This is a genomic window from Streptomyces sp. NBC_00289 (genome assembly GCF_041435115.1).
Taxonomy (GTDB): Bacteria; Actinomycetota; Actinomycetes; order Streptomycetales; family Streptomycetaceae; genus Streptomyces.
In genome coordinates this window covers 10,207,672-10,265,121 of sequence record NZ_CP108046.1, presented here as the reverse complement: position 1 = coordinate 10,265,121, position 57,450 = coordinate 10,207,672, and the positions used below count along the sequence as shown (strand labels likewise).

The window sequence follows — 57,450 nt, the reverse complement described above, 5'->3', positions numbered from 1 at the left end:
CGTGTCCAGTGTCACCGAACCCCCGTCGACCACCGTGAACGACGGCGCCGCCGGCTGACTGGACCAGCCGAACTCCTTCTTCTTCACACACCCGCCCGCGCTGCCGCACTTCTGCAGCGAGGCCAGCAGACTCTGCCTGCTCGACGACACCGTGTAGGCGAGGTGGTACTGCCACGCCAGCTTCGTGTCATCCGGCATCGGCGCCAGCATACGGATCGTCTTCAACCGCTTCGTATGCGCAAACCGCACCCCCGCCGTATACGAGAACCTGGCCCCCGCAGCATCGTCCTCGTAATCGAACTCCACCCGCCGCTTCGCCGCCACCCCCCCGTTGCTCGTATACTCGATCTTGGAGATGAGGATTTCGTTGCGGGCCCTGCCGTCCTTGTCGTACTCGTAGGAGACCGTGTTCCCCGACGCATCCGTCTCATGGTCCAGCAGCCACGTCACCCGCACCGGCACCGCGAGATCCGTATCCATCAAAGGATTGTTGGCCGTGTCGAAACCGACCCCTGTCCTCGACCGGGTCGCCGTGTGCGGCAAAAACGTCTGCGTCACCCCCTTCTTGTCCGTCACCTCGAACCGGTCCGGACCCGTAATCCCCGGCGTCGTCCCCCCGAACGCCACAATCCTGCGGAAGCTGTTGCTCCGCGTCCGGTACTCCGAGCCGTCCCCTCCGTACTTGTCCGTGCCGCCCTGCACCGCCCCGACAAGAATCAGACGCTCACCATTCAGACAAAACCGGTCGTTGGGATCGAAGTGCACACCCCCGTGCGTGCCGTCCACCGCCACCGACTGTGCGCACCGGGCAATCGCCGACCCCGCACCCGACAACGACCACCCCACCCCCACCGAAGACCGACCGGCCCCCGACGCATACTGCAGCGACAGCCGCGGACTCATGGCCGCCCGCCCCGCCGGCACATCCAACGGCACCGACGTCGTAAACACACCCGACGGCAACACCTCCCCCGACGACGGCAAATACCCCGCGTCTGCTCCCTTACCTACCGCCGCGGACACAGACAACGCCTTCGGAATCACCGGCACACCCGACACCGGATCAGCCGCCGACGCCACCGGCGCCTGCCCCACCACCCCAGCCACCAACGCCGCCACCACAACCGGCGACAACGCAGCCAACCAACCAGGTCTCAGCAGACCCCCCGACCGCAACACACCACGACCAGCCACCATCGCCTCACAACCAGAGAAGACAAGGCCGAAACCCACGGCATCAGCCACCTCCCCCAAACAACCCCCACCCCCACCACCCCGCCAGAGCAAACCCCACTCACACCACACTGAGCTTGTTCCACTTTGACGGACGGGAGTGTCATGAATTAGGTGGGTTCCTTCCTCGAAGGAGTCATCTGATGGGAACGACGATGGGTCACACGATCGGGGGTTGCAGGCGGCGTGTCGCTTGCAGAGGTGGATGTGGCTGCTGAGGGTGCTGGTGTGAAGTCGATGCCGGTATCCGGGAATGGTCTGTCGGTCGAGTTGAGGAACTGGCCGTGCTCGCGGCGGAGAAGACTGCCGCCGGAGGTCTCCGGCTGATGGGCGAGGGCGGTCCTTCCCGAGCTTGCGCAGCATTTGATGCAGGCTGCGCTCGAGGCGGAGATGGAACTGCATCTGGCCGACGAATCGGTCATCGCCGGCGGTCGCGGATCACGGTCGGGCGGAAATATGCGGAACGGATATCGGGCGAAGAAGGTGATGACCGAGGTCGGCCCGGTGGTGGTGAACGTGGCCCCGCGACAGGCTGAGGACCTTCCGTCCCCGGACTGTTGCCGAGATATGCCCGGCGGACCGGCGCCCTGGACGAAATGGCCCTCTCGCTCACCGGGAAAGGGCTGACGTCGGGGGAGATCGTCGCTCATCTCGCCAAGGTCTATGGAATGACCACGTCGAAGGAGACCGTTTCCACGATCACGGACACGGCGCTCGAATCGATGGCGGAATGACGCACCCGCCCACTCGATCCGGTGTACCCCGTGGTCTTTATCGACGCGAGTCATGTACGGATCGGTTCTGTCGACGATCTTGTTTGCGCCGTGAGGTGCTGATGGTCCGTACGGGGGTGAGAGACCGTGCGCCACGAGGTGCTGTGATCCGCGTGCGGGTGTGAGACCCGCACCGTCGTTCCGTCGCAGCGGGACGACAGAAGCAGGGGGTAGCTGGGCCCGGCGAGTCGGCCGGGTCTGGTGGAGAGCAGCCCCGACAACGACGGGACGCACTGGAACTACCGGACGGTGCGGGTCCGGCAAGCGAGACGGGAAGGTGGACGCGAGGAACCAGCGGTGTAAAGCCCCTCAAGACCTCCGCCAGCTCAAACCCGGTGGATCTGGGCTGGATCGCGGTGCGCACTGCCCGTATGGGCAGGAACTCCTGGATCGGATTGATCTTGCCGGTCGGGAGGCCACGGAGAAGGGCTGCGGCGTAACCGTGGCGATGCCGCAGGGGCAAAGCTGGCCGCCTCACCCGACGAGCGGATCACAGTGAACGTGGGAACCACCTCGGAGCTTTCGTCTCAGCGCTCTCTCCAGGTGCGATGGGGCGGGAAGGCGTCCGCCGACGGCCCGGGGTGGGGCGGAGGGCTGGTAGTAGTCCGGGGGCGGGAAAGCCGTCCACATGGCGAAGCAGCCCAGCGGATTCAGGTAGTTGAGGAACTGCAATGGACGGAGACGCTGGTGAATACCGGTGATCTGTGGCCCGACCCCGATGGGGCCTGGCTGCGGGTACGACGGATGCAGACCAAGCTGCACCAATGGGCGGTCGGTGATCCCGACCGCAGGTTCGATGATCTCTACAACCTTGTCCATCACCCCGATTTCCTCACCGTCGCGTGGGAGAGGGTGAGGGGCAACAAGGGCGCGCGCACCGCCGGCGTGGACCGGGTCATCCCGGCCTTCATCGCCGCCGACGCCGACATCGTGGCCTTCCTGAAGAACACGCGGGAGCAGTTGAAGGCCCGCACGTTCACCCCTCTGCCGGTGCGGGAGCGCATGATCCCCAAGCCGGGCAGCGGGGAAAGCTCAGGAGGCTGGGGATTCCCACCGCGATGGACAGGCTCGTGCAAGCCGCGCTCGTGCTGGTCCTGGAGCCGATCTTCGAGGCGTCCTTCAAGCCGGTCAGCTACGGCTTTCGCCCCGAACGACGAGCCCATGACGCGATCGCTGAGGTGCACCACTTCGGCACCAAGGGCTACCACTGGGTGCTGGATGCGGACATCGAAGCGTGCTTCGACAACATCGCACACTCCGCTCTCCTGGAGCGGATGCGCCGACGAGTCGGAGACAAGCGGGTTCTCGCCCTGGTCAAGGCGTTCCTGAAGGCGGGCATCATGTCCGCCGATGGCGAGACCAGGGACACGAACACCGGCACACCCCAAGGCGGGATCGCCTCACCGCTGTTGGCGAACATCGCCCTCTCGGCGCTGGATGAACACTTCTGTGCCAAGTGGGACGCTCACGGCAACGGCGGCAGGCGGACAGCACACCGCCGACGCGGAGGGGCCACATACCGGATCGTCCGCTACGCGGACGATTTTCTGATCATGGTGTGCGGCGCCCGAGCTCACGCGGACGCGCTGTGGGAGGAGGTCACGGCCGTGCTCGCCCCTCTGGGGCTCCGCCTGTCCGTGGCCAAGACCTGGGTCTGCCATATCGACGAGGGGCTGGACTTTCTCGGCTTTCACATCCAGCGGAGGCGCAAGAAGGGCACCAGCGAGCACTACGTCTACACCTATCCGTCGAAGAAGGCGCTGGCCTCCATCACGGGCAAGGTGCGGGCGATGACGAACAAGAGAGGTCAACGCACTCTCGCCGACCTGCTCCGCCAGCTCAACTCGGCGGTGCGGGGATGGTGTTACTACTTCCGGTTCGGGTCGTCCACAGCCACGTTCCACTATCTCGACGACTTCTGCTGGCGTCGAGTGACGTTGTGGCTGAGGAAGCAGCATCCCGGGATCGACTGGAGGACTCTGCGGCGCCGCTACTTGACCGGCGAGCCCGGTTGGCGGCCCGCAGAGGACGGGATCATGCTGTTCGTCCCGCAGCGGGTGAAGGTGACCCGCTATCGCTGGCGTGGATACAGCATCCCGACACCGTGGGCGAGGGCCGCGACGGTGTGAACCGCGCGGTCCCAAGGGAGTCCGTGGAGCGCCGGATGCGGTGAGAGTCGCATGTCCGGTGCGGAGGGCGGGCCGGGGAAACGGGCTGGTCCCAAGGCCAGTACCGCGCCCCGGTCCGACCCCTACTGCGTCAACTGCTCTGTCGCAGCAGGGTTGTTGAAGCGGGGGGCGGGCAGCCTGATCCGGGTGGTGCCGGGGAGGGCGAGAGCGGCCCTGACAAAGCCGGGACGTACCAGTACTGCCAGATGGTGCGGGTCCGGCGAGCGTGATGGAGAGGAGTACGCGAGGAACCGGCGTGTTACGCCTCCTTACTGACTTCGGCGCATCAGGGTGACGCTGGGTCGTCGAAGGTCAGGCCGGTGCCTGCTATGAAGCCGTCAAGAGTGTCGGGCCGGTACTGGAGGCGTTTGAGCCGGTTGCGTACGAGGACTTCGAGCCGGTCGAGGGCGACGACGGCGAGGTTGGCCAGGCTGCGCTTGACATGTGCCCATACCCACTCGACGGGGTTCAGGTCCGGCGAGTACGCGGGCAGCAGGAATACCGTCAGCCATTCACGCTCGGCGATCAACTCACGTATGGCGTGGGAGACGTGGGTGTTCAGCCGGTCCCAGACCAGCACGATCGGGGCCTTGACGAGGTGGTGGACTCCGTCGATCAGCGCGATGAAGTCCCGTTCGCCTATGCTGCGGCGTTTGCCTTTGCCCGCGGGATGGGTGCGCAGGCGGTGACACAGCCGGGTGCGGGAGCCGGGCCGCATCGCGATGAGTCCGGCCACCGACAGGCGGCCCGAGCGTCGCCCGCTCACCGTGACCTGCGGGGTGCGGCCGCGCCGGCCCCAGGTGCGTCCTTTGGGCGGTCGTCGCGTGAAGCCCGCCTCGTCCTCGAAGCAGACGTAGCCCCCGCACGCCGCCCGGGCTCTTTTACCTCGGCCCAGGTCGCCTCCTTCCACACGGTCACGGCCTGCTCATCGCGCTCGGCCACCCGCCGCGCGGGTACTTGAGGACTGAAGCCGAGCCGGTGCATCAGCCTCGTGGCACCCGAGACGCTGTAGGAGACGTGGAACTTCCTGCCGATCAGCGTGGCCACCCGGGCAGCCGTCCACACCTGGTCCTCCACCCAGCCATGCGCGGCAGGCCCCTCATCGAGAAACGCAGCCAGCTTTTCCAGACAGCCCGGGGACAGACGGCATCGCGATCCACTCGAGCCACGAGAGACCAGAGCCTGCACGCCACCGTCCCGCCACATCTGCTGCCACTGGTAGGCCGACTTCGGGCTCACCCTCAGGCGCCGTGCGACTTCCGGCGGCTTGATGTCCTGCTCGAACAGCTCCGCCGCCTGCATCCGTACCGTCTCCCGGCGCTGACGTCCCACAGGGGTCAGGCCGCCCCCATCCGCATACCTCATACACCACGGAATACAGACAACACTCCAGGCCCATCAGGGACGTCGAAGAAGATCACCCTAACGAGCCGAAGTCAGTAAAGCGACACCGGCTCGAATCTGGTCGATCTGGGCCGGGTGTGGCGCGTATCCGGGTCATTCCTTCGGGTGATCTGGAGAACTCCCGGGGCGGTATACAAGAGCCGCTCGGGAGGCCGTGGGGAAGGTCTGCGGCGTACTCGCGGCGATGCCACAGGGACACAGTCGGGCTCCTACTTCATCGAGCGAACCACAGTGAGCTTCTTCAGCGTTGCTTCTCCAGGGTGAGGACGGCCTTGGCGATTGACGTGAGTGTGTTGGGACTGACGCGGGCTTTGCGGAAGATCCGCCAGGCTTTGAGTCGTGCGAAGGCCCGTTCGACGGGCGAGCGGAGTCGGGCGTGTGCCCGGTTGACGGCCTTCTCTTTGACGGTGAGCTCACGGTTTCGGTGTCTTTTGACGGGTGTGGCGAACGTTCCGCCGGCACCCTGGTACGCCTTGTCCGCGAGGGCGGGGATCTTCAGTCGCTCACAGATGGGGCGATGTTGTGGGTGCGGGCGGCGGTGATGTCCGCGGTCCGTCCGGGCAGGGCCGGCGAGTACCAGACGAGCTCACCGGCCGGGCCGGTGACCGTCTGGATGTTCACGCCGTGCTTGCCGTGCTTGCCTGAATAGTCGTCCTGGCTGTTGCCCACGCGGTCGCATTCGGCGAGCGTGCCGTCGACGAGGATGTACTCAGGGCGGGCTTGCCGCAGCGCGTGAGTGAGAGAGGGCGCGCGGGCGGCCAGGTGGGTGATCACGCTGTGTACATGTGCGTGGGCGGTGCTCTCGCTGATCCGGAAGCCGGCGGCGATCTGGGCGAGGGTGTCGTGCTTGCGTGGGTACACGAGCGTGATGAGGGCCCGCTGAGAGGCCGGCAGTTTGCACCGGCGGTCACCCTCGCGGGTGATGATCAGCATCGTGACCCACTCCACGAGGGCATGCGGAAGGTCGAGTGCGGCAGGATAGGTAACCAACAAGGCTCCCTGACAAATGAGTTGAGACGTGAGATCTCTCGCTCAACTGTCCGGGAGCCTTGTCCGTTACGAGCCCTTGTCTGTCACCCGATCGGTGGCCAACTCGAAGAAGCTCAGTGAACACGGGAACCGTCCCGGTCCTTGCCCTTACTGACTTCGGCTCGTTAGGGTGATCTTCTTCGACGTCTCTGATGGGTCTGGAGTGTTGTCTGTATTCCGTGGTGTATGAGGTATGCGGATGGGGGCGGCCTGACCCCTGTGGGACGTCAGCGCCGGGAGACGGTACGGATGCAGGCGGCGGAGCTGTTCGAGCAGGACATCAAGCCGCCGGAAGTCGCACGGCGCCTGAGGGTGAGCCCGAAGTCGGCCTACCAGTGGCAGCAGATGTGGCGGGACGGTGGCGTGCAGGCTCTGGTCTCTCGTGGCTCGAGTGGATCGCGATGCCGTCTGTCCCCGGGCTGTCTGGAAAAGCTGGCTGCGTTTCTCGATGAGGGGCCTGCCGCGCATGGCTGGGTGGAGGACCAGGTGTGGACGGCTGCCCGGGTGGCCACGCTGATCGGCAGGAAGTTCCACGTCTCCTACAGCGTCTCGGGTGCCACGAGGCTGATGCACCGGCTCGGCTTCAGTCCTCAAGTACCCGCGCGGCGGGTGGCCGAGCGCGATGAGCAGGCCGTGACCGTGTGGAAGGAGGCGACCTGGGCCGAGGTAAAAGAGTCCGGGCGGCGTGCGGGGGCTACGTCTGCTTCGAGGACGAGGCGGGCTTCACGCGACGACCGCCCAAAGGACGCACCTGGGGCCGGCGCGGCCGCACCCCGCAGGTCACGGTGAGCGGGCGACGCTCGGGCCGCCTGTCGGTGGCCGGACTCATCGCGATGCGGCCCGGCTCCCGCACCCGGCTGTGTCACCGCCTGCGCACCCATCCCGCGGGCAAAGGCAAACGCCGCAGCATAGGCGAACGGGACTTCATCGCGCTGATCGACGGTGTCCACCACCTCGTCAAGGCCCCGATCGTGCTGGTCTGGGACCGGCTGAACACCCATGTCTCCCACGCCATACGTGAGTTGATCGCCGAGCGTGAATGGCTGACGGTATTCCTGCTGCCCGCGTACTCGCCGGACCTGAACCCCGTCGAGTGGGTATGGGCACATGTCAAGCGCAGCCTGGCCAACCTCGCCGTCGTCGCCCTCGACCGGCTCGAAGTCCTCGTACGCAACCGGCTCAAACGCCTCCAGTACCGGCCCGACACTCTTGACGGCTTCATAGCAGGCACCGGCCTGACCTTCGACGACCCAGCGTCACCCTGATGCGCCGAAGTCAGTCAGTAACACCGCGTCCGGCGGTGGTGGCGGGGCTGAGTCCGCCGACGACTGATCGGTCCGGGACGGGGCGGAGCCGCCGTAGTACTCCGAGGCCGGGAAAGCCGGTCACATGGGAAGGGCGGCAGCGGTATCGAGAAGGGAAGGATGCTGCGATGCCGGAAGATGCGCCGCCGAACGGCGACGCTCCGCCAACGGGCCCCGAAACGGCGCCCCGTCAGCGGGTATCGGAGATGCAGGCCAAGCTTCACCGTTGGGCGGCGGCCGACCCCGGCCGCAGGTTCGACGACCTGTTCAACTTCGTGCACGACCCGGCCACGCTGCGAATCGCGTGGGACCGGGTTGCGGGTAATCAGGGGGCGCGGACTCCCGGCGTGGAGGCCGCACGGTCGGCTGGATCGAGTCCGAGATCGGCGTCCCTGCCTTCCTGACTGAGGTGCGTGAGCGGCTCAAGGCACGGGCCTGGAGCCCGATGCCGGCACGCGAACGCGCGATTCCCAAGCCCGGTAGGAACTCACATCACCCCAGGTCAGCGGGCACCTCTTCTCATTTCGCGTCCACAGACCGACTACCGCGCGGTGGATTGAGACTCAACCGATCATGTAGGGTTATCCATAAGCCTCACCAGGAGGTTCGGAAGAACGCGAGTGCGGTGATAGTGCGGACGATGCTCGGGAGGGTGTCGAGTGGGCCGCGGTAGCGGGTGGCGAGGATCTTACAGTCCTTCAGGTGTGCGATCGCTCGTTCGACGGCGGCGCGCAGGGTACTGATGGACGCCGGTGCCGATATAGCCGAGGTCACCCATCGTCTCGCAGTCGGGGAACAGACCGGGGAAGCCTGATTCCCGCCAGGCGCGGATGTCGTGCCAGGACCCCGGAACGGGGGCGGAGACCGCGAGCAGGCCGCCGTCCAAAGTGGCGGCGATCTGCAGGTTGAACCCGGTGTCGCCATGCTTGCCGCTGAACAGCTCGGTGCCCCGGCCCGCCCAGTCCCAGGTGGTAACAGTGTGCCGTCGACCAGCACCACCTTCCCCGTGCTCGCCTCCGCCGGGTCGGGGACGAACTCGGCAAGGACCTGCTCCAGCAGCGGCCCGAGCAGATCGAGCCGACGTGAGACGGTGGACTGGCTGCAGCCGAACAGCTCGGCCGCCGCCTGCTGGACTGGGTTCTGCCGCAGCAGGAACAGCACCATCACCACCGACCGGTACAGCCCCAGCACGAACGGCCGTCCCCGCGAGACCCGCCCGCTGCCGCCAAGCGCCGTATGCACCCGAGCCAGAGCTCGGTCAATTGCTCCGCATCCAACCCGGTTGTAACCTGCCAACCCAACGACCCCGCCCCGGCAACACCTGTCTTGTGTGAGAACTCGTCAGGTTACCGAGCGGGGTCGTTGCTGTTGACCAAGGGGTGGAAGCCTCCCCGTGGGCTTGTGAATAACCCTCATGGAAATGAGATTCGTTGAAAAAACTCCGTGGTGGATGTGCTCCCGCCGCGGGAGGGTGCAGGAGCCGCAGTTTTAGGAGGGCTCGTGGTGGATGTGCTCCCACCGCGGGAGGGTGCAGGAGCCGCAGTTTTAGGAGGGCTCGTGGTGGATGTGCTCCCGCCGCGGGAGGGTGCAGGAGCCGCAGTTTTAGGAGGGCTCGTGGTGGATGTGCTCCCACCGCGGGAGGGTGCAGGAGCCGCAGTTTTAGGAGGGCTCGTGGTGGATGTGCTCCCACCGCGGGAGGGTGCAGGAGCCGCAGTTTTAGGAGGGCTCGTGGTGGATGTGCTCCCACCGCGGGAGGGTGCAGGAGCCGCAGTTTTAGGAGGGCTCGTGGTGGATGTGCTCCCACCGCGGGAGGGTGCAGGAGCCGCAGTTTTAGGAGGGCTCGTGGTGGATGTGCTCCCACCGCGGGAGGGTGCAGGAGCCGCAGTTTTAGGAGGGCTCGTGGTGGATGTGCTCCCACCGCGGGAGGGTGCAGGAGCCGCAGTTTTAGGAGGGCTCGTGGTGGATGTGCTCCCACCGCGGGAGGGTGCAGGAGCCGCAGTTTTAGGAGGGCTCGTGGTGGATGTGCTCCCACCGCGGGAGGGTGCAGGAGCCGCAGTTTTAGGAGGGCTCGGTGGGCGGCGCGGGGTAACTCTTTCGATATGCAGTTCTGTGCCTTCTACTGCTATTTGCCTACGGGCAGGGGGAAGGGCTGGCGCAGGACTTCTTCTTCCAGCGCGATCCAAAACACCGAGTTGAGTGCCATCGTTCAGGATCAACCACCCGACACTGATAGTTCGGGCATCTGACCGGCTGGCCGCACGGAACATGATGTCCGAAGCTTTCGATGCCGCCAGATCAAAAGATTGGGCTTTTCTGCCATTCAACTCGAGTTTTCCGACGGTGTGGCCCTGAGACTTCTTCGCAGTCAAGTGGCTGCCATCTATTCCCTTTAGGGTGATCTCTCCGCTCGGCGCAACTGACCCCTTGAGCCAAGATTCCTCTTTCTTTCCGTCGCAGAAATAGGCGACCGCCTTTTCGTCTTCTATTGAGATGGCCAGTCCGGCACCGGCGGGCCCAATTCGGCCGGAGAACTCAGATGAGCGATCCGAATGCTCGCTCATCGAATGATAGGCGGGGAATGCAACGGACGCCAATAGGGCTACCCCTGCAGTCGCTATCCAAGCTGTGACAGCCTTTTTCACGAAATTCCTCAGGTAGAGTTCAGTTTCTGCCGAAGCTCAACGATAGAGTTACTGACCTTCAAAGGGTGGTGTCGTAGCGGCTGACGCCTCTTGATCCCTGCGGTATGCCGACCGCATGAGGTATGCGCAAGGGGGCGGACTGACCGACGAACGGCGGGCCTTCCGCGAGAAGTTGAGGATGGAGGCGGCCGAGCGGTTCAGGCAGGGCGACGAGAACCCGGTCATCGCTCACGACCTGCGGGTCAGCGTCCGGTCGGTACAGCGGTGGCGCAGAGCCTGGTCGCAGAACGGGCCCCGGGCCCTGGCCTCCAGGGGCCCGGCATCGCTGCCGCTTCTCAATGACGAACTGTTCGCCGTGCTGGAGCGTGAGCTGGCCAAGGGGCCGGTGGCACACGGGTGGCCGGACCAGACCTGGACCCTGTCGCGGATCAGGACGCTGATCGGGCGCCGCTTCCACAAGAGCTACACCGTGCAAGGGGTCGCCGCCCTGCTCAAGCGGCACGGTTGGAGCTGCCAGGTTCCCGCCCGGCGGGCGATCGAGCGGGACGAGAACGTGGTGGCCGGCTGGGTGAAGGAGACCTGGCCCCAGGTGGAAGGACCGTGGCGGCGCTCGACGCCTGGCTCGTCTTCGAGGACGAAGCCGGATTCTCGATGACGCCGCCGATCATCCGCACCTGGTCCCACCGCGGCCACACCCCTGTGGTCCGCGTCCGGGGCCGCTCCCGCCGCCGCTTATCGGTGGCCGCCGTGGCCTGCTACAAGACCGGCGAACCCTCGCGGCTGATCTACCGGCCCTGCCCAGACGCCCGGCCCGATGGGCGCAAAAGCTTCTCCTGGAAGGACTACCGCGACCTGATCCAGACCGCCCACCAGCAGCTTGGCGGCCCGATCGTGCTGGTCTGGGACAACCTCAACACCCACCTCACCGCCGGCATGCGCCGCTACATCGCCGACCGCGACTGGCTCACGGTCTTCCAACTCCCGCCCTACGCACCCGACCTCAACCCGGTCGAGGGCATCTGGTCCGTCCTGCGACGCACGACCACAGCCAACCGCGCCTTCGCCAACCCCGACGACCTGATCACTGCCGTCCGACGCGGCCTACGCCAGCTCCAGTACCGCCACGACGTCCTCGACGGCTGCCTCACCGGCACCGGCCTCCGGCGCCAGCCACCATGACGACATCACGCATTCAAGGTCAGTAGGTCTATCTCTACAGGACGCTAGAACCGGTGCCTTGACACTGAGTATCGAGTGCTCAACTCGGGTTACTGCCCCTGGGAGCTGCCACACAATAACTCCTCGATCTTGGTGAGGATCACGGGGGTGTGAGGTCGTGCCCGGCGATCTCGGCGAGCTGTTGGGCCGTGGTCATGGTGAGGGCGCCGGTCGAGACGGTGTGCCCGAGCGCGGCGAGAACGGGGGTGGTCTCCCGGAGGGTCGCGCCGATCCTGCTCTTGGGCAGGCCGGTTGCCTCGGCGAGCGGTGCCTGGTCCATGGACCAGCGCTTCTTGAGGAGGAAGACGATCAGCTGGTCGGCGACGGAGAGCCGTCTGCCGCCGGCGCCGGGGCCGCCGGCGGGGCGCTTTCCGGGCAGAAAGATCGGCGGGTGCTCGGTGCACCAGCTTGGTAGCGGGCGGTGAGCTCGTCGAAGGCGGCGGGCTCGAGTCCGGTGAGGCTGGGGTGCCGCAGCCAGGCAGGCAGCTTGTCACCGGCCGGGAAACGCCCGAACTCGGCACCGGGCGGGGGTGGTTCAGGGGCGAGGGGTTCGGGGCGCAGGGTGTAGTTCCACGTGCCGTGCCAGTCGTGCGGCGTGAGGGGCAGGCGGTCCATGACACTGTCAGGGACGGTGCCCCCGGTGGGGTAAGTGCCAGGGTCGAAGTCGGCGTGGACGACAGTCCGTTGCGTGTGGTGGTCGCTCCGATGGTGCTGACGACGACTTCGTGGCTGGTCAGGGGCCTGCCGCGCCAGTTGATGCTGATCTGCGAGAACAGCCGGTGCTCTATTTTGTTCCACTTCGAAGTTCCCGGCAGAAAGTGACAGACCGTCACATCAACGCCCGTCTCATAGGCGAAGTCCGCGAGTTCCTTCTTCCAGGCGCGCACACGGTAGCCGTTGGAGCCTCCGGCGTCGGCGGTGACCAACAGGCGGGAAGCGTGCGGGTAGCGGCGTCGCCCCTCACCGTTCCACCAGCGGCGCAAGGTGGCCACGGCGAAGGCGGAGGTGTCCCCGTCGCAGCCCACCGACACCCAGCCGGCGTCCGCGCCGATGTCGTAGATTCCGTAGGGCACCGCCTTCTGGGCGCCCTTCTCGGGAAAATCATGCGCGCGGACCTGCACCGGCTGCCCGGCGCGGTGCCATTCGCGTCCGATGACCGCGTAGCTGCCCAGCGTCTCCTTCTTCTTGGCGTCCACGCTGATGACCGGCTGCCCGTCGGCGAGGTATGCCGTGACCTGATCGTTGATGTAACGGAACTGGGCGTCCTGTCCGGGTGCCGGGCTCCCCCGGTGGTCCTCGAGGTGCCCTGCAGGGAGAACCCCTCCGCCTTCAGCAGTGAGGCCCACCGTGTCCGAGCCGACCCGGCGCCCCTGCCGAGTCAGCTCGGCCGCCAGATTCCGGGTGGACTTCACCGTCCACAGCAGCGGAGATTCCGGGTCGCCCCGCTGGTCCGGCTCGACCAGCGCCAGCAACGCGGGCACCAGCCCCGGATCCACCTCCCGCAAGGACCTCCGCCCCGCGCCCGGCGCCCGGACCCGACCCGCAGACTCCTCCTTGTCCTCCAGCTCCCGCTTCCCGCGCGACACCGTGGACTCAGCCACCCCGGCCGCCTGGGCCACCCTGCGAATCCCTCCATGGCCCAGAACACGGGCCGCCGCCGCACCCAGCGTCAGACGCTGCTGCCGCTCATCGAGATGTGGCAGCAACAGCCCGAACACATCCACCAGTTCTGCCTTCGTCCCCTCCGACACCACCGCATCCAGCCCATGAATACCGAGGAGTTATTGTTCGGCAGCTCCCAGGGCTTCGGTGTAGTCGTCGGGTGTCTGGTTCATGACGGTTCGCCTGGTTGATCGGTCAGGGAGAGCGGAACAGGCACGGCTTCCAAGATCATGGAGTTCTCGACGCCCCGTGACCTGCCTGGAAGACCGTGCCTGCCGAAGCATCATCGCTGATCCCGCCTGCCCTTGACCAACTCCGCGAGCATCCAGGACTCGCGCCGGAAGAAGTGCCCGGACTGCTGGGCCGCCTCGCCCAGGTGCCCGATCCGCGTGATCCCCGTGGAGTGCGCCACTGTCTGGTCGGCGTCCTTGCCCTGGCCGCCTGCGCGGTACTGGCGGGGGCGACGTCGCTGCTGGCGGTCGGCGAATGGATCACCGACGCTCCGCCCCACGTGCTGGAACACGTCGGCGTGCGACTCGACCCCTTCTCCCCAAACGGGCCCTGCCTGCGGAAACGACAGTCCGACGACTGCTGGCCCGGATCGACGGCGACGCATTGGACCCGGCGGTCGGCCGCTGGCTGTCCGACCGCCGCAACCAAACCCAGGGCCGGCCGAGCGGCTTGGCGGTCGACGGCAAAAGCCTTCGCGGAGCGGCCAGGGCCAACGGCCACAGGATCCACCTGCTCGCAGCCCTGGACCACACCACCGGCCTGGTCCTGACCCAGCTGGACGTCGCTGAGAAGACGAACGAGATCACCTGCTTCCAGCCGTTGCTGGAGACCATCACAGACCTGGCCGGGGTGGTCGTCACCAGCGACGCCATGCACACCAACGCGAGCACGCCGACTACCTCCTCGGCCACGAAGCCCACTACATCGTGATCGTCAAAGACAACCAGAAGAAGCTCGGGCCTTGACCCGGAAACTTCCCGCCGTCCAGCGGGAGATACGTGATGTCGCCGACGTACTTGGTGTTCGGATCGGTCGCGGTGAAGTCGCGGCCGATCAGGTCCGGGGCCTTCGCCGCGGCCGGATCCGTAACAGTGGTGCGGTGCCTGCGGCGCAAGCGCACGCCTGCCAGGCCGATGCTCCGCATCACGCGCGCGATTCGCTTGTGGTTGATGCGCTCGCCCGTCTCGCGGAGTTCGGCGGTGATCCGCGGGACGCCGTAGGTGCCGTCCGAGTCGCGGTGCACGGCCCGTATCCGGGCGGCGAGTCGGGCGTCGGCCATCTGCCGGGCGGCCCGGTCCGCGGCCGTCGCACGCCAGTAGTAGAAGCTGGAGCGGGCGATGCCCAGGATGGTGCACAGCCGCTTCACGCCGTAGCGGCGGTGGTGGTCGGCAACGAACTGGAAGCGGTTCACCAGCGCGTCTCCCCGGCGAAATACTTCGCCGCCTTGCGCAGGATCTCGCGTTCCTCCTCCAGCTCGCGGACCTTCTTGCGCAGAGCAGCGTTCTCCGCCTCCAACGGGGTCGGCGGCTCGGTCGGCGCCTCTGCCCGTCGTCCCCGCGGCCGGCTCGCACCGGCTGCCCGGACCCAGTTGCGCAGCGTCTCGGGATTGATCCCCAGATCGGCAGCGACCTGCCGGATCGTCGCCTCGGGCCGCGACTGGTACAGCGCGACGGCGTCCGCCTTGAACTGCGGCGGATAGTTCTTCATGACCACGAGATGTCCGTTCTCAGATCCTCAGGATCCAGTGTCTCGTGTGTCCAAGATCAAGGGTCAAGGCCCGTGCGTTGAACTCGCCCAATACACGGCGTTCACCTTCACCGCCCACCTGATGGCAGCAGGTCTGGACGCGTCCATCGGCACCGTCGGTGATGTGTATGACAACGCCCTGATGGAGTCCATGATCGGCCTCTACAAGACCGAGCTCATCGAGCGGGCCGGTCCGTGGCGGACCCTCACGGACGTCGAGTTCGCGACCGCTGAGTGGGTCGACTGGTACAACAACCGCCGCCTCCACACCAAGATCGGAGATATCCCACCCGCCGAGCACGAGGACAACTACTACGCTGAACACCACCCCACGACCGGGGACCCAGCCAAGAACTGAAGTCTCTACGAAACCCAGCGCGGTTCATGCTGACCGACGGCCCGCATCTTCACATAGTGGGCCACCGTGTGGTGGTCGCACCCGGCCAGCTCGGCCGCGGCACGGTAACTGCCTGTGAGGTCGTATGCCTCAAGGATCTCCATGATCTCCCTGCTGTTCTTCACCCGCTCCAGCGTCGCCGAGCGGGGCTACTCGGGGCGAGCGGGGAGAAAACTGGCCGTACGCGGGGAAACCCGTGGCCATCAGTGGGGCGGTAAATGGCCGCCTATGGGGAGCTTGCCACGGCCGCCGTCAGGCGTCCGGTACGAGTCATGATCCCAACCATCGGCGCACTGCAGCCGATCTCACGGGCGATATCAACCAGCCGCCACCCCTGCGCGTGCAATCTGAGCGCCAGCCGCTTCTGCTCCCGGCTGAGATGACCACGCCTGCCTTGCATCCGGCTCCTCCTGTGATCAGCGGCTACGCCATCTCACAGGACTCTTTGCGCTGACCGGTTGAATCCGCCGCAGCGAAAGAGGCTAGGAGTTCCCTATACCGCGTCGCGGCGGTGGCTAGGCCCTCATCGGAGAGGCCGAAGACAGTGCCGTACAGCTTGACCATCGGCTGGATGTCAAACTGGCACAGCCTCAGGGTCGCTTCCCAGCTGCTGAGGAAAGTCTCGAGAGTGGCCCTGTTCATGCCTTCGGGGGTGTAGCGCTCGGCAGGGACGCCGGCGGTGACGGCGACAACAGCCTTTTTGCCCGCCAGCTGCGAGGTAGAGCCGTCCATGGTGAAGGCCCAGCCGAGAGTGAAAACCTTGTCCTGCCACTGCTTGAACAAAGGAGTGGTGTTGTACCAGTACACCGGGTGCTGGAAGACGATCACTTCGTGTTCGGCCAAGAGCGTCCGCTCAGCATCGGCGTCGATCTGGAAGTCGGGGTAGGCGGCGTAGAGGTCGTGCACGGTGACATGGGCCAAGTCACGGACGGCGTCCACGAGCGCCGCATTGGCCTTCGACCGAGACAGGTCGGGGTGACCTAGGACAAGGAGAACCTTGGACATGATGAGGAACCTTCAATCTGAGTGAAATAGATGAATGGATGAGGGTTGGTCGAGTGTGACGGATCAGGGGAGCGCCATCAGTCCTTGAACAGGGTCGCCCGCGGTGAACTAGCTATTTGTGAAGCTGACGTGCCAAGTAGATCCCCAGACATCCATGCCGTGGCTGACACTGCTCCTCAGTCGGCGACTTTCATGCGGACGCGAATCCCGCAGCCGGCCTGCGCTCGTACCGCGGTGGCCACGACATGCCCCGGGGTCACCAGCGGATCCGCCAGCATCAGCGTCGGCTCCCAGGGCAAGACCCTCAGCTGCGGCCCGGCGAGAGGGGGTGGCCAGGTCCCAGGTGTGGGGATGCGGCGGCCTACCCCGCCGCCCCGCAGCCCGTTCCCCTCTGCCTTGCCGAGGGCTTCCTTGCTGCTCCAGAGCCAGAGAAACGCAGCGGGTCGCTCATGCGCGGACAGTCCGTGCAGCCACTCCGCCTCGCGGCGGTCGAAGTACCTGCGGGCCAGCGCCAGAGCGGGCAGGGGTCTGATCATCTCCACATCGACTCCGACGGGACAGGTCCGGCTGAACGCCACCGCGACCACTCCCTGTCCGTGGCTGATGCTCACATGGACGTGCTCACTCCCCCGCAGGATCGGCTGCCCGCCTGGCGCGTGATCGATCCGGAGGCCCGCGACCGGGATGTTCATGGATCTTGCGATTGCCCGCAGCAGCAGTCCGCGGGCTGCTTCCCGTTCGTTGCCGCGCACCGGTGCGACGACTACGCTCACCACGTCCGGCGCAGGGCTCCGCCCTGTCGTAGCCCCGCGCGGCGGCCAGCCGCTGCATGGCTGTTGCTGGCTGTCGGCACCAGCCACGATCTGTTTGACTGGTGCCGACGAGCGTGCTGAGTGGGTCCCCGCGTCAGGGCTTGGCTCCGCGGTGTCACCTGGTGGAGAGGGCACGCAGGCTCCGGACGATGACGTCCACGATCCGGTCCAGGTCCGCGTCGCTGTGCGCGGTGCTGAGGAACCACGGCTCGAGGGGGTTGGGGTGGAAGTACAGTCCCAGACGCTGGCAGTGAAGCTGGAACCGCCGGTGGGTGGGGAAATCGATTGCGTTCATCGCCGCGTCGTAGGCTTCCAGGCCTTGCTGAGGGCTGTTCAGGAGGGCTACGGACATGACCGATCCGGCTCGGGCGATCCGCACGCCGTAGCCTGCCTCTGCGAAGACGGAGCGCAGACTCTTCTCCAGGAAGGCGCAGGATCGTTCGAGGTCGTCGTAGGCGGAGTCGTGTCCCTGGATCTTCTGCAGCATGCTGACCACGGCCTGCATGGCCGCGTGATTGCCACTGTAGACGCCGCCGTGGAACGCCTGGTTCGAGGCGAGTGGCCGCATCAGGCGACGGCTGCCGCCGAAGGCGGCCACCGGGAATCCGCCCCCGAGGACCTTGGACACGATCGTGAGGTCGGGGCGAACACCGAGCAGCTCCTGGGCCCCACCCCGTGAGACACGGAACCCGGTGATCACCTCATCGAAGATCAGGAGCGCGCCGTGTTCGGCCGTGAGGTCCGCCAGTCGCTCGAGGAACCCGGGCAGCGGGTGCACCAGGCCCGCGTTGGCGCAGATGGGCTCGCAGATCACAGCGGCGATGTCGGACCCGTGTTCGGTGAAGACCGCGGTGAGGGCATCGACGTCGTTCCAGGGGAGTTGGACGGTGTGATGCAGTGCCTCGGGGATCATTCCCGGAGCACCGCGCAGTCCGTCCCGCTCTCCTTCGGAATCGGTGGTGATCGGGTCGCGCAGGACGGTTTCGCTCCAGCCGTGGTAGTGGCCCTCGAAGGTCACGATGAGGTTCCGGCCGGTGGTGAAGCGGGCCAGGCGGAGTGCGGAGGTGATCGCCTCGGTGCCGGAGTTGGCGAAGCGGACCTGTTCGATCGAGGGGATCAGCGCGGAGATGAGTTCTCCCGCCTGGTGATCGAGCCGGTGGATGATTCCGGTCATCGCTCCAAGCCGCAGCCGCTCGGCGACCGGCTCGACGACGTCGGGGTCGGCAAAGCCGAAGAGGTGAGGGCCATATCCCATATTCACATCGATGAGTTCGTTGCCCTCGATGTCCCAGATACGCGCGCCCTGGGCCCGATCGATGACGAGGGGGTCCTGGATGCCGAGGTTGCGCATGTTGCTGCTGCTGCCTCCGGCGATGACGGTCCGTGTCGCCTCAAGCAGCTCGGTGTTGGTGGAGGGGGCGTGTGCGGGCATGACTCTGGTTCTCCTCAGTAAAAGCTGGTGGAAAGATGTTTCGGTCGATGTTCGAACCGCCGCTGGACTGCTTCTGACGGGCTGCCGGCGGCGGACCGCGGAACGGCAGTGGCCGCGTCAGAGCCGACATGGTTTGATCAGGCCGCTCGGTGCCGCGTCCTCATTCCCGGGCGACGTGTGCGCGGGAGCTGTAGTGCTCGAGCGCGCGGTCGACGAAGTGCTTTGCTGCTCCCAGGTACTGCGCCGGATCGAGCAGGTCGTCGATCTCCCCGGCCGAGAGGACATCGCTGATCCCGGGTATCTCCAGAAGGACGGCCGGCAGTGGCCGCCCGCTGGCCTGAGCATCCCGGCAGGCTTGTGCGACAACCGACTTGGCCGACCGGCCGGGAAGCCGGCGGCCGAGGACTGCGGAGAGCCTCTCGGAGACGATCAGTGCGCCGGTGGATGCTAGGTTGGCGCGCATCCGGGCGGCGTCGACCATCATGCCGCTGCAGAGGTCGGCTGCGGTGCTGGCGGCGCCGCCGACCAGGCGCAGGCTCTCGCGCAGCGGCATCCACTCGGCGTGCCACGCGCCGGCGGGGCGTTCGTCTTCCGAGGCCATGCTCTGCACCAGCGTCAAAGTGAGCGGCGGGACTTGCAGGGCGGCTGTTCTGATGAGGGTGGCCAGCGCGGGGTTCTGTTTTTGCGGCATCGCCGAGGAGGCACCGTTTCCGTGTCCGGCAGGCTCGGCGATCTCGGCTACTTCGGTGCGGGCCAGGCTGAGGACGTCAAGCGCGATCTTGCCGAGGGCTCCTACGGTGACGTTCAATCCATGGGCCAGGTCCGCCATCGGGCTGCGCCGGGTGTGCCAGGGCAGGACCGGCTCGGCGAGGCCGAGTTCGGTTGCGAAGGCCCGGGTCAGTTCCGTGGTGTACGTACTGGCCTGGGGCGGGGGGACATCGTGGGCTTGCAGGTACGCGGCCATGGTGCCCGCCGCGCCCCCGAGCTGCACTGGAAGACGGGTGCCGAGCAGTTCCTCCAGTCGGTCCCGGGCATCGAGGAGCCCCATGAGCCACCCTGCGGCCTTCAGACCGAAGGTGGTCGGGGTGGCGTGCTGGGTCAGAGTCCGTCCCGCCATGGCGTCTTCCCGATGGCGGGAAGCGAGCGCTGCCAGCGCTTCGGCCGCCTGGTCCAGGTGCTGGACGATCAGTGTGATGCCGCGCACCGCCACGAGCATGGCGGCGGTGTCCAGGATGTCCTGGCTGGTGGAGCCCAGGTGGACGAAGCGTGCTGCGTCTGGATCCCGGTCCCGGACGGCCGCCGCCAGCTCCTCGACAAGCGGAACCACCGGATTCGCGGCAGCTCGGGCTCTGCGGGCAAGGCCGCGAAGATCGAACGTGTGGGCTCGGACGGTCGCGGAGATTGCCTCGGCTGCGAAAGCCGGCACCGTACCGAGCCGCGCCTGAGCACGGGCGAGGGCGGCTTCGGTCTCCAGCATGGCCTGCAGCCACGCGCGGTCCGAGACCACGTCCTCGATGGGCGCCCCGACCCGGACGGGCGTCAGCAGTCCAGTGTCGTGCAGGTTTGTGACCTGTTGCCCGTGCGGGCAGGAGCAGGCATCAGGTGCCTGCGTCTGAGCATTCACGATGTGGTGGCCTCGCTGATGGTAGGGGTGGCGAGTTGAGGTGACTGCGGCATGAGACTGCTCCTCGGGGCGTAGCCCTCTTCAGGGCGGGCAAGCGCCGCTCGATCCTGCTTGATGCGGTCGAGGACGGCGCGGGCGACTGCGTCGGCGTCGGCCAAGGTCACCGAGTTCACACCAGGTCGGGCGCCAGCGGCGGTGCCCCAGTGGATGCCCTCGGTGGGAACGCCGAAGGCGAGCCGGCGAGGATGCTCGCCGCCGTTGGGCAGTACGACCCGATAGGACCTGGCCGACACCTGCAGGCCACCCGTGTCGTAGGCGCTGCCTTCGGGGTCGCGGATCTCGTAGGAGGCGCACTGGCCCGTGTTCAGCAGGTGGGTCAGCAGCGGATCTGCGGTGCGCCGCAGGTCCGGTGCCGGCAAGCGGGCTTCGATCAGTGCCGTGGCGGTATGGAGCGAGCCTGGCACGGACGGCGACCGGAGTGTGAACGTGCCCTGCTGGTCCGAGCAGTCCACCTGTGCATCTGGTCCGACCACTTCTAGAAGTCCCGCCCGGACAAGTGCTTCCACCTCTTCGATACGCTGGATGGGCGGTCCTATGGACAAGAAGGCGTTCAGCGGTGTGAACCAGCGGTCAAGGTCCTCACGATGTGAACATGCGGCCAGACCCGCGTGGTCGACGGTGAGGCGGACCTCGTTCCGCAGGTCCCGCAGGACATCCAGGGCCGCCTTGGTCGGCCCGCTGACGTTACCCAATGATGCCAGTGCGATGTCCTGCGTCAGGTGTTCCAGCAGCCAGTGCCGGAAGTCGGCGGGACCCGTGAAGGTCCGGTCGCGGTAGGGGGCAGCGAGAGTCCGCCAGTCCCAGGTTCGCCCCTGCGGAATACCGAATTCCCTGCGCAGGGCAGCCTCGCCCTTGCTGCCCCATGGCTCAGTCAGGTAGCGGCGCCGGAAGAGGACCATGGTTTCCGCGGACGCTTGCTGTTCGACGATCCGCGCGTAGTAGACGGTTTCGACTTCCTTGGCGATCAATGGCCAGATCTCGCGTCTGAAGTTCAGCCCCGCCGCACCGGTACGCGCGCTGCGCAACCACTCGGCGAACGTGGCTGTCAGGACTAGTGGCTCGTGCCGACCGTGCGGCCCTTTCTCGTTGACGGCGCGGGCGTGATACGGGATCCCGCGCCGGGACCCGGCCACCATCACCGGTTCACGCCCGGACGGATGGTAGACCAGTCGACCGTTACGTCGGACAAACTCCCCGCCCCGTCCGTCGGTTAGCAGCGCCAGGTAATCGAAGAAGCACAGCCCGAGTCCGACCAGCGCCACCGGCTGGCCCGGGGCGATCATTGAGAGGTCGGCATCGGCGGGACTACCAGGTGGAACGTAGATCAAGCCATGCCGTCGGGCGAAGCGTTCCCGTTCGCGTTCGCGGAAGTCAGGTCTTACGGGCAGGTGCCCCTGTGTCAGTACGACTGTGCTCAGGTCATTCAGGACAGTTCCGTTCTCCAACGGCACCCGTTGCCGGGGGGTGTCGCGGAAGCGCTCACCGGTGGTCCCGGGTACAGCAGAGTCGTCGAGCCGGACCGCTCTAGAGCGATGCACGACGACGTGCATGTACGGCGACGCCGCGGCGACCGTCTTGCGGAAAACCCAGCCCAGATATGTGCCGTAGAACCGGCGGCTGGGGTAGGTATCGCCGGTGAGTCTATGTGCCTCCTGGCTGCAGGCGCTGTCGACACCGAAGTCTTCGGGCGCGGAGGCCACCTCCTGAGCCCATTCCCACAGGCTCGGGCCGGTCACGAGGGGGCCTTGCATGACGACGGTCTCATCCGGAAACACCGTGATCTGGGAGGCCACGGTGTTCATGAGGAGGCAGTCGGGCTGGTCGGACCGCCAGATCCGACCGGAACCTGGGGGGTAGGGGTCCACCACATGGACCGCGACAGGCGAGTCGGGTGGATGGATGCAAAGGTTCGCGTGCAGGCGCAGCAGGACACCCAAGCCTCGTGGTCCCATCCCGACAATGCACACATTGTCTTGACGATGACTCATTTTTTGTCCTTTCGAGACCCGGGGGGGAGCGATGCGAGGCGCTGTGACAGCTCATTAAGGGAGGCGCGCGGGACGCGGCTACGTCACGGCGAGGAAGTGCCGTACGAGGGCGTCGGCCTGATCGGTATTCAAGCGGGGGTCGCAGGCGCTGGTGTAGCGGGCCGCCTGCGGTGAGCTGAGGTCGTCTGGGTGCCACGCGCATTCGACGACGTGATCGGGAGTGACCTCGATGTGCAGCCCCCCGGCCCATTGGCCGGCCCCGCGCAGGACAGCGACGAACGAAGTCACCTCCTGCATCATCGCGGGCATTAACCGGGTCTTTTGGCCTCGGGTTGTGGTGACGGTGTTGCCGTGCATGGGGTCGCACAGCCAGGTGACCGGAATCCCTTGCCGCGCCACGGCGGCGACGATGGGAGAAAGGGCGTATTCGACGGCAGCAGCGCCCATGCGGACGATCAGGGTAAGTCTCCCGGGTTCTGCAAGGGGGTTGAGCCGTGCCACCAGTCGGGCCACGTCTGCAGGGGCAGCCGTGGGACCGATCTTGACGCCGACGGGATTGCAGATGTTCTCCGCGAAGGAAACATGCCATTCATCCAGAGCCCGGGTCCGATCCCCGATCCAGCCGAAGTGGCCCGAGCTGGCATAATGGGTCTCGTCCCATCCGCGCACCAAGGGAAGCTCGTAGTCTTTGAGTAGCAATTCGTGGGAGACGAAAACGTGCTCCTCAGGCGGCCATTCCCGCCAGGTGGCGCCGACGTGCTTCAGGACATGTCTCGCCCTGGCGTAGGCGATCAGCAGACGTCGGGGATCGTGCTGCCGGGCGGCCGGGTCGGCAGCAGCGCCATTGACAGCGTCTCCCCGATAGCTGGGGACGCTGCGACCGTCCGGAAGTCGCTCCTCCGCCTGCGACCGTGGCTTGGCGTACTGGCCGGCCAACCGACCGATCGTCACCACGGGCATCCCTGTGCCCGAACGGCAGGCATCCGACAGACGACGGAGCAGATCCAGTTTGCGGTTGACAGTCTCGACTCCGGCCTCCTGGAACAGCTCGGCGCAGTCGCCGCCCTGCAGCACCAGGGACCGACCGCTCTCAACCAGCTCCAGTCGGGATCTCAGCGTGTTGAGTTCTGCGACGGTTATCAAGGGCGCCAGGCTGCGGAGGGTGGCTCTGACGTCCTCCACCTGTGCGGGATCAGGCCAGCACGGTTGTTGTTGCGCGGTGAGGATCTCTAGGGGAGGAAGGCTCAGCACTTCCCTGACTCTCATGAGGGATGGATGGGACGGAGCGCGGCAAGGCAGTCATCAGGTACGGCTGGGGACCGACTGGGGATCGGCTGTACAACGCTCGAAGGACCACCGTCGCGGTGCGGCTCATGCGGTCAGTTGCGGGCAGGCTCCGCGCCACGATGGCGCTTGAGTTCTCTGAAACCGCTGGTCAGCATCAAAGCGAACAATCCGTCCCATAGTCGGACCGCGTCGGCTCCGAGCGGCACTGTGTCGAGCACCGGTCCGAAGAATGTGGTTGCGGTTCGGCCTTCCTGGTGCAGACTGAGCAACGGGGTTCCCGCCTGGGCGCCGAAGGCGGCCACCGCCTGCTCGTGGCTGACACGCAGGGCTTCGTCGTGGACGGTCGAGGTGGCGGTCTGCACCAGGTGCGGGGGCAGCTGTGCCTCTGTCAGGGCATCGCGCAGTGCGGAGGGCCCGCGGCGTACAGGTTTGTCGTGGAACCGCCGTGCCAGCGCCGGATAGAGGCGGGCCAGCGACTGCGGCCCGAAGTCCTGTTCAGCGGCGATACATAGGCGGGCCGGCCCCCATCCGTGCCGGGCGAGAAGGCGGTAGCGGGCGTCCACGTCAGTACGCCCCTCGTTGAGGAGGACAAGGCTCATCACCCGAAATCTGAGGGCGAGTGGCCGGTATCGCCGTACCTCCAGCAGCCACTGCGCGGTCGTCCAAGCCCAGGGGCACACAGGATCGCACCACAAGTCGACCCTTGCGGGGCTACCGGAGATACCGTCTGCCGCGTCGCCCAGGACAGAGGCAACTTCGCCAAGCGTGTCCGAAGCGGCCAGCCGCGGCTGGACTCCCATGCTCATCGGTCGGCACCTGCCGCGCCGTCAGTGCCGTCGTCGTTCACGCCGGGGCGGGTCACCTTCATGCGGAACCGGCACGCCTGCCCGCCTTCCAGCTCGCACTCCAGACGCTCGTCCTGCCCGCTGACCCCCACTGCCTCGAACCATCCCGAGCGCATGGCCATGCACGGGCACCGGTAGCCGTCGGTGGTTCCGGCTGCGCGCAGCATCCGCTTGGGGAAGATGTCCGTGATGGCCGTTTCCCATTCGCTGTCGCTCAGCAAAGTGTGCTGGATGCGCATATGGCGGTCGTCGGGGAACATGATCTGCTGAATCAGGGCGAAGCGGGGCAGGAACTCTTCCAGCGGGCGATCGTCGAGCCGGATTCCGTAGCGCCGGGCGCACCATCGGCCCACGCGGCGGGCCATGAAGCGTGCGGCCTCTTCGTTGATCTCGTTGGCGGCATCGGGGCCGTACCGCTTGAGGACCCCTTGGTACCAACGGGCATCGTGAAGCCACCAAAACTGCAGGTAGGGAATGTCGTCGCCGACGGGGGAAGCGGGGTGAGTGTCTGTCATTTTCATTCTCTGGGCATGTCAGGGGGCAGGGGACGGGCGGGTGACGGACTTGGCGCGCAGGGAGGCGTGGGCCAGTGATGCCTCAGGCGCGGAGGGTGAATTTGCGGACCTTCCCGGTCGTTCCGACGGGGATCTTGTCCGGGGGGACGACGCTCACTTGGCGCACCGTGCGGGCTGCCGAAGGATCGAGTACACCCAGGATGTGGGTCTCGTAGTCCAGCTCGATGTCGCTGTAGGCGGAGGGCTGCAGTCTCAGCAGGATCTCGGTGTGGTACTCACCGTCGGCGTGCGAGACGACTGCGCTGCAGTCCAGTACTGCAGGGCAGGCGGCGAGGATCTGTTCCTCGATGACGGTCGTATAGATACGAGTGCCGTCCGCCCGGTCGAGCGCATCAGCCACACGGTCGACGTGGTAGTAGTAGCCGCCGCTGTCGCGGTAGCCGAGATCGCCGGTGAGGAAGAACCCGTCACTCCGGGCCTGATAGGTCTTGGCGGAGTCGTTCCAGTAACCGGGGGACAAGGTGGGCGAACAGATCGCGAGTTGGCCTACGCTGCCGTCCGGAAGTGGGTTCCCCTCGGGGTCGAGAACGCGGACCTCGGTGAATGCGTGCGGGCGTCCGATGCACCGGTTGTAGTGGTCGGTGTCCTGGTGATGGGTGATGGAGAATTGTGAATGCCCCATCTCGGATGAGCCGAATCCGTCGATGAACAGCGATCCCTCAACAGTGTGGCGCCCGTGGGCGGTGGCTTGCTGGCGCTGCCCGAAGGCTACTAGGGCGCGGATGTGGGGTTCGTGGGCGCTGTCGCCGGTGTTCCACCAGGCGCGTACCGAACGCAGCCGGGAGGGGGACGGGTTCAGGCTGAGCAGGTCCACCCAGGTTTTTGGGAAGCCGTAGACACCGTGCGGCTGCCACGCCTCGATCGCCTCCAGCACTGACGTGCCGTCCTGCGTTGACAACTGAAGGAACGCCGAACGGTTGCACAGCGCGGAGAGCACGGCCGCAATCATCGAGTTGTGCATCGGCAGTGCGCTGAGCATCCGCTCACTGCCCTGCGCCCGAGGCAGCGTCAGCCAGTGGCGCAGGCCGGCGAACAGGCTGCTGTGGGTGGAGATCACAGCCTTCGGCATGCCGGTTGTTCCGGAGGAGTGTGTGATGGCGACGGGATCGTCCGCGTGGTGGCAGTACGGTGCGATAGTGCGGGTGGGGTCGCCGTCCGCACATTCCTCCAGAGCGCGCAGCGACGGGGTCCCGATGTCGTGCTGAGCCCAGGAGGCCAGCTGGTCCCGCTCGACCAAGACGAGTGACGGCCCGAGACCGCGCACGTAGGCCGTGCGGGTCTCCTCGTCGAGGAGGTAATTGACGAAGGCGGGAATGGCACCGATGCGGTTGGCGGCGAAGTAAGTCAGAACGTAGTCGACAGCGCGCCGGGAGCACACGACGATGACGTCCCTGGGTCGTATGCCGTGCCCGTGCAGCCAGGCGGCCCGTACGGCGACCAGGCGGTCCAGCTCGCCGAGAGACAGTTCATGTGTCCCCTCGGAGTGGCTGTCGGCGGAGGTGTCGAAGGTGAGTGCGGGATCCTCCGGAGGAACTCCGTGAGCCAAAAGGCGTTCAATGACGTTGCCTGCCCCCAGGAGAGGGTCGCGGGCCAGTGTTCCGCGGGTCGTGCCATTCATGGTGATGTCGTCTTGTCTGTGATGTCGTCGGTGGAAGTGCCGGAGTTCGGTGCGGTCAGTAGGAAGGCGGCCGCCTCGTACGGCTCGCCGGTGCCATTGACCGGGTCAATCAAGATCAACAGTGAGTGGTCCGATTCGCCGTCCTTCACCAGCTGGGCGGCCAGCTGCATTCCTTCAGCGAGCGGTTGGCCGATCGGGCTGGTGCAGATCACCGGCCCGGTCAGGCCCCATCGGGCGGAGATATGCCCGATCACGGAATTCGGGACGGACATGAAGAACAACTGAGGCGAGATACGCTCACCCCGATCCACCGCCGAGGCGACCGCCTGTGCGGTAGAGACATCACCGAGCACGCTGACCAGGAGGACCGCGGTACGGGTCCCGCCTGACGGCTCGTCGGGCGCCCGTCCGGTCAGGCATGCGGTGGCGGCAGCTGCCGCCACCGCGCTGAAACTGGACCCTGTGAAGCCACGCAGACCAGGGAGGGGCTCGTCGGGCACCGGCGCTTGCCCGCGGGCTACAACGGTCAGACCCGCTGCGGCAGCGGCCTGGTCGGCCGCATCCACACAAAACTCTCTGTCCGTCATGCGCGTCCCACCACCAGTGCGGTATTGGCGCCCCCAAAGGCCGCGTTGAGACTCAGCGCGTAGCGGATGTCCGATGCTGCCTGAGACTGGCTCAGCACCAGATTGAGCCCGCACTGCTCGTCCGCTCCCAGGTATCCGGCGTTGACTGGAAGCTGCCCGGACTGCAACGCAAGCACCGTCGTGATGAGTTCGAGCATGCCCGAGGCCTCCAATGCGTGTCCGTGCACGGATTTGCTGGAACTGACGGCGACGTGCGCCGAATGGCTGCCCAGTGCCCGGTGCAGGGCGGCGCTTTCGGCTGCGTCGTTGTGGGTCGTGCCGGTGCCGTGCGCGTTGACGTAGTCGATGGCCTGGGGATCGAGACCGGCACGGTCGAGCGCGCTGGTGATCGCGCGAGCCAGGCCCGCGCCGGCGGGGTGCGGCCGGCAGACGTGGTGAGCGTCACCGGACAGTGCCCAGCTCATCAGGGCTGCCTGTGCCCGTCCGCCGGCCCGTCCCGCCTTCTCCAGGACCACCGCGCCGACGGCGTCGCCGAGCAGCAGGCCCCGTCGGCCGCTGCTGAACGGTCGGACATGCTGATCGTCGCTCAGGGCGCCGCCGGCCGAGAAAAGCGCGAACCGTTCGGCATCCACAAGGTAGCCGCTCGCAACGACGGCACACTCGGTACTACCGGACGCGATCATCGAAGCGGCCTCGGCCAGTGCGGTACTGGCAGCCGTGCAGGCGTTGGTGTAGACGCGCCTCGGGTACAGCCCGCATCTGGCAGCCACCTCGACGGCCGAGGCACGGGCGCCGTGCACCCGGAAGTCGACGGCCGACTGACGGGCTACCTCACGGTCTGCCTGGATTGCCAGGAACAGCGGTGTCGCCGCCCGCTCCGCCTTCGTCAGACCTGCCATCGCGCAGGCCTCGGTGACGGAGGAGGTCAACTCCTCGGGCAGGCTACGGGCGTCGTGGTGGACCGCTCCGAGGTCGGTGCGACTACCGGAGCCGACGGCGAAGCGGCGCACCGACCGGAAGGCGGGGGCGCCTATCGAGACGCCCCGAAGAAGCGGGGCTGTGCCGCGTCCGAAGCCCGACAGTACAGCCATGCCCGTGACCGCGACCGGCATCTGGGGCGTTGCTGTCCGGCGCCGCTGCTCCCGTACCGGCGCAGGTGTTTCCTCGAAACTTTGGTGACGGGACATCATGCCGACGTCGGCTCGGGCACGGAACGGGCCGTCAGGGCGCTCACGAACTCCCCCACGGTCAAACCCGCCAGCCGCTCGGTCTCGTCCTCGTCCACGTGGACGCCGAACTGCTCCTCGATGAGCATCAGGACTTCGGCGAGAGTGAGAGACTCCAGGTCCAGACCGTCGGGGCCCAGCGGAGTCTCGTCGCTGACACCGTCGACGTCGTAGTTGAGGGACTGCAGGGCATCGAGAAGGAACTTACTCGTCAGCACGCTCATGATGGGTGATCTCCTATGGGATGGTTCGTCAGGACTGTTCGACAGGCGGGCGATGGGCGTGGGTTCCCGGGCCGCTGAGGGCTGGTGAGCTCGTGGCGCAGCCCCCGCCCGGCCGATCAGGGGCGGGAGCAGGGCGGAGGACTGAGGACCGGGGCGGGGTGGGCGAACGGCTACGGCGAGGAAGGGTTGTCCGCGGCGGCGGCCCTGAGCACCGCAAGATCGCGAACCAGCTTCCCGGTCGAGGTACGCGGGAGACTGGACAGCAGATGCAGGCGCCGTGGGCGTTTGAAAGCGGCTAGGCGAGACCGCATCTCACTGCGGAGGTGCGCGGCGCCGGTGCCGGGCGCCACCGTCAGATACGCCACGATGTGTCCGGCGAAGACGACGACGGCCTCGTGGACTCCCGGAAGGGCGGCCAGGACCTGTTCCACCTCGGTCAGGTCGACCTTCAAACCGCCTACGGAGACCTGCGAGTCCAGTCGTCCTGTGACGGTCAACACCTCTGTGTCGGCGTCGAGGGCGGCGGCGTCCCGAGTACGCAGCCAGCCGTCCGTCCAGCGGCTGGCGTCCGTCGTGCTGAGATAGGGGTTCTCCGGAGCGCGGACCAGCAACTCCCCCTTTTCCACCCGCACAGCGACACCGGGGGCGACAGGGCCGAGGGCCGGCCGGTGTCGGCCGAAGAAGTCCAACGCGATGAAGCCGGTCTCGGTCATTCCGTAGCATTCGCCCAGCGGAATGCCGTATTGCTCGGTGAACTGCTCCGCGACCTCTGGGCGGATCTTCTCACCGCCGCTAACTGCCCGGGCCAGCTGTGGAGCCCCGGCCTTTGGGGTGCGCGTGGTGAGCAGGCCGTAGTGGAAGGGCACCCCGAGCAGGGTGGCCGACTCAGTTCGAGAAGTCACCGCGTCCAATATTGAGGCGGCGCTGAACTGTTTGGGCAGTGTCATCAGCACTCCCGCGTGCAAGCTGTGCAGGAGCCCGCCCACCAGTCCGAAGGAATGGGCGATAGAACTTAGCTGTACTACCCGCTCACCCCGACCGGGCATGCCGTCCGTCTGCCGGTACCGGTCGATCTCCCTGAGCAGATCGTGCACGCCACGTCCGATGATCTTCGGGTTTCCGGTCGATCCTGAGCTCAGTTGGAGCAGCGCGTGAGCAGTGCGTGCCGGGGTCCCAGCCCTCAGCGCATAGCGGGCCGTGACCTCGACGTAGCCCCGCAACATGGTCGTGACCTCGGTCTTGGGGGAGACGACGACCTGAGGATCGATCCGCTTCACCGCCTCGGCGGCCTCATGCTCGGTCAGCCTGTGGTCGAGAACGGTGACCTGTGCACCGATCCTCCATGAGGCGAGCAGGTGGCCGACATAGCACAGCGACGGCGGGAGTCGCAGCGCGACTGTTCCGCCAGAGGTTAGCCCGGCCTTCTCCAGCCGGCGCTGGCATTCCTGAACGATGCGGCGCAGGTCGGCCCGGTCCACGACTCGATCGAGTTGCAGGCAGGGCTGGCGGGATGGCCCGGCCAGCAGTAGGTCGTCCACCCATGCCGATTGCCGTTGTTCCGGGTGCGCGGGAGGCAGCGGGGTCGTCATCCCGGGTGCATCGGCTGTTCGTGGTTGGGTGGCGGCGTCCCCGGCTTCTGTGGTCAGGGGGTCCATGTCCTGACCACCTCCTGCTGAAGGTCGGCCGGGTACCCGTGCTGGAAGGAACTTCTGACCAGTCGTCCTTGGCCGGGTTCTGGCAGGAGGCAGTCATAGACGCCCTTCGGGCCGCTGGCGGACGCCTGCTCGGCTGGCGAATAGCATGCTAGCAATGGGACGATGGGCCCGGTCCGGACGTGATGACCCTCGGTGGGGTGCCAGCGAGTGGCCAGGGCCCATATCAGCTCGCTGATGTTGCTCGGATCGATGTCGTCGTCGAGGACGAAGGTCCGGGTCAACAGCACGTAAGCGCGGCAGGTGGCAAGGGCATCTTTAATTCGTTCCACCAGTTCGCCCGATGTCAGACCAGGCAACTGCTCCCGCCAGGTTCCTGACACGGTGATGGCCGTCCAGTGGGTGGCGCTCTCGAAGGGCGCCCAGACGGTGCTCACTGGCAGTCCCGCCGCACGCAGGTGCGAGAGAATCTCTGCGGCCAACGAGATCCCAGAGGCGGTATGAAACTCGTCCACCGGCTGACCCTCCACAACGTGAGGCCAGATCGGGTCATGGCGGTGAGTGACAGCCTCGACGGTGTACGAGGGCTGTTTACTGCCGTGTTGGGGGATATAGCCGGTGAACTCCCCCATCGGCCCTTCGTCGGCGTCCGGGGAGGTCGACAGATACCCTTCAATCACAATCTCGGCGTTCGCGGGCACCATCAGGTCGACCGTCTCGCAGCGCACGACCTCCACCGGCTTGCCCGTCAGAGCACCGAGGAAGCCAGCTTCCTCCACTCCGTCCGGCAGGGGCATGCCGGCGACGAAGGGAAGCGCCGGGTCCCCTCCCTGGACCAAGGCATAAGGCATGGGTCTGCCTAGTTCGGCCCATTGACGCCAAACCTTGTGCAGGTGCTGGCCAGGGGCGACCAGGCCGGTCAGGCGCTTCTCGTCGATCATCATGATCCGCGCGATGGACCAGTTCGTGAACGTGCCGTCGGGCGTACACGCGACGATGGTTCCCCAAGTGTTGATGTACCTGCCGCCGTCGCCGAGGTGCAGCAGAGGAGCGGGGAATCCCTCCAGCGAGGCCCGCGGCCCGACGCGGATGTTCTCCTTGCAGGGACCGGTCGCCACCTCAACAGGGGGCACTGTTGGTCGCCGCCGCGCCTCAGCTATGTGTTCGACGATCTGACGACCGGTCACCTCCGCAGGCAGTCCAAGGGACAGTGCGACGCGGGCGAGTGGTCGCCGGGGATCGGAGCTGAGCGCGGCCGGAGCACCGAGTACGCGATGCCCGGCAGCAACGCCGGTGAGACGGGTGAACAGCGGAGCCGGCGAGCGTGTCTCATAGCTCCTGCGAATGATCGCACCCATTTCGAGACACGGATCCACCAGGCGGTCGACGCAGATCACATCGCCACATTCGGCGAGTGCATCCACGTATTCCCGCAAGTCATTCGGGCGAGTCATCCCAGGACCTTCCATGAACAGTCATCGCAGCGATCGCTACGACATCTGGACGGGGCGCTGTCACCGCACTCCGTCCGCTTCGCGGGGGGCACCGCTCCACCGAGGGGCAATTTCGGACTCGATGCCGAACTGATCCAACACTCTCATCACGATATGGTCGACCATGTCAGAAATACTTGTCGGCCTATTGTAGAAAGCTGGCATTGGCGGCAGGATTGTCGCACCCATCCTGGAAAGCGCCAACATGTTCTCAAGATGAATATCCGACAGCGGAGTCTCGCGCGCCACCAATACCAGTCGGCGCCGCTCCTTCAAAGTCACGTCTGCGGCACGGGCAATCAGGTCACCGCCGTATCCGGCGCGAACAGCAGCGAGCGTCTTCATGCTGCACGGCACTACCACCATGCCCTGCACCGGAAACGATCCGCTGGCGATGGGAGCCGCCTGATCCGCCGAAGAATATGAGAAGTCTGCCATATCGGCGACTTCGCGCACCGAATAGCAGGTCTCCATGGCAAGTGTGGCCCGCGCCCACTTTGTCATCACCAGGTGGGTCTCAAGCCCCGGATGCTTCCTCGCGACTTCCAGAAGCCTGACACCGATCGCAACACCGGTGGCGCCTGTCATGCCGACGACCAAGCGTGTCGTCGCCCCTTGCGACATATCGGTGGCTGGGAGCCGGAGAATGTTCGAGTGGGTCCCCTGCTGCGTTTCCTGTGCCATCCTCAGTGCCCCATGCCCAGTCCACCGTCCACGGGCAGAACAGCTCCCGTGATGTAACCGCTCTCCTCTGCGGCCAGCCAGGTCACGGCACTGGCGACGTCGCGGACACTCCCGGGCCGCCCGAGCGGGATCTCCTCAAGGACCTTTGCTCGGTGGGCGCTCGGCAGCGCGGCTGTCATCTCGGTGTCGATCCATCCCGGCGCCACGACGTTTGTCGTGATATTCCGAGGCCCGAGTTCCCGCACCATCGACCGGGCAATGCCGACCAGCCCCGATTTACTGGCCGCGTAGTTGGTCTGCCCCGCTCCCCCGGAATATGCGGACACCGAAGACATGAATATCACGCGGCCCCAACGCGCCCGAACCATGGGCCGAACAGCGCGGCGCGCACACCGCCAGGCACCGTACAGATTCGTATCCAACACCCGACTGAACTGCTCGTCCCCCATACGCATCAACAGCGAGTCCTCGGTGATCCCGGCATTCGCCACAAGAATCTCCACCGGCCCGATCTCCTCCTCCACAGCAGTGAAGGCGCGATCGACCCCTCTCGGATCTGTGACATCGCAGGCAACGTTGAAGAAACCGTCCGGCGCAGCCGAGTCGCGACGAGTGACTGCGACTCTGTACCCCTTTTCTTGAAATGCCTCGGCCACGGCGAGACCAATACCACGGCTCCCTCCTGTCACAAGCACGGTACGGGGCACAGCAAAAGCCTCACAAGTTAGAGAATAGACCGTTAAACACCACCTGGATCAGAATCTACGGCACGGTAAGTTGAAGGAGCAACCCATTGCGTTGAGTAATTGCTACTCCAAAACTGTAAGAAGTCGTTCTCGATGTTTCACCTGGAAATAAGCATTTCATCCCGTCGGATCAGCCGCCGACGCCACCGGCGCCTGCCCCACCACCCCAGCCACCAACACCGCCGCCACAACCGGCGACAACGCATCAACCCAACCAGGTCTCAGCAGACCACCCAGGGCTGTTCCAAAGTCCTGCCGGGTGGGTGAAGGTGCTGGTCACAGGGTGGTGACGATGTCGGCGGGGGTCGCTACGAACAGATCGAGGCTCCCGTTGTGGGCGGATGGCCTGCCAGTCACCGTTCAAAAACCGGAGCCTCATGTGCCGTCAGTCTGCCACCGTCTGTCTCGTCAAGTCGCCTTCGTTGGAAGGGTGTTCGGGCTGTCGTTGGCGGAGCGGCTGGTCAGACTCCCAGACCCGCGGCATCGCCGGGGCGTACGTCACCCGTTCGTGGCGGTGCTGCTGATCGCTGCGTCCGCCGTGGTGGCGGGCGCGCGGTCGTACACGGCGATCGGGCAGTGGGCCCGCAGTGCGCCGCAGCGGACACTGGCCCGGCTCGGCGCACGCCTGCTGACCTCGCTGAACGTGTGGATCGCGCCGAGCAGGTCGACACTCCGGAGGATCGTTTCCACCGTCTGTCCAGGTGGTCTGGCTGACTTGACCGGGGAGGTCCCGGCCGGGGTGGAGTCGGTGGCCGCGGACGGCAAGAGCGCCCGCGGGTCCCGCCATGGCCAGACCCCGGCCGCGCATCTGCTCGCTGCCATGACCAGCGACGGCCAGACCATCACCCAGCCACCCAGCTACGCGTACCGGACAGGACGAATGAAATCACCTGCTTCGCCGCCCTGCTGGCCCCCTTCGGGCTGGCCGGGATCGTGGTGACCGCTGATGCCTTACACACGCAGCGTGACCACGCTGCCTTCCTCGTCGAGACGAAGAAGGCACACTACGCGTTCACCGTGAAGAAGAACCAGCCCACGCTGCACGAGCGGCTGCGCACGCTGCCCTGGGGACGGGCGACCGCGAACCGCCCTGCCCCCGCTCCGCCACGACATCAGCCATGTCCTGCACTGGTCCGCCTGGCGACGCCGACACCAGGCCATCGCGCAAGCCTGCCACCAAGCCGCGGTTGTGGCTCGGCATGCTGGAACGCGCGCTGGCGGCGGGGCTGCCGTTCGCGCGACCGCCGATTCCGGCTACGGACGCGACCCGGGACTGCGGGCCTGGCTGCACGCCGGCCGGCTGCGCTACGTGCTGGCGGTCCCGGTGGACCTGCCGCTTTCCGGCGCAGCTCGAGCTCGGCGATCGGCCGGCCGGTGGTGTTGGTCGCGAAGCATGTGATCCGCATGCCGTCCGCGTCCGTGATCCTCAACTGGGCGCCAGGATGAGGCCGTTCCTTGCGGACGATGAGCCGCATGCCCTTGGGCCAGCCGTCCAGGAGCTTACCGGTGAGCTCGGCGACCCAGGCCCCGTCCCGCGCCTCACCGTCGGTCTCGATGGCCGGGGTCCAGGCCGAGGCGGGGACCTTCAGCACGTGTTCGTGGATGGCTTCGCTGACCGTCATGCCGACCGAGTAGGACAGCCATCGGCCCCGCTTCGCGAGCCAGGACACGAAGTCGTGGGTGCCGCCGGCGGAGTCCGTGCGGATCAGCGTCTGCCGTCCTCGTCGGTATCGCTTGGGCAGTTGGGCCAGGGCGAGTTGGGCGGTGGTGATGTGGTCGGCAGCGGTGTTGGAGCCCGCGTTTCCCGGTCTGAGGAGGGTGGCGACCGGCTCTCCGGTTCCGCCCGGTCCCTGGTCGACGAAGGCCGTCAGCGGGTGATGGCCGTAGGTCTTCTTCCACGTTGGCGCCGCGTCCTGCTTGTCGGAGTGGGCGATCACGAGGACGCCGTCGAGGTCGACGGTGACCTGACCGTCGGCGTCCGGGGCGTTCTCGCCGGCCAACGACCAGGCACGATGGCGGACTTCGGAGCGTGCGGACCGGATGGCCTGCAGGGCTTTCTCGCCGGACGCGGCGAGGGTGTCGATCAGGCGGGAGACGGTCGGATCGGAGGCGACCGGGCCGAAGATGGCCCGCTCACACCGCAGCATCGCGACGTCCGCGAGGCAGTCCCCGCCCAGTGCGACCGCCAGGGCAACGTCCAGGAGGATCTTGCCGGGATCGTGGACGGCCCGCGGTTTGCGCCACGGCGCCAGAGCTGCGGATATCGCCTGGTCAAGGCCCGTCTTGCGGACCGTCTCCAGCAGCAGGACCGCACCGGCCTGCGAGACCACCTGCCGACCGTCTCCCCGGACACGGACATGTGGGTACGACGAGATAGGCTCTCTCACCTGGAAAGTGCTCTTTTCCTTGCAGCCAACAGGACCCTCAGCAAGTCCTATCGTTGCAGGTCAAGGGCACTTTCCGTGTTTCTGATCAACGCTTGGACAGCCTCTCGCCGTCGCCCGAATCCTGGTTCTGGATCACTTTCAGTGCTAGGGCCACGGAGGGTCACCGAAACCGCGATCATGAACGGCATCGCGCGGTGAGGAGGACCCGTTTGCGGAGCAGGTCGAAGTTGGCTCGGCCGAACATCTGCCGCTTCAACATCTTGATCTTGTTGTTCTGACCCTCGACCGCGCCGGAGCTGTAGCGAAGGCTGAGGCCGGCGACGACGGCATCGAGATCCTGGCCGAGACCGGTGACGAAGGTATGAAGGGCTGGCAGGTCCTCGGCCCGGACGCTCGTGATCCACTTGTTCAGGTCCCGGCCCTGACGGTTGTTCATGAGCTCGGCAAACGTGCGGACGTGGTGGGCGGTGCGGTCGAGCGCGGGGCAGCGAGCCAGGATCGCTTTGAGCTGCTGGGTCTGGTCCTCGGTGAGGCGGTCGGGATGGCGGGTGAGCCAGCTGGTCACATTCCGCACGGACGGCGTCTTGTGGGGCGGGTCGTGCGGAAAGTTCTCGCGGAGTTTGGCCACGTAGACCTTCACCACGTTCTCGCCGCCGGGGTAGCCACGTTCGCGTACTTCCTCGAACAGGCGGCGGGCGACGGTGCAGCCCTCCGCCCACCGCTGGTGCAGGTAAGGCTTGTAGGGGTCGAGAATGCTGGCTCGGCCGGTCCACCGGCCAACCAGGAGTTCGTCCGCGCTTGCCGCGTTGGCGAAGCGGCGGACGGTATTGCGGGCCAGCCCCTGTTGGCGGGCGATCGCGCGCAGTCCGATGCCCTGCTCGAGGAGAGCGTGGATAGCCGCGTGCTGTTCCCGGATGCGGTCGGAGAGTCGGCCGGTTGTCCGCGGCCCTCTGGGAGAGGGCGGATCGAGGTTCGTGTTCTCCGTGTCCGCGACGGCCTGGGCCGTGGCGGCGTCGTGCGGCTCACGTAGCAGAGCGCGGTGTTGAACGACTGTCTTCTCGACGGCCTCAGTAAGGTTCGACCAGATGTGCCATCGGTCCGCGACGTGGATGGCGTTCGGGGCGCCGAGCCGTCCGGCCTCGGCATAGGCGGTGGAGCGGTCCCGACAGATCACCTCGATGCCGGGATGGTCGGCGAGCCACTTGGCGACCGTCGACGTCGTCCGGTCCGGCAGCAGGTCGATGGGCTGACGGGTTTCGATGTCGATCAGGATCGTGCCGTACTTGTGGCCCTTGCGCAGCGCGAAGTCGTCCACCCCGAGCACCCGCGGTGTCGAGGTCTCGGGCTCCGGCAGGCGACGGATCAACCGCAGCAGTGTCGACCTGCTCACCCCGGCGGCCAGAGTCTGGGAGAGGCGGGCACCGGCACGGCCGGCCAGCATCACCGCCACACGCTCCAGCACTGTCTGCAGCCCGGCGCTGCGTCGGCCGTGCCGGACGGTCAGTCCGTCGACCTGCTCGGCGAACGTCGCCTGTCTGCACAAACGTTGGCCGCAGCGGAACCGCCGCACCTGTAACTCGATCAGCACCGGACGCCCTCTGACCGAGCTGTCGGCGAGCCGCCGTACGTACCGGCTGTGCACCCGAGACGACAGCGTCCCGCACGCTGGACATACGACCCGCTCCGCAACCGCCCGGGCCCGCACGGCCACCAACTCGCCGTCAGGCACAACGTTTTCGATCACGACACCTTGGACCTGGTGGAACCACAGGTTCTGGAGGAGAACATCACCCACGACCGTTCATGATCGCGGTTTCGGTGACCCTCCGTGGCCCCAGCACTGAAAGTGATCCAGAACCCAGGTTCAGCCGACGCCGACACAGCCCACCTCGTGAAAGCGCGAGGCTAAGGAATCCCACGTCGAGGCGCACCACTACCTCGACGCTGACATGCCCTGGCTGGAGCGCATGCACCACAAGCGCCGCCGGATCCTCGAACGCCGCCGCTTTGCCGCCACCTCTCCCGGCCAGCTGCCCCAGCCGCCCTCCCGCCCCGTCGTCATCGCCCGCCGCCGACCAGATCCCGCACCAGCCGCGGCGAACCCGCCGGTGCCACAGGTACGGCAGTGGGCCAAGGACCAGGGCATGGTGTGCCTGATCGAGGCCCACTCCGCACCGACATCTGGGATGCTTGGCATGCGGCCCGCGCCCAGCCGGTCGGCTGATCCATCATCACGGCCCGACCAGTCGCTCGAGTCGCCGGGTAGCCCCGCTCAGCCGGTGTGTCCTACATGCTCAATGTGCAGCGTGCTGTTCTGGACGTCGATGCGGTACAGGATCCTCCACGGGCCGCTGTGCAGACGCCGGTGGCCGCTTCCCCACGCGCGAGAGCCTTCGGGGGCCGGATCGTCCGCGAGCCGGTCCGTGGCATGCAACAGTGCGTCCACGCCGGCGGAATCGGCCTTCAGAAGGCCGGCTGCCTCGTTGAGCGCTGTGGGCCACCTCGAAAATCGGCTCCAGCACCAGCTTCAAGGCCGCCTGGACCACCCGGTCGGCCACGGTCGGGATGCCCAGTCGGCGCCGCTCGCGCGACCCCGGCTTGGGGTCATCCGCTCCCTGACCGGCACTGGGCGGAAACTGCGGGACGTCAACTGCTCCCGCAGACCGGCGAGGAACTGAGCCTCGCCCATCCGTTCCCGGACGAAGGTGACGGTCATGCCGTCCACTCCCGCCGAGCGTGCGCCCTTGTTCCCCGCGACCCGCTCCCAGGCCACGGCCAGGAACGCGGGATCACAGACGAGGTGGCGCCGTCGGCTGACGACGTGCCTGTCCTTCCGCCGCACTGGCTGCGCGAGGCGAGGACGACACCGGACGGTTCCCACGTTCACCTGAAAGGCGATCGACGGGTGAGGCGCCCGGCACACCTTCCTCGCGCCTGAACGGTCAAGGTGGCACCTGGAGAAAATGGGTGCCTCCACGAGATTCAACGAGGCCCCCAGGAAGAGGATCCGGCCGGGTGGCAGCAGTGCGTACTCCATGGGGGTGAGCATGCCCAGCGCGGAGTGTTTGCGCTGGCGGTTGTGGAAGATTTCGAGGTACTCCAAGAGCGCTCCGCACCCCACTACCCAACTCGGGACAGCCCGCCGCCTACAACAAACCCGGGGCGGTTCAGTACACGTGAACAGGCTCGACAAAACCGCCCCCTCCTGCGAAGCGGCGGTTTGGCTGGTCGATACTGCTTTGGTCAAGATCCCTCAAGCTGCGGGATCTCGTTGCTTCAGCCTACTTGGCCTTCTCGTACGCCTCACGCACCGAGGCGGACACACGGCCTCGATCGCTGACCTCATGGCCGTTTTCCCGAGCCCAAGCTCGGATCGCGGAAGAGTCGGCCTTCCTGTCTGCGGGCATCCTGGGCTGCCCCTTCGACTTAGTCCCGCCACGGATCCTGCGGGTACCGTCAGCGTGAAGATAAGGATTCAGCAGCTCGAGGAGTTTTTCGTAGTTTTCGTCCGTAAGATCGATTTCGACCCCCGCTCCATCAATAAGGATGCTGTGAGTGGAGATGTCCTGCGACTGTTCGCCGGTCAAGTCGTCCACAAATGTCGTGATCACCTTCTGGGCCATGTAAACGATATTAGCGCATCTCGAGTTTCACAGCATCCGAAACCTGCTCACGCTCTGCTGGGTCGCACCGCAATCTTGAAATCGGCACTTGCGACGCTACCTCTGCAGGTCATGGGATCTGGCGGAAAGTCGGGGGAGGGTACGGGAAGTTCCAGATCAATCAGCGCATTCATGAGACGATCAGGATGCGCCCGCTGCATGCAACGAAGACATCAGGTGAGGAAGTCCAGTCGCCCTGCTTCCTCATTGGCCAGGGTGTTACCCGCCGCACAACTTCGCCATTCCCCCGATGAGCCAGCCCAGTAACTGTCAGGCGATGGTGAACCGTGACCATCAAGAGTCTTTTCAGGAATCTTTACCTCACCAATACATTCCCGTTGCACCACGCTCGCCGTCGTCCCCCATCAAGCGGCCTGGATGTCACCCATCCCATAACGGAGGGGTGCGCGATTGAGGTTGGGGCGTGCTGGCCTGGCGGGTTGGCTGGAGGTTGATCATTCATGGCTATGGCAAGATTTCCGTAGGCGGAGATCATCTGGGTGTCATGGTCGGCCGGTCCGCGTAACGGCGGCGGAGGTGGGCGATCAGAGCTCTTGCAAAGTTGCCGTGATCTTGTGAGTGGGCTGGTCAGGTGAGGTGTGACCAGACATGCCGAAGCTCCGTTGATGTGGGTGAGCAACCAACTCGCCTGCAAACAACGGAGCTTCGGTGATTCGTGAGTCTGCCATGCCTGCGTTCGTCCTGTCGCGTGCCGTCCTCCCGACGGGTGATGCGGTGGAGGCTGTCGATCCGCGTGATCGTCGGGGACGCGGTATCCGCTGGTCGCGCTGGTGAGAGCGGCGGCCTGCGCGGTGGCGGCCGGGGCGCGTTCGCACACGGCGATCGGGCACTGGCTGCGGCGGGCGCCTCAGGACACCCTGGGCCGGCTGGGTTTCCCGGTCCGTGGCGTTTTGGGGGTGCGGCCGGCCGCGTCGATGGATACCGTCCGCCGGGTCGTCGAGCGGCTGCACCCCGACGGCCTGGCCGTGCTGCTGCGACCCGCAGGTGCAGAGCGTGACCGTCCCGTGCGGTTGGCGGCGGACGGCAAGAGCGCCCGGGGCTCGCGCACCCGGACACGGACCGCGGCTCACCTCCTGGCCGTCATCGACCAGGACGACCAGGTCATCGCCCAGTTACGGGTCCCCGACAAGTCCAACGAAGTCCCCTGGCTGCGCGAGTTGCCCGGCCCGCTGGACATCGAGGGCGCGTGGGTGAGCGCGGATGCACTGCACACGCAGCGTGAGACCGCCCGGTTCCTGGTCCAGGACAAGAAGGCCCATTACCTGCTCACCGTCAAGCTCAACCAGCCCACCCTGTACGCCCGGTGTCACCACCTTCCCTGGGAGAAGGCCGACCTGTCCTCACGCCAGGCGAATCCCCAGGACATCGCCCTGGCCCTGCGCGGTCACTGGCACATCGAGAACAAGATCCACTACGTGCGGGACAGCCTCTGGGACGAGGACCGCTCGCAGATCCGCACCGGCCACGGCCCGGAGAACATGGCCACCCTGCGCAACACCGCCCTCAATCGGCTCCGCGCCACCGAGGCCACCAACATGACCGAAGCCGTCCGTGACCTGTCCTACGAACCCTTCACCGCACCACTCGACCTCCTCGGCATCCCCCGCGGACCAGCACAGACGTCAGAGAAATTCGACTTTGCAAGAGCCCTGGGTGGGCGATCAGGACGACGCGGTGGCGCAGGAGCGGAACGCCGGCGCGTCCTGCCATCAGGCGTTTCTGGAGTTTGACGTCGGTGATGCGGCCTTCGTTGACGCCAGAGTCGTAGGTGGTGGAGATCCCCTGGGCGACGGCGTGCTGGTCTTCGCGCAGGGCTCCGGCGATACCGGAAAGTGGCGGCAGTCCGCTGTGGGAGAGCTCGTCGAGCCAGGACGGCAGGGGTGCGGCGTCGCGGTTGGCGAGCATGGCGGCGAACCGGCGGAACAGGTCGTGGGCGTGCTTGAGTTCCGGACAGTGCTCGAGGAGCCGGTGCAGGCGGTGGGTGACGTGGAGGCCGCGGCGGTCCGGGTGGGTGGCGATCCAGCGGGCGGTCTCGCGTGGGGACGGCGGGCGCTCGCGGGGCTGGTCCAGCGGCAGCCCGCGTCGCAGGGGCGCGATGGCCACCTTCACGCGCTGGTGGTGCCCGAGGTAGCCCTTGGTGCGGAGTTCCTGATGGAGGACCATCGCATTGTGTTCGCCCTCGTCCCAGCGTTGCTGCAGGTAGTCGCGGTAGGGATCCAGGGCGGAGGGCTTGCGGGGTGGGCGGCGCACGATCTCCTGCCAGGTGCGGGCGCGGGCATACTTGCCCACGGTCCGGCGGACCAGGCCGCCACGGCGCTGTAGCCGGCCGGATCCGGTCAGGGTGTGCACGGCCTGGAACAGCCTCTTGGCATGTTGCCCTGCTCGTGTGTCCGCCGCGGTGTCCTCGGTGGTGGTTGCCTCGGCCGACTCTGCTGCGCAATTGGTGAGGTCTACGCGGTGAGCCGGTAGGCGAGGCGTTCGAGGCGGCTGGTGCGGACCCGGCGGAGGGGCTGGTCGCTCCAGTAGGCGTCCAGCCGCACCACGTTGACCGCGGCTGCGGAGAAGGCATGTTGGAGGCGGACCTTGGGCAGCCCGCGGTAGCGGGCCCGGCGCAGGCCGGTGACGTCCAGGGCCTGGTTGACGGTGCCCTCGATGCCGGCGCGCAGGGCGTACTTGGTCCGCCAGGCCGGGGTGTTCTGCTCGGTGCGGGCCTTGGCGGTGGTCTCGTGGATCTCCTTGGGCCGCAGGGTGAGCATGCGGTTGCCGCGGGCGGCGCTGGTGCACCGGTCCTTGACCAGGCAGCTGCCGCAGTCGGACTTGGCGAACTCGATGACGATGGCGTCGCGTCCGTGCTGGGTGACGGAATGCCAGCCGGTGCTGGCGTGTCCTTCGGGGCAGCCGACGGTCCGGGTCCTCCAGTCGATGTGGAAGGCACTCTTGGCGAACCCCTCGGCGGCCCTGGCCTGCGGGGAACGGTCGGCCAGCAGCGGGGTGACCATGGCGATGCCGTTCTTCGCGGCGGCGGTGACCAGGTCGGCCGAGGGATAGCCGGAGTCGAGGTAGTGCTCGCCCGGGGCGAGGTCGCGTTCGGCGAGCCGCTGCTGGATACCGGTCGTGGCCTTCACATCCGGCACGGTGGCGTCGATGGTGTGCACGTCGGTGATCAGATTCGGCCGTGGGCCGGCGCGCCGTCCGGCTCCGGCTCCGGCTCCGGCTCCGGCTCCGGCTCCGGCTCCGGCTTGAGTATCGCAGCTCTCAGTCAGGTGGATCTTGTATCCGCACCAGAACAGATCCTCACCTTTCACCGCCCAGCGTGCGTCGGTGTCGTACGGGGAAGCCAGACGGCGTCTGCCGGGCGGGACGCCCTCGTCGTCGGCGTCCCGCTTCACGATCACCTCCCGCCCCCGGGTATCGGTGCGCAGGCAGTAGGTCTGCACCAGCACCTGCCGCAAGATCTGGACGGCCTCGACCTCGCGGATCCACATCGGGGCGGCAGTATCGTAGGCGGCCCGCACGATCGCATAGCCGTCCTGCGCGAACACCTGCGCCAGCCGGTCCTGCTTGGTCTTGGACGACGGCAAGGTCCAGCCGTTGACCCTCGGTCCGTAGCGGTGAGCGAACTCGGCGACGTCGATCTGGTCGGCCAGCCAGGCAGGGGCGGCCACCGCGAGGGCCTCCAGCGCCGCGCGTACGCTCTCTCCAGCCAGCTCCAGCCGGTTCAGGTTCCGCACCGCGGAGATGACGTGGGTGGCGTCGGTACGCTGTCTGCTGCCGGCACCGACCAGCCCGGCCTCACGGCAGTGGTCGACCAGCCGGTCGAAGACCACCCGCTCCAGGCCATGCCCGGCCAACCGGGCGCGGAAGCGGGCCAGCACGCTGGGATCGAAGCCGGTATCAGTCAGCTCCGCCCCGATCGCGTACTTCCAGTCGATCGCCCGGACAGCCATCACGGTGGCCTGCCGGTCGGTCAGGTTCTCGGCGAACTGCAGAACCGTGATCAGAGACAGCACCGCCGGTGCCATCCCCGGGGCGCCACGGACCCCGAAGGCGCCGGTGAACGGCTCGTCGGCGAAGACCTCCGCCAGGCGGTCCCGTACCCGAATCGGCAGGCTCCCCTTGGGGAAAGCCGCCCGGGCCACCGCCGCGGTCTGCTCCGGGACCTCCGGTAACCCCTTCGGCTGCAACGACATCCGCATCATCTCCCCCGCAGCCGCACGGCAGGAAAGCGGCCACGGGCACGATCACCTCGTCAACACGCCACTCTTCGCAGCAAATTGCGCAGCAGAGTCTCGGCCGGCGCCAAAGCGGCCTCTTCGGACGGCGGGAGGGCTGCGGGCAGGCAGCCCCGGTGGGCGACAGCGATGTCCTGAACGCGACGGGACAGCCCCTGCCACAGGTGGAAGCGATCGCTGACCTGCACGGCCCCGGGGACGCCGGCGGCGATGCCCTGCCGGTAGGTCAGCGAACCGTCACAGCAGACGATCTCGACGCTGGGATGCTCACGCAGCCAGCGGCTGAGCTGTTCGGCATCCCGGCCCTCCCAGAGCGTGAGGGGCAGACGGGTGATGGCATCGACCAGCAGGGTTCCGTAGGTGTCGCCGTAGAGGGCGAAGTCGTCCACGCCCAGAACCCGCGGAGTGATCAGGGGCGGCAGCGGCATCCGCATCAGCTCCGACAAGACGGTACACCGCGAGAGCGTGACGTTCAGGACCTGCAGCATCCGGGCGCCACCCCGGCCCGCCAGCAGCGCCCCCGCTGCCTCGACCACCTGCTGCAGCAGCGGCGTGCGGCGTTGATAACGCACGGTCAAACCCGGTGCCTGCTCGGCGAACGTCACCTTTGCGCAGGCGCTGTTCTCGCAGTACAGACGGCGCACGCTCAGCTCGACACCGGACGATGGACTGGCTGCACGAGATACGAGAACGGCTCGAGCAGCAGGTCTTCGACTCCGCCGCGAACCTGCTGAACCTCGAAGTCAGCCTGCTATTCTTCGACACCACCTCCACCTACTTCGAAGTCGAGGACGCCGACACCCCCATCACCCGGGACGCGGCGGGCCGCCCGCTCCCCGAACACGACGGCGACGGCGTGACCGGCCGGGTTCCGGACGTGGGGCAAGTCGAAGGACTCGCGCGACGATCTGCCGCAGATCGGGATGGCCGTCACGCGGGACGGGATCCCGGTCAGGGTGTGGTGCTGGCAGGGAACACTGCCGATTCGGCGCTGATTAGGCAGGTCAAGGACGAGATGCGGGACTGGACCCGTGGGCGGCAGCCTTGGGAAGCTTGGCCTCCAGCGCGTCCAGGACGTACCGTATCTGGGCTTTCACCGCGTCGGTGTCGGGCTGTTCGAAGACCGTCCGCAGGAGCGTCGCGGCCCAGGGTTGGGCCGATTTCGGAACCTGGCTCAGCAAGTTTCGGGCGTAGTGAGTTCGGCAGCGTTGCCACGATGAGACGGGCAGAACCGCACCGATGGCGGCCACCAGTCCGGTGTGTGCGTCGGAGATGACGAGCTGGACGCCGGACAAGCCGCGGGCGATCAATGAGCGCAGGAGGCGAGCCAGCCGGCGCCGTCCTCGCTGGAGGCGACGTCGATGCCGAGGATCTCGCGGTGGCCGTCGGCGTTCACGCCGACCGCGATCAGCGCGTGGCGTTGATGATGCGGCCGCCCTCGCGGACCTTCTGGGTCAGGGCGTCGACCCAGACGAATGCGTAAGGGCCTTGGTCCAGGGGTCGGTTGCGGAATGCGGCGACCTGTTCGTCCAGGTGCTTGGCCATCGTACTGACCTGGGACTCGACAGTTGGGTGACGCCGAGGGGCTCGGCGAGTTTCTCGACCCGGCGCGTACGGACACCGAGCAGGTAGGCGGTGGCGACCACTGAGATCAGGGCTTGCTCAGCCCGCCGACGTCGCTCCAGCAGCCAGTGCGGGAAGTAGCTCCCGGACCTGAGCTTGGGGATGGCGAGTTCGACGGTGCCGGCGCGGGTGTCCCACTCGCGCGGGTGATATCCGTTGCGGTGGTTGACGCGTTCGTCGCTGACCTGCCCGTATTCGGCGTTGCAGAGGGCATCGGCCTCGGCGGACATGAGCGCGTCAGTGAACGTCTTGACCATCGCGCGCAGCAGATCGGGGCTCGCCGCGGCGAGATTGTCCTCGGCGAGGGCGTGCAGGGGCACACTGTCAGGTGCGGTCATCGTGCTGATCTCCTTCGAGGCTGCGACACTTCGAAGATCAGCCGGTGGCCGTTCATCTATACGGGCACCATCCCGATGCCGGAGCAAACCCCCGGACCAGGTCGAACCCGTACACCACTTCTCTGGACGCAACCCGACGGCATCGCCGCCGATGCAGAAGGCGGGCAAGGGACTGGGATACTGGTGACCGGCTGTCCCCTACGATCGGTGGGGTGAAGAGCACAACTGCCCTGAAGAACTGGCTTGCCGGGCGTACCCTCGCGCAGCTGACCGCGCTGCTGGAGCTGAGGTCGCTGCCGCAGGCCGCCGGATACGGGCAGGGCCCACGCACTTTGGACCAGCTCGCCGACCACCTGCTGTCCGATGCGTCCGTCAGCCGCGCTCTCGGCTCGCTGCACGCCGGTGATCTGCGGCTGCTGACCGCCATCGCCCAGCTCGCTGATGCCGAGCACGGGCCCCTCCCGCGGCAGATCCCGCCTGCCCAGTCCTGGACGCCCAGGCAGGACCCCGTACTTGAACCGGCGAGTCGTGCCATCTCACGCGCCGTGGTCCTGGACAAGCTCGCACCCGGCAAGGCGGCGCGGGCCGCCGTTGAGGAAGCACTGGAACGCCTGGCTGAGCAGGCGCTGGTCCTGCCCCCGCACACGGACAAGATCATCGTCCCGGCACTGCTGCACCGCGGCTCGGCCGCCCTCCAGCACTACGGCCGCCCCCTCGATGTGCTGCTTACCGACGCCTTCAACGCCCCCGAGGTGCATGCAATCACCGACCGGCTGGGACTGGGCAGGGGCACCACACGCGACGCCTCCCAGCAGAAGATCGTCGCATTCCTCCAGGACGCGGGCAACGTGCGCAAGCTGGCCGCTCAGGCCCCGCCCGCGGCCCGTGACCTGCTCGACGAACTGGTGCCCGGGCCGCCACTGCTGCGCACCCATTGTTTCGTGACGCGCTACGGCTACTACGCCGGCTCGAACAGCAAGTTCACGTTGCGCCCCGGTGGTTCCGGCGATCCGGGGACCGACTGGCTGGCCGGACGCGGCATGGTACTGCCCGCAGGCCAGGACCTCGCCGAACTCCCTTACGAGATCGCCCACGCCCTGCGCGATGACACCACTCCCGCTGTGCACCTCACGCCGCCGGTCCTCACCCGGACGGAGCCGATACCCGCCAGCGCCGATGGCCAGGCCCAGGCAGCGGCTGCCTCTGCTGCCTGGCATGCCGAACTCGTCCTGCGCACGGTGGCCGCTCAGCCGCTCGCGATCCGCAAAGCGGGCGGCATCGCTGTCCGCGACACCAAACGGGTCGCCAAGGACGCCTCGATCAGCGAGGAACAGGCCCGTCTGTGGCTCGACCTGGCCGCCAACGCCGACCTGCTCCGGCCCCACCAGGAACCTATGAACCTGCCCGCACCGCGTGGCCGACGCCGCAGCCGCACCCCGGTTCCCCAGGCGTCGGCACGCCTACTGCCCACTCTCGGCTACGACACCTGGATCACCGCAACTCCCGCCCGCCGCCTTGTGCCGCTGCTGGCCACCTGGGGCGTGGTACCTGAGATCTTCACCTACTGGCCCGCCGACGACGACCAGAGCCCCGTCGCGCTGGTCTCACCCACCGACCCGATGGCCACCGTGCTGCGCCGAGGCATCCTCGACGCACTGACCACCCTCCCCACCGGGCATGCCATGGCCCCCGGCTCACTCGACGAACTGCTCACTTGCGCGGCCTGGTTCCGCCCCGCGCTCACCGAATTCCTGGACACAGACGACCTCCGTGCGCGCGCGACGGCCACCCTCGCCGAGGCCGAACTCCTCGGCGTCACCGCCCACGGCGCCCTCACCACCGCCGGCCACGCCCTGCACGCCCTGCTGTGCGCCGGGGCCGAGCGCTACTTCCCGGCCGTTCCCGGCGCAGGCCCCGACCTGGCCGACCACCCCCGACTCGCCGACGCCACCACCCACTTGCGGGCAGCACTCGATGCGATGCTGCCCGCCCCGCGCACCACCGCCCGTTTCCAGGCCGACCTGACCGCCACCGTCACCGGCGCCGCCGCCCCCGACCTCAGCGACCTCCTCACCACTGTCGCCGACCGCGAATCCGAAGGACACGCCATCGTCTGGCGGATCACCCCCGGCTCACTACGCCGAGCCTTCGACACCGGACTGGACGCCGCCACCGTGCTCGAACGCCTGAGGGCGGTCAGCGAAGGCGGCACCGAACTGCCCCAGCCACTGACCTACACCATCAAGGACGTCGCCCGCACCCACGGCCGCCTACGCGTGGTCCGCTCGGCCTGCTGCATCCGAAGCGACGACGAACACCTCATCACCGAGGTCGCCGCCACCCGCTCCCTCACAAAACTCGGCCTGCGCAAGATTGCCCCCACCGTACTGATCAGCACCGCACCCCCAAGGACACACTCATCGCACTGCGCACCGCCGGATACACCCCGGTACTGGAAGCCGAGACCGGCACGACCGTACTCGAACGAACCCCCAGCGAACGCGCCGAGTCCCAGATGCCCCCACTCGCCCAGGCCCACCCCCACCACGGCCCGGGACCAGCAACCGCCACCGCCCTAGCCGCAGCACTCCTGCGCCCCTCCACCGCGACAGCCAAGCCGACCGCACGCAGCAGCAAAGTTTCTTGAAGCTCGTCCGACCCCGTCCGTAAGGCGAACCAAAACGCCTGACCGCGATCATTGTCGCGTCTGTGGCGCTGATCGAATACAGTTTCGCCCCACGTGCCGAGCCCAATATCGACGAGGACAGATATGCACTCAGGCGGATCCCCCTCGTTTGAAGGAGAGGCATGGACCGTCGACCGGCTGAGGCGGGCACTGGCCGACATTCCCGACGAAACCCCGCTGGTTCTCTTCGCCGAGTACGAGCCCGGAGAAGCAGAGGAGTACGTCGTCGTGGAGGGAAACCTCCTGAGTGAGGCCGTGACCCCGCGGATCGCACCGACCGGTGATGAGTTCACCCTGCTCTGCCGCTTGCGAGACGATGACGCGCAGGACTGACGAAACCCAGTCAAGAAGTGTGCCCGCCTGGCGGTCGAGCCGACCCGACCGAACCACTCCAGCGGGGCCAATATCTTCTTGCGCCGCCTGTTCTCACCCCGGAGGTTCTCGCCCGGGATCGACAGCGTCACCCCTGCACCTCTTCCAGGGCTCCGTCGTTCTCGCGGTTGGCGCCAGAGCCGGGGGTATGGACCTGATGCCCCAAGTGGGCAGTTGATGGCGGGCGGCCGATACGCGTGCAGGCACGGCTTCCGGTGATCATCGTGCCTGCTGCGCCAGCATCGCTCATCCCCGTCGGGCTGGGCCAACTCGCGGGCTGCAATCCGGCCTCCCCCGACGAACTGCCCGCCCTTCTGGCCCGGCTGTCTCGCTTGCCCGACCCGCGCCGCCGCCCGGGCCGTTGTCACCCGCTGCCGTATGTCCTGGCGGTCGCCGCCTGCGCGGTCCTGGCCGGAGCGAAGTCCCTCACCGCGATCGCGGAGTGGGCTGCCGATGCCTGTGACCGGCTGCTGTTGTGCTGCGGGGCCGCGCTGCGTGATCCGGACCGACCTTGCCGGGCGCCCAGCGAAGCCACCGTGCGCCGGGTACTGCAGCGCATCGACGGCGACGCGTTCGACGCGGCGATCGGCGGCTGGCTCACCGGTCGTGCCGCCGCCTCCCGCGCCGCGGCCAGGACAGACACCCACCGGACAGTCCGGCGCGGGCAGGTTGCGGTGGACGGCAAGTCCCTGCGCGGAGCCATTCGCGCCAACGGCCGCTGCGTCCACCTGATCTCCGCTCTGCGTGACGACAGCATCGTGCTGGCCCAGCGTAAGGTCCACGCCAAGAGCAACGAGATCACCGCGTTCCGGCCCCTGCTGAACCCGCTGGACCTGACCGGCGCGGTGGTGACCTTCGACGCGCTGCTGCCCCAGACCGACCACGCGAAGTTCCTGGCCGAGGAGAAGGGAGCGCACTACATCGCCGTACTCAAGGGCAACCATCCGAGCCTGCACGCGCTGGTGAAGAACCTGCCGTGGAAGGAGGTTCCGCTGCTGGACCGTACCCGGGCCACCGCGCACGGCCGTGACGAGATCCGCCGGCTCAAGGCCGCCACCGTGCCGGGACTGAGGTTGGTTCCCCGGGAGTGGACACCGGGTTTCATACGGCGAGTGACAGCGTATGTGATGTGATCAGTTGCTGTTCGGACTCGGCTGGTGTGAGGTAGCCGAGGGCGGAGTGCCGTCGGCGCTGGTGGTAGTACGACAGCCAGCGGAACAGCTCGAGCCGTGTCTGCGCCTTCGGGGCCAGTGCCTCCCGTGGAGCAGCTCGCGCTTGAGGCCTTGGAAGAACGACTCGGTGAGGGCGGTGTCATAGCTTGAGCCGACCCGGCCGATGCTGCGCCGGATGCCGTGCCGGCCGCACACCCCGGCGAAGGCGGCCGCACTGTATTGGGCGAGTTCAACCAGTCGTTGCAACACCGGGCTGTTGCAGCGAGCGTAGCTGTTCTTCGAAGACCTCGGCCGGCGTCCGCCAACCCAGGACTTTGCGGGGCCGGCGATCGCGTCGGTGACCAGCGAGGTGCGCAGGTGGTCCGCGATCGACCAGTCCACCACCTTCCTCGAGCAGATGTCGATCACCGTGGCGCGGTAGAGCCATGTCGCGCCAACGGCTGTGTAAGTGATGTCGCCGCACCACCGGGTATTCAGCGTGTCCGCGGTCACGTCGCGCATCACCAGGTCCGGCGCGGGCGGCGCGGTCCTGTTCGCGATCGTCGTCCGCTTCTTCTTTCGCAGGTGTCGGCCGACGATGTGGTTGATCCGCATCAGCCGGGTCACGCGCTTGCGGTTGATCTTCCGTCCCCTCGCACGCAGCTCGGCATGGACACGTGGGGCGCCGTAGGCGCCTTGGTGCCCGGCGTGGACAGCGCGGATCTCGCTCACGGTCCGTTTCTCCTCGGCCTGGCGCTCGGCGCGGGCCTGCCCGGCCGCCAGGTGCCGGTAGTAGCCGGCGCGGGATACTCCAAGGACGCGGCAGATCCGCTTGACGCCGAAGCCGGCACGGTTGTCGGAGATGAAGTCCCAGCGGTGGGGGCTCACTTCACCTCCCGAGCGAAATAGGCGGCTGCCCGGCGCAGGATCCCGCGCTCCAGATGCCACTCCTTCTCGGCCTTGAGCAGCCGGGCGTTCTCCGCCCGCAACCGGGCCAGCTCCTCCGCCACGCTCCCGCCCGCGTCACGGTGTCCGGGCACGGCCTGGGCCTCGTCCCTGCGCACCCACGTCCGCAGCGACTCCGCGGTGATGCCGAGATCCGCGGCCACCGCCGCGTACGTCCGCTTGCCAGCCGCGGCGCGGTAGAGCACAACCGCGTCCTTCCTGAACCCCTCCGGATACGGAGACTTGCGTCCCACCCGGACACCCCTCCCCGGACCATCAAGACCCATTGGGTGCCCACTCCAAAGGATCAGCCTCAGCTCAGCGGTGCCCCGCTGCAGGACCCCAGGAAGTAGGACGGGGACCGCGAGCAGGTGGACGTGGTCGCCTTTGCCATTGAACTCGCGCAGCTCGGCCCCGAAGGCCTGGCACACGTCCCGCATGATCGCCTACCAGCGCGTCAGCATCTCGCGGTTGAAGGTCTCACTACGTCGTCCGGCCGTTCCAGGAGCCTCACCCGACGCGCTCCGGCCGGCGGCGCAGCCGCCCACGCGTCCGGCGCCACGCTGGACGCGAAGGGCGGTGACTTCCTGCTCGCCGCGCACCCCGGCCCCTCCGCGAAGTCCGGGATGTCTCCAGCGCGTCGGGCCTCGGACCGGCCGCCCGATCAGGCGGAGAACAAGTACGCCCTGCGGCCCTGGGCGCAGCCCCGGAACGCGACTGCTCGCATCACAGGCCGAGCGGCCACGGCACCACCGAGCCTCACCAGCAGTCGGACCGGCTAGTAGGCTGTCGCGACTAAGTGTCTTCCTGGTTGGTGGAGTTGGCCGAGCGAGCGTCACTTGTCGCTTCCGTTCGGCCGGGCAGGGGTGCCGTGTCCTCGCAGAAGAAGTATCCGGTCGCGTTGTGTGCCGAAGATCGTCGGGCTTTGGAGCGCGTGACGACGACGGGGGTCCGCAGCGCGTCGATGATCAGGCGGGCGCGGGTGCTGCTCGCGTTGGACACCTCGGCCGGCGCGGTCGCTCCGCGGGTGGTGATCGCGGACCGGGTCGGGGTCTCGTGCGATACGGTCCGCCTGATCTCGAAGCGGTACGCGGAGACCGGTGGTGATGTGTGGGCCACGGTCGGCCGGAAGGCACGCGCACTCCCGCCGGTACCCTCCGCAGTGACCGGCGAGGTCGAGGCGCGGTTGATCGCACTGGCCTGCTCGACGCCGCCCAAGGGACACGCCAGGTGGTCGCTGCGCCTGCTGGAGAAGCACGTCGCGCTGGTCGAGGACATCCCGGACCTGGACCACTCCACGATCGGCCGGGTGTTAAAAAACGGAATTGCGTCCTCATGTGAAGAAGTGCTGGACCATCCCGCCGGCTGCGAATGCGGCTTTCGCCGCGGCGATGGAGGACGTCCTGGCGGTCTACCGCCGACCCTTCGATCCGGCGCGCCCGGTGGTGTGCATGGATGAGAAGCCGTACCAGCCGCTCGGTCACGTCCGCGATCCGCTTCCCGCACGGCCGGGCCGTGACCGGCGCGAGGACAACGAGTACGTCCGCTCGGGGACCTGCTCGATCTTCTGCTGGGTCGAGCCGCTGCGCGGATGGCGGCGCGTGGACGCGCAGTCCCGCCGGACCAGGGTCGACTGGGCGCACCAGGTCGAGCACCTGCTGACCGTGGACTACCCCGACGCCGCCACGGTCGTGCTGGTCATGGACAACCTCAACACCCACACCACAGCCTCGCTCTATGAGGCGTTCGACCCGGCGAGGGCCTTCGCGCTCGCCCAGCGCCTGGAGATCCACCACACACCCAAACACGGTTCCTGGCTCAACATCGCCGAGATCGAGTTGTCCGCACTCACCCGCCAGTGCCTGGACCGCCGCATCCACGACCTCGCCGTGCTCAACACCGAACTCGCCGCCTGGCAGCAGTACACCAACAGCAACCAGCGCCAAGTCGACTGGCACTTCACCACCGACGACGCACGCGTGAAACTGCGCCACCTCTACCCAACAACACAGAGAAATTAAGGCGCGACAGTCTACTAGAGATCTTCAATCGCCGAGGTTACGGCGGTTGGAAGTCGAGGCCGGTCTTGGCGATGAGGCCGTCGATGAGGCCAGGGCGGTACTGCATCCGTTTGAGCCGGTTCTTCACCAGCGTGGTGAGCTGGTCGAGGCTGTGTTTGGTGAGGTTGGCCAGGGACCGCTTCAGGTGCGACCACACGCCCTCGACCGGGTTGAACTCGGGCGCGTACGCGGGGAGTTGGTAAACGGTCAGCCATAATCGGGCGTCGATCAGCTCCCGCATGGTGCGGCTGACGTGCGTGTTCAGATTGTCCCAGACCAGGACGATCGGGCCGCCGAGTTGCTGGTGTGCGGCGTCGAGCAGGCGAGCGTAGTCGGTCTCGGTGAAGCCCTTGCGCCGGCCTTTGGCGGGGCCGCGGTCGAGATGAATGCGGTAGATCAGCCGGGCCCGGTGGCCGGACTTGGTGCAGATCAGTGCCGCCATGGAGATGCGCTTGGTGCCCGCCGCGGTGACGCGCACGACGGGCGTGTGGCCTCGTCGGCCCCAGGTTCGGCCTTTGGGCGGCCTCAGCCCCTGGCCAGCTTCGTCCTCGAAGCAGAGCCAGGCGCCCAGGTCCGCCGCCGTCTTTTTATGACGGGCCACTGCTCGTCCTTCCAGGCGGCGACCTTCGCCTCGTCGCGCTCGGTGGCCTTGCGGGAGGGGACCTGCACGCTCCAGCCGATGCGGTGCAGCAGCAGGTCCATCCCGGCCAGGGTGTACTCCACGCCGAACCGTCGGCGCACGACCTCGGCGATCCTCGCCAGAGTCCAGCACTGGTCGCTCCAGCCGGCGGCGGCCGGCCCAGCGTCCAACACCGCTTCCAGCGCACGCAGTTGGCGCGCATCAAGCTTGCAGCGGGCACCGCCCGGGCCCTTGGAGACCAGTGCCTGCCGACCACCCGAAGCCAACCCCCGACGCCAGCGGTTCGCTGACATCCGGGTCACCCTGAACCGCCGGGCCACCTCCCGGTCACTGGCCCCCGCCTCGATCAGATCAGCGGCCGCCAACCGGACCCGCTCACGCCGAACCCGCTCCTCAGCCGTCAGCCCTCCGCCATCGGGATACCTCATCCCTCCGGCATAGCGCGGCCTACGACAGCCGTCACGACCCCACGTAACCCACACCCTTAAAGATCTCTAGCTTGCAGACGTGTTCGCGGACATGGGCCCGTGAGGTGCGGATCGCAGCCAGGGCCTTCCGGCCCGGCCGAGGCGAGGACATCGATGAGGCGGGAGACAGTGGGATCTGAGGCCACCCGACCGAACACGGCAGATTCGGCCCGCAGCATCCCCACGTCCGCGAGACAGTCCCCGCCGAGCGCGACCGCCAGGGCCTCATCCAGCGGGACCTTCCCCGGATCGTGCACTGCCCGCGCCTTGCACCACGGCGTCAGAGCCGCAGATATCGCCTGGCCCAACCCAATCTTCCTTGCCGTCTCCAGCAGGACGCCTCCCGCCTGCGAAACCACCGCCCGGCCACCACCCTCGAAGCGGACACGCGGGTAGAACCCGATACGCTTCTTCACCTGGGAAGTGCCTCCGACGGTGGCAGGAACAAGGACCTCGACAATCCTCATTCTTGCTGGTCAGAGGGTGACTACTTAGGTGTTTGATTACGCGTGAGCGGGCGGCAGCCAGACGTTTCCGGCGAAGAGGTCGCGGAGGACGTTCATGGGGTTGAGGCCGTGTTTGCGGGCGGTGGAGGGGGAGGAGCGCACGAGGAGCCAGCGGTTGGCGCTGTCGGGGGTGCGCCAGCCGCGGAGATGTTCATCTAAGGTGCGGGCGCGGGTACGCCGGCACGTGTGGTCGCTGCTGCATCTGCGGCCGGGCGGCTTCCCCTGGCTGACGGTCGCCGGGAAGCGGCTGCATGGCTGGGTAGTGATCGATATGGACGCGACGATCATCACGGCGGCGTCGAAGAAGTAGGGCGCTACGGCGACCTGGAAGAAGCCGTTCGGGTTTCATCCGCTGGCCGCGTGGTGCGCGAACACGTGTGATCGGCGGTGAGCGCGACCCTCAGGTTCTGGCCCGGCTCGCCGTCGGAACCCTGAAGGACAAGGAAGCCCAACTGGTTTAGGCGTTGACCGGATTCTTCACCGATCACCACGCTTTCCTGGCCCGCACCATGCTGGATCGCATTGACGCCGCCACAGCCACCGTCAAAGGGCTCACCGCCGAGACCGCCGTCTTGAGCCCTACCGGCGCCAGCTGGAGCTGCTGGTGACCATCCCGGGAATCAGTCGCACCGCAGCCCAGGTCGTGGTTGCGGAGATCGGGGTCGGCAGGGGGCGCTTCCCCACTGCCGGCCACCTCGCTTCCTGGGCCGGGTCTGCCTGGGCAACCACGAATCCGCCGGCAAGGTCACCAGCGGACGCACCCGCCACGGTGACGCCTGGCTCAAGGGAGTCCTGGGCAACGCTGCCGCGGCAGCGGCCCGCTCGAAGAACACCTATCTCGCCGCCTAGTTCCGGCGCCTGGTCGGCCACCGGGGCAAGAAACGCGCGCTCGTCGCCCTCGAGAACTCGATCCGCGTCGCCGTCTGGCACATCCTCACCAGGGACACTCCCTACCAGGACCTCGGCGCCGACCACTTCATCAACCGCATCCGCAAGTCCGGGCACACCCGCAGACTCGTTGGCCAGCTCACCCGGCTCGGCTACGACGTATCTCTCGAACCCCGCACCAACGGCTGATCAGGCGGGGATTTTCAGAGCAGATCGAGGCTAATGCCCTAACTCGCCGGCATTGCAGGTCAACGGGGCCTTTCTGCTATCGGGACGTCGGATCACCTAATCCCGCTGAATATCCAGGGTTCAACCTTGCGGCGGCTGGACGTCATCGTATGCCGAGGCTGAGCCTGGCCGCCGGGACCTGGCCGCGGACAACGGCCGTCGATCACGGAACTCGCACCCATCTCGGCGACGGGCCCACGCGATGGACGTTGGCTGGCCAGGGAGCAGTTCCCAAAGCCGCTGTGCCGTGTGGCTGCCTCGGCCGCCTGACATTGCAGACGTCGGGAGCTGGTGTTCATTACTACGGCACCGCAATTGTGGTCAGTCACCACCTTCCATTTCTCTTCTATGACGCCAGGACTGCATCATGTCCACCACTTCCCGCGCAGGCGTGGGGAGCTCGTGCACGCGTGCCAGCAGCTGTCTCCTGGCTCTCCGACGGCTGACTGCGGGGACTACATGGGGGAGCACGTTCTGGGCATCCAGGAGAAGCGTGAGGGCTACGTCCGATTGGTTGCCTCGACCCTCGACAGCGTCCAGCACCCGTTGAAGCGCGTGGCGGTGAGCTTGCGTGTCGTCGATGTCCATGCCGAAGTCGTTGACGAGCCGGGCCCGCCAGTCCCTGGGAGTGCATCGGTGCGCTACTCCGGCCGTCTCGAGTTCGCGGCAGACCAGGTCTGGAGCGAAGACAGCCGCGCGCTCCAGCCAAGTCCACACCGTACCCAGTGTTGCCTCGTGGACCCGGCGAGCCAAATCCCGCACGGCCTGATCCGGCGCCAAGGCAGGGTTCATATCGCCCGGATGCACGGTAACGGTCCGCCTGAACCAGCCCTGCCGTTGCACGGAGAATGCCCCCGTCAGTGCCCCGTCCAGCAGCAATCCTGCCGAGGGCAGCACCTCTGTGGCCTGATCTCCGTGCCATCCCCCGGATGATTTGGCTGCCAGCAGCATCGCCGCACCGCGCACAGTGTGATGGGGGCGGGTGGCGTGCAGGCGCTCCTGTCCAGCGGCATTCACTGTGCGGACCCATGGCGGACCCACCCAACGCCCACCGTGATACGAAGGGCGGTTAGAAAGCGCAGGTCAGCGAAATCCCAGGGCGTGTCCATTAGTGAGCTCCGATTGAACTGTATACCAGCGGCAGACTGTTTGTAAATTCGCGCAAGTGGTCACTCCGAAAACAGGTGGACTAACGGAGAATAGAATGAACTCTCCTCTGAAGCCCGTCGTGGACGCCATTCACTAGGAGAACGATGACCGGAATCCGGCATTCCAGGCACTGGATGATGAACTTCCTAGACTGCCCAGTCCGGGGATGGAGGTGGAAACGCTGAGCCACGACAGGAAGCTGCCACTAGTGCCACCGCAGCCCCGATTCGGAAATTCCTGATCCCTGGCTTATCTCTGTCAAAGTTGAGTACTGGCTTCTCGGAGGATCAGCTGGCTTGCTTCCCGCCTTACATCCCCTGATCTGATCTGCACCAGAATGACGTCATAACCTTTCCTGGCTTTGGATATTCCGCGGCTCGAACTGCTTCGTCCACGATTCCGTTCTCGGAGCAGGACGGTGTCTCCGTGCCACAGGGTGTGGGTCTGGAGCAGTTGGTCCGCTCGCATGGCCGCCTCCGGAGATGTTCGGGTGGGCCAGGGCTGGCTGGCTTCCTGGTGCTCCCGCGTGTGGGGCGGGGTTCTTCCAGGATGCCTGGTGGGGTCAGGCGGCGCCGAGGTCGGCCCAGTGGTCGATGAGACCGTCGGTGTCGGTGTTGGTGTCGTTGTCGTTGTTGGTGTTGGGGGTGGT

At 66.9% G+C, this 57,450-nt stretch carries 47 protein-coding genes and 13 pseudogenes (2 of these 60 cut by a window edge); 19 read left to right on the top strand and 41 right to left on the bottom strand.

Going from position 1 to position 57,450, the window contains the following annotated elements:
• Positions 1-1,635 carry the beginning of an FG-GAP-like repeat-containing protein gene (locus tag OG985_RS46870; protein ID WP_371674186.1) on the bottom strand. It extends 5,388 nt beyond the left edge of the window, so 1,635 of the gene's 7,023 nt are visible here — the first part of the coding sequence; it begins with the start codon at positions 1,633-1,635; its stop codon lies beyond the left edge, outside the window.
• A gap of 155 nt (positions 1,636-1,790) precedes the next feature.
• Here OG985_RS46870 and OG985_RS46865 point away from each other — a divergent pair, with 155 nt between their 5' ends.
• A complete protein-coding gene (locus OG985_RS46865; protein ID WP_371666574.1) occupies positions 1,791-1,967 on the top strand; it encodes a transposase in 177 nt (58 codons plus the stop codon).
• Positions 1,968-2,824: 857 nt separating this feature from the next.
• On the opposite strand, the gene OG985_RS46860 is transcribed toward OG985_RS46865, so the two are convergent.
• Positions 2,825-3,010 (bottom strand): hypothetical protein, encoded by a 186-nt coding sequence (locus OG985_RS46860; protein WP_371674185.1) that lies wholly within the window; start codon positions 3,008-3,010, stop codon positions 2,825-2,827.
• 54 nt (positions 3,011-3,064) lie between these two features.
• Between OG985_RS46860 and OG985_RS46855 the strand changes: the two genes are divergently transcribed.
• Positions 3,065-4,135, top strand: coding sequence for a reverse transcriptase domain-containing protein (locus OG985_RS46855; RefSeq protein WP_371674184.1), 1,071 nt, complete (start codon positions 3,065-3,067; stop codon positions 4,133-4,135).
• Between the two features lie 325 nt (positions 4,136-4,460).
• Here the strand turns inward: OG985_RS46855 and OG985_RS46850 are convergent, their stop codons facing one another.
• The 3 genes and pseudogenes from OG985_RS46850 to OG985_RS46840 all read right to left on the bottom strand — a co-directional run bounded on the left by OG985_RS46850 (position 4,461) and on the right by OG985_RS46840 (position 6,568).
• On the bottom strand, positions 4,461-5,084 hold the full coding sequence (locus tag OG985_RS46850) for a transposase (RefSeq protein ID WP_371666453.1): 624 nt from the start codon (positions 5,082-5,084) through the stop codon (positions 4,461-4,463).
• Positions 5,084-5,539 (bottom strand): annotated as a pseudogene (locus tag OG985_RS46845) (transposase); the annotation flags it as partial. The pseudogene OG985_RS46845 and the gene OG985_RS46850, both read right to left, overlap by 1 nt.
• Positions 5,540-5,819: 280 nt before the next feature.
• A pseudogene (locus tag OG985_RS46840) lies at positions 5,820-6,568 on the bottom strand (transposase family protein).
• Positions 6,569-6,793: 225 nt separating this feature from the next.
• Between OG985_RS46840 and OG985_RS46835 the strand changes: the two are divergent.
• Positions 6,794-7,396: a winged helix-turn-helix domain-containing protein gene (locus OG985_RS46835; protein WP_371674084.1), complete on the top strand. Its 603-nt coding sequence runs from the start codon at positions 6,794-6,796 to the stop codon at positions 7,394-7,396.
• Positions 7,366-7,872 (top strand): annotated as a pseudogene (locus OG985_RS46830) (transposase); the annotation flags it as partial. The gene OG985_RS46835 and the pseudogene OG985_RS46830, both read left to right, overlap by 31 nt.
• 727 nt (positions 7,873-8,599) lie before the next feature.
• Here OG985_RS46830 and OG985_RS46825 read toward each other — a convergent pair.
• Together OG985_RS46825 and OG985_RS46820 are read right to left on the bottom strand one after the other, a co-directional pair.
• Positions 8,600-8,851: a transposase family protein gene (locus tag OG985_RS46825; protein ID WP_371674700.1), complete on the bottom strand. Its 252-nt coding sequence runs from the start codon at positions 8,849-8,851 to the stop codon at positions 8,600-8,602.
• A gap of 110 nt (positions 8,852-8,961) precedes the next feature.
• Positions 8,962-9,075, bottom strand: a pseudogene (locus OG985_RS46820) (transposase family protein); the annotation flags it as partial.
• Positions 9,076-10,668: 1,593 nt separating this feature from the next.
• Here OG985_RS46820 and OG985_RS46815 point away from each other — a divergent pair.
• Positions 10,669-11,208: a winged helix-turn-helix domain-containing protein gene (locus tag OG985_RS46815; protein WP_371666577.1), complete on the top strand. Its 540-nt coding sequence runs from the start codon at positions 10,669-10,671 to the stop codon at positions 11,206-11,208.
• Positions 11,205-11,732 (top strand): transposase, encoded by a 528-nt coding sequence (locus OG985_RS46810; protein WP_371674223.1) that lies wholly within the window; start codon positions 11,205-11,207, stop codon positions 11,730-11,732. The genes OG985_RS46815 and OG985_RS46810 overlap by 4 nt, the downstream gene beginning before the upstream one ends.
• Positions 11,733-11,871: 139 nt before the next feature.
• Here the strand turns inward: OG985_RS46810 and OG985_RS46805 are convergent, their stop codons facing one another.
• Positions 11,872-12,051, bottom strand: a complete 180-nt coding sequence (locus OG985_RS46805) for a hypothetical protein (RefSeq protein ID WP_371666522.1) — start codon at positions 12,049-12,051, stop codon at positions 11,872-11,874.
• A gap of 29 nt (positions 12,052-12,080) precedes the next feature.
• Positions 12,081-13,489, bottom strand: a pseudogene (locus OG985_RS46800) (ISAzo13 family transposase).
• On the opposite strand from OG985_RS46800, the gene OG985_RS46795 reads away from it, so the two are divergent.
• The 3 genes and pseudogenes from OG985_RS46795 to OG985_RS46785 all read left to right on the top strand — a co-directional run bounded on the left by OG985_RS46795 (position 13,406) and on the right by OG985_RS46785 (position 14,375).
• Positions 13,406-13,624, top strand: coding sequence for a hypothetical protein (locus OG985_RS46795; protein ID WP_371674709.1), 219 nt, complete (start codon positions 13,406-13,408; stop codon positions 13,622-13,624). The pseudogene OG985_RS46800 and the gene OG985_RS46795 overlap by 84 nt on opposite strands.
• A 77-nt stretch (positions 13,625-13,701) precedes the next feature.
• Positions 13,702-13,926 (top strand): annotated as a pseudogene (locus tag OG985_RS46790) (transposase family protein); the annotation flags it as partial.
• A complete protein-coding gene (locus tag OG985_RS46785) occupies positions 13,920-14,375 on the top strand; it encodes an ISAs1 family transposase (RefSeq protein WP_371674183.1) in 456 nt (151 codons plus the stop codon). The pseudogene OG985_RS46790 and the gene OG985_RS46785, both read left to right, overlap by 7 nt.
• A gap of 40 nt (positions 14,376-14,415) precedes the next feature.
• Here the strand turns inward: OG985_RS46785 and OG985_RS46780 are convergent.
• Positions 14,416-15,158 (bottom strand): annotated as a pseudogene (locus OG985_RS46780) (IS3 family transposase); the annotation flags it as partial.
• 112 nt (positions 15,159-15,270) lie between these two features.
• Between OG985_RS46780 and OG985_RS46775 the strand changes: the two are divergent.
• Positions 15,271-15,549: pseudogene (locus OG985_RS46775) on the top strand (integrase core domain-containing protein); the annotation flags it as partial.
• Positions 15,550-15,554: 5 nt separating this feature from the next.
• Here OG985_RS46775 and OG985_RS46770 read toward each other — a convergent pair.
• The 18 genes and pseudogenes from OG985_RS46770 to fabG all read right to left on the bottom strand — a co-directional run bounded on the left by OG985_RS46770 (position 15,555) and on the right by fabG (position 33,407).
• Positions 15,555-15,713 carry a hypothetical protein gene (locus OG985_RS46770; protein WP_371674710.1) on the bottom strand — a complete coding sequence of 53 codons (159 nt, stop codon included), beginning with the start codon at positions 15,711-15,713 and terminating at the stop codon, positions 15,555-15,557.
• Between the two features lie 131 nt (positions 15,714-15,844).
• Positions 15,845-15,988, bottom strand: a pseudogene (locus tag OG985_RS46765) (IS30 family transposase); the annotation flags it as partial.
• Between the two features lie 23 nt (positions 15,989-16,011).
• Complete coding sequence (locus OG985_RS46760; protein WP_371666579.1) at positions 16,012-16,593, bottom strand: NAD(P)H-dependent oxidoreductase; 582 nt, start codon at positions 16,591-16,593, stop codon at positions 16,012-16,014.
• Between the two features lie 176 nt (positions 16,594-16,769).
• Positions 16,770-17,366 carry a 4'-phosphopantetheinyl transferase superfamily protein gene (locus tag OG985_RS46755; protein WP_371666580.1) on the bottom strand — a complete coding sequence of 199 codons (597 nt, stop codon included), beginning with the start codon at positions 17,364-17,366 and terminating at the stop codon, positions 16,770-16,772.
• Between the two features lie 154 nt (positions 17,367-17,520).
• Positions 17,521-18,837 (bottom strand): aspartate aminotransferase family protein, encoded by a 1,317-nt coding sequence (locus OG985_RS46750; protein WP_371666581.1) that lies wholly within the window; start codon positions 18,835-18,837, stop codon positions 17,521-17,523.
• A gap of 160 nt (positions 18,838-18,997) precedes the next feature.
• On the bottom strand, positions 18,998-20,461 hold the full coding sequence (gene pcaB / locus OG985_RS46745; protein ID WP_371666582.1) for a 3-carboxy-cis,cis-muconate cycloisomerase: 1,464 nt from the start codon (positions 20,459-20,461) through the stop codon (positions 18,998-19,000).
• On the bottom strand, positions 20,458-22,473 hold the full coding sequence (locus OG985_RS46740; RefSeq protein WP_371674699.1) for an FAD/NAD(P)-binding protein: 2,016 nt from the start codon (positions 22,471-22,473) through the stop codon (positions 20,458-20,460). The genes pcaB and OG985_RS46740 overlap by 4 nt, the downstream gene beginning before the upstream one ends.
• 114 nt (positions 22,474-22,587) lie before the next feature.
• Entirely contained in the window at positions 22,588-23,760 is a 1,173-nt protein-coding gene (locus OG985_RS46735) for a 3-deoxy-7-phosphoheptulonate synthase (RefSeq protein WP_371666584.1), read from the bottom strand.
• A 128-nt stretch (positions 23,761-23,888) separates the two neighbouring features.
• A complete protein-coding gene (locus tag OG985_RS46730; protein WP_371674698.1) occupies positions 23,889-24,596 on the bottom strand; it encodes a disulfide bond formation protein DsbA in 708 nt (235 codons plus the stop codon).
• A 2-nt stretch (positions 24,597-24,598) separates the two neighbouring features.
• Positions 24,599-25,162 carry a hypothetical protein gene (locus OG985_RS46725; protein ID WP_371666586.1) on the bottom strand — a complete coding sequence of 188 codons (564 nt, stop codon included), beginning with the start codon at positions 25,160-25,162 and terminating at the stop codon, positions 24,599-24,601.
• 76 nt (positions 25,163-25,238) lie between these two features.
• Positions 25,239-26,834, bottom strand: coding sequence for a class I adenylate-forming enzyme family protein (locus tag OG985_RS46720; protein ID WP_371666587.1), 1,596 nt, complete (start codon positions 26,832-26,834; stop codon positions 25,239-25,241).
• Positions 26,831-27,421 carry a hypothetical protein gene (locus tag OG985_RS46715; protein ID WP_371666588.1) on the bottom strand — a complete coding sequence of 197 codons (591 nt, stop codon included), beginning with the start codon at positions 27,419-27,421 and terminating at the stop codon, positions 26,831-26,833. Before OG985_RS46715 ends, OG985_RS46720 begins: the two co-directional genes overlap by 4 nt.
• The gene (locus tag OG985_RS46710; RefSeq protein ID WP_371666589.1) at positions 27,418-28,533 is read right to left on the bottom strand and encodes a beta-ketoacyl synthase N-terminal-like domain-containing protein; all 1,116 of its coding nucleotides are present in this window, start codon (positions 28,531-28,533) and stop codon (positions 27,418-27,420) included. Before OG985_RS46710 ends, OG985_RS46715 begins: the two co-directional genes overlap by 4 nt.
• 74 nt (positions 28,534-28,607) lie before the next feature.
• Entirely contained in the window at positions 28,608-28,871 is a 264-nt protein-coding gene (locus tag OG985_RS46705) for an acyl carrier protein (RefSeq protein WP_371666590.1), read from the bottom strand.
• 170 nt (positions 28,872-29,041) lie between these two features.
• Positions 29,042-30,349, bottom strand: coding sequence for a class I adenylate-forming enzyme family protein (locus OG985_RS46700; protein ID WP_371666591.1), 1,308 nt, complete (start codon positions 30,347-30,349; stop codon positions 29,042-29,044).
• A 164-nt stretch (positions 30,350-30,513) separates the two neighbouring features.
• Entirely contained in the window at positions 30,514-31,947 is a 1,434-nt protein-coding gene (locus OG985_RS46695; protein ID WP_371666592.1) for a UbiD family decarboxylase, read from the bottom strand.
• Positions 31,948-32,037: 90 nt separating this feature from the next.
• Complete coding sequence (locus OG985_RS46690; protein ID WP_371674225.1) at positions 32,038-32,640, bottom strand: UbiX family flavin prenyltransferase; 603 nt, start codon at positions 32,638-32,640, stop codon at positions 32,038-32,040.
• 62 nt (positions 32,641-32,702) lie between these two features.
• Complete coding sequence (gene fabG / locus OG985_RS46685) at positions 32,703-33,407, bottom strand: 3-oxoacyl-ACP reductase FabG (protein ID WP_371666593.1); 705 nt, start codon at positions 33,405-33,407, stop codon at positions 32,703-32,705.
• Positions 33,408-33,738: 331 nt separating this feature from the next.
• On the opposite strand from fabG, the gene OG985_RS46680 reads away from it, so the two are divergent.
• A complete protein-coding gene (locus OG985_RS46680) occupies positions 33,739-34,386 on the top strand; it encodes a transposase family protein (protein WP_371666594.1) in 648 nt (215 codons plus the stop codon).
• Between the two features lie 397 nt (positions 34,387-34,783).
• Here the strand turns inward: OG985_RS46680 and OG985_RS46675 are convergent.
• The 4 genes and pseudogenes from OG985_RS46675 to OG985_RS46660 all read right to left on the bottom strand — a co-directional run.
• Positions 34,784-35,833 (bottom strand): annotated as a pseudogene (locus OG985_RS46675) (IS1380 family transposase); the annotation flags it as partial.
• 175 nt (positions 35,834-36,008) lie between these two features.
• Complete coding sequence (locus tag OG985_RS46670; RefSeq protein WP_371666483.1) at positions 36,009-37,628, bottom strand: ISL3 family transposase; 1,620 nt, start codon at positions 37,626-37,628, stop codon at positions 36,009-36,011.
• Positions 37,629-38,105: 477 nt separating this feature from the next.
• Positions 38,106-38,279: a type II toxin-antitoxin system RelE/ParE family toxin gene (locus tag OG985_RS46665; protein ID WP_371666597.1), complete on the bottom strand. Its 174-nt coding sequence runs from the start codon at positions 38,277-38,279 to the stop codon at positions 38,106-38,108.
• A gap of 835 nt (positions 38,280-39,114) precedes the next feature.
• Entirely contained in the window at positions 39,115-39,456 is a 342-nt protein-coding gene (locus OG985_RS46660; protein WP_371666598.1) for an Lsr2 family protein, read from the bottom strand.
• An 830-nt stretch (positions 39,457-40,286) separates the two neighbouring features.
• On the opposite strand from OG985_RS46660, the gene OG985_RS46655 reads away from it, so the two are divergent.
• Positions 40,287-41,246, top strand: coding sequence for an ISAs1 family transposase (locus OG985_RS46655; protein ID WP_371674182.1), 960 nt, complete (start codon positions 40,287-40,289; stop codon positions 41,244-41,246).
• 720 nt (positions 41,247-41,966) lie between these two features.
• Here the strand turns inward: OG985_RS46655 and OG985_RS46650 are convergent.
• The 3 genes and pseudogenes from OG985_RS46650 to OG985_RS46640 form a co-directional block, all read right to left on the bottom strand.
• On the bottom strand, positions 41,967-43,706 hold the full coding sequence (locus OG985_RS46650) for an IS1182 family transposase (RefSeq protein WP_371674181.1): 1,740 nt from the start codon (positions 43,704-43,706) through the stop codon (positions 41,967-41,969).
• A gap of 59 nt (positions 43,707-43,765) precedes the next feature.
• Positions 43,766-44,392 carry a transposase gene (locus OG985_RS46645; protein ID WP_371666601.1) on the bottom strand — a complete coding sequence of 209 codons (627 nt, stop codon included), beginning with the start codon at positions 44,390-44,392 and terminating at the stop codon, positions 43,766-43,768.
• Between the two features lie 387 nt (positions 44,393-44,779).
• A pseudogene (locus OG985_RS46640) lies at positions 44,780-45,709 on the bottom strand (IS256 family transposase); the annotation flags it as partial.
• Between the two features lie 212 nt (positions 45,710-45,921).
• On the opposite strand from OG985_RS46640, the gene OG985_RS46635 reads away from it, so the two are divergent.
• The 3 genes from OG985_RS46635 (at position 45,922) to OG985_RS46625 (ending at position 49,900) form a co-directional block, all read left to right on the top strand.
• Positions 45,922-48,288 carry a helicase-associated domain-containing protein gene (locus tag OG985_RS46635; RefSeq protein WP_371674180.1) on the top strand — a complete coding sequence of 789 codons (2,367 nt, stop codon included), beginning with the start codon at positions 45,922-45,924 and terminating at the stop codon, positions 48,286-48,288.
• Positions 48,289-48,479: 191 nt separating this feature from the next.
• Entirely contained in the window at positions 48,480-48,728 is a 249-nt protein-coding gene (locus OG985_RS46630; RefSeq protein WP_371666603.1) for a DUF6225 family protein, read from the top strand.
• A 263-nt stretch (positions 48,729-48,991) separates the two neighbouring features.
• On the top strand, positions 48,992-49,900 hold the full coding sequence (locus OG985_RS46625; protein WP_371666604.1) for an ISAs1 family transposase: 909 nt from the start codon (positions 48,992-48,994) through the stop codon (positions 49,898-49,900).
• Here OG985_RS46625 and OG985_RS46620 read toward each other — a convergent pair.
• Positions 49,869-51,117: pseudogene (locus tag OG985_RS46620) on the bottom strand (IS3 family transposase). The gene OG985_RS46625 and the pseudogene OG985_RS46620 sit on opposite strands and share 32 nt — an antisense overlap.
• Positions 51,118-51,797: 680 nt before the next feature.
• Between OG985_RS46620 and OG985_RS46615 the strand changes: the two are divergent.
• The gene (locus tag OG985_RS46615; RefSeq protein WP_371674165.1) at positions 51,798-52,322 is read left to right on the top strand and encodes a helix-turn-helix domain-containing protein; all 525 of its coding nucleotides are present in this window, start codon (positions 51,798-51,800) and stop codon (positions 52,320-52,322) included.
• The gene (locus OG985_RS46610) at positions 52,219-52,884 is read left to right on the top strand and encodes an IS630 family transposase (RefSeq protein ID WP_371674226.1); all 666 of its coding nucleotides are present in this window, start codon (positions 52,219-52,221) and stop codon (positions 52,882-52,884) included. Before OG985_RS46615 ends, OG985_RS46610 begins: the two co-directional genes overlap by 104 nt.
• 37 nt (positions 52,885-52,921) lie before the next feature.
• Here the strand turns inward: OG985_RS46610 and OG985_RS46605 are convergent, their stop codons facing one another.
• The 3 genes and pseudogenes from OG985_RS46605 to OG985_RS46595 all read right to left on the bottom strand — a co-directional run.
• Positions 52,922-53,524: a transposase gene (locus tag OG985_RS46605; protein WP_371666606.1), complete on the bottom strand. Its 603-nt coding sequence runs from the start codon at positions 53,522-53,524 to the stop codon at positions 52,922-52,924.
• Complete coding sequence (locus OG985_RS46600; RefSeq protein WP_371666607.1) at positions 53,449-53,991, bottom strand: winged helix-turn-helix domain-containing protein; 543 nt, start codon at positions 53,989-53,991, stop codon at positions 53,449-53,451. Before OG985_RS46600 ends, OG985_RS46605 begins: the two co-directional genes overlap by 76 nt.
• 67 nt (positions 53,992-54,058) lie before the next feature.
• Positions 54,059-54,446 (bottom strand): annotated as a pseudogene (locus OG985_RS46595) (transposase); the annotation flags it as partial.
• 250 nt (positions 54,447-54,696) lie between these two features.
• Here OG985_RS46595 and OG985_RS46590 point away from each other — a divergent pair.
• Together OG985_RS46590 and OG985_RS46585 are read left to right on the top strand one after the other, a co-directional pair.
• Positions 54,697-54,846 (top strand): hypothetical protein, encoded by a 150-nt coding sequence (locus OG985_RS46590; protein WP_371666608.1) that lies wholly within the window; start codon positions 54,697-54,699, stop codon positions 54,844-54,846.
• A gap of 294 nt (positions 54,847-55,140) precedes the next feature.
• Positions 55,141-55,647, top strand: coding sequence for a transposase (locus OG985_RS46585; RefSeq protein ID WP_371674179.1), 507 nt, complete (start codon positions 55,141-55,143; stop codon positions 55,645-55,647).
• Between the two features lie 326 nt (positions 55,648-55,973).
• Here the strand turns inward: OG985_RS46585 and OG985_RS46580 are convergent, their stop codons facing one another.
• Both OG985_RS46580 and OG985_RS46575 read right to left on the bottom strand, forming a co-directional pair.
• The gene (locus tag OG985_RS46580; protein WP_371666609.1) at positions 55,974-56,603 is read right to left on the bottom strand and encodes a GPP34 family phosphoprotein; all 630 of its coding nucleotides are present in this window, start codon (positions 56,601-56,603) and stop codon (positions 55,974-55,976) included.
• Between the two features lie 760 nt (positions 56,604-57,363).
• Positions 57,364-57,450, bottom strand: the end of a protein-coding gene (locus OG985_RS46575) for an ATP-binding protein (RefSeq protein ID WP_371666610.1). Its footprint extends 408 nt past the window's final position; 87 of the gene's 495 nt are visible here — the last part of the coding sequence; its start codon lies off the right edge, out of view; its stop codon occupies positions 57,364-57,366.

Coding starts and splice junctions, on each gene's coding strand:
- OG985_RS46860 (WP_371674185.1), bottom strand. CDS start 3,010: ATGCGCTCCCGCACCGGCAGAGGGGTGAACGTGCGGGCCTTCAACTGC.
- OG985_RS46855 (WP_371674184.1), top strand. CDS start 3,065: ATGGACAGGCTCGTGCAAGCCGCGCTCGTGCTGGTCCTGGAGCCGATC.
- OG985_RS46835 (WP_371674084.1), top strand. CDS start 6,794: ATGAGGTATGCGGATGGGGGCGGCCTGACCCCTGTGGGACGTCAGCGC.
- OG985_RS46815 (WP_371666577.1), top strand. CDS start 10,669: ATGAGGTATGCGCAAGGGGGCGGACTGACCGACGAACGGCGGGCCTTC.
- OG985_RS46810 (WP_371674223.1), top strand. CDS start 11,205: ATGACGCCGCCGATCATCCGCACCTGGTCCCACCGCGGCCACACCCCT.
- OG985_RS46805 (WP_371666522.1), bottom strand. CDS start 12,051: ATGGACCAGGCACCGCTCGCCGAGGCAACCGGCCTGCCCAAGAGCAGG.
- OG985_RS46795 (WP_371674709.1), top strand. CDS start 13,406: ATGGCCCAGAACACGGGCCGCCGCCGCACCCAGCGTCAGACGCTGCTG.
- OG985_RS46785 (WP_371674183.1), top strand. CDS start 13,920: ATGGATCACCGACGCTCCGCCCCACGTGCTGGAACACGTCGGCGTGCG.
- OG985_RS46760 (WP_371666579.1), bottom strand. CDS start 16,593: ATGTCCAAGGTTCTCCTTGTCCTAGGTCACCCCGACCTGTCTCGGTCG.
- OG985_RS46750 (WP_371666581.1), bottom strand. CDS start 18,837: ATGCCCGCACACGCCCCCTCCACCAACACCGAGCTGCTTGAGGCGACA.
- OG985_RS46740 (WP_371674699.1), bottom strand. CDS start 22,473: ATGGGACCACGAGGCTTGGGTGTCCTGCTGCGCCTGCACGCGAACCTT.
- OG985_RS46730 (WP_371674698.1), bottom strand. CDS start 24,596: ATGGGAGTCCAGCCGCGGCTGGCCGCTTCGGACACGCTTGGCGAAGTT.
- OG985_RS46725 (WP_371666586.1), bottom strand. CDS start 25,162: ATGAAAATGACAGACACTCACCCCGCTTCCCCCGTCGGCGACGACATT.
- OG985_RS46720 (WP_371666587.1), bottom strand. CDS start 26,834: ATGAATGGCACGACCCGCGGAACACTGGCCCGCGACCCTCTCCTGGGG.
- OG985_RS46715 (WP_371666588.1), bottom strand. CDS start 27,421: ATGACGGACAGAGAGTTTTGTGTGGATGCGGCCGACCAGGCCGCTGCC.
- OG985_RS46710 (WP_371666589.1), bottom strand. CDS start 28,533: ATGCCGGTCGCGGTCACGGGCATGGCTGTACTGTCGGGCTTCGGACGC.
- OG985_RS46705 (WP_371666590.1), bottom strand. CDS start 28,871: ATGAGCGTGCTGACGAGTAAGTTCCTTCTCGATGCCCTGCAGTCCCTC.
- OG985_RS46690 (WP_371674225.1), bottom strand. CDS start 32,640: ATGTCGCAAGGGGCGACGACACGCTTGGTCGTCGGCATGACAGGCGCC.
- OG985_RS46680 (WP_371666594.1), top strand. CDS start 33,739: ATGTCGGCGGGGGTCGCTACGAACAGATCGAGGCTCCCGTTGTGGGCG.
- OG985_RS46660 (WP_371666598.1), bottom strand. CDS start 39,456: ATGGCCCAGAAGGTGATCACGACATTTGTGGACGACTTGACCGGCGAA.
- OG985_RS46650 (WP_371674181.1), bottom strand. CDS start 43,706: ATGTCGTTGCAGCCGAAGGGGTTACCGGAGGTCCCGGAGCAGACCGCG.
- OG985_RS46630 (WP_371666603.1), top strand. CDS start 48,480: ATGCACTCAGGCGGATCCCCCTCGTTTGAAGGAGAGGCATGGACCGTC.
- OG985_RS46600 (WP_371666607.1), bottom strand. CDS start 53,991: ATGAGGTATCCCGATGGCGGAGGGCTGACGGCTGAGGAGCGGGTTCGG.
- OG985_RS46580 (WP_371666609.1), bottom strand. CDS start 56,603: ATGCTGCTGGCAGCCAAATCATCCGGGGGATGGCACGGAGATCAGGCC.